Origin of the sequence: Cryobacterium sp. PH29-G1 (assembly GCF_030063365.1) — a bacterium.
Lineage (GTDB): Bacteria > Actinomycetota > Actinomycetes > Actinomycetales > Microbacteriaceae > Cryobacterium.
Genome location: NZ_JASISY010000001.1, coordinates 1 through 57,671, shown reverse-complemented (window position 1 = coordinate 57,671; position 57,671 = coordinate 1). Strand labels below are relative to the sequence as shown.

The window sequence follows — 57,671 nt, the reverse complement described above, 5'->3', positions numbered from 1 at the left end:
TGGGTAAAACCCCGGCATAGTCCCCACTTTACGGGGCGAGCACGCGCGAAGTGTTGCAAACGCGTGACGATTACTCGCTCTCTATAGGCCGCGGGAGCGCAGCACGTGCTGCACGAGCGGGTCGGACGACTGCGCCAGCCAGGTGAGCAGGTCGGGATACGTGCTCGGGTTGCCCGCGAGCTCGGGCCAGACCTCGGGGTTATGCTGCGCCAGGTCGTACAACGCGGCGGCCGAGGTGGCCGGATCACTGGCTGCCAGGCTGGCGGCGCTCGGCGCTGCGAGTGGGACGTCGACAGGTGCCGGGGGTGCCGGAGGCGTTGCCGGAGCGGCAGGCGCCGGCGGGGCCGGAGGCACTGGCGGCACTGCCGCAGGCGCTGCCGCAGTCGCTGCCGCAGTCGCTGCCGCAGTCGCTGCCGCAGGCGCTGCTGCGACACCGGCATAGGACACCGGGGCCGGGGCTCGAACCGGGCCGTACTGGGTGTAATAGCCCCGAACCGCTGTCGGCACGGTTAACGCGTAGAACACCGCAGCGGGCAGTCCAAACGCCAGGGCGAGGCTCAACGCCGCCGCGGTGCTGAAGACGATCAGCGCAAAGGAGCCCGTCGTGCCGTCGAAGATCCAGGAATAGTAGTCGCCGAGGTTGTCGTCGGCGAGGGTCTGCCCGCGCAGCACGACGAAGACGATGCCGAGCACGGCGATAGCGCCGGTGAGCCCGAGCACGAGCCCCTGGCTGCCGGCCGGGTTCGACCGCAGGGTCGTGCGTGCGATAACGGCGATCACGATAATGATCGACAACACGATCGCAGCGCCGATGTTCAGTGCGGTGGTGGCGGAGGTATTCCCGCTTCCGATCAGGTTCGCGATGACGAACAGCAGGCTCAGCCCGGCCGTGCCGACAATGAGCATGAGCGTGAGCGAGGCCACACCGAACCACTTGCTGATCGGTTCGATCGGCACCACCGCCAGTCGCAGTGCCGGGGAGCAGGCCAAGCCGAGCAGCCCGGCGAGCAGAATCAGCGGGTAGCCGCCGTAGTTGAGCGATTCAATGCCGGCCACCGACAGACGAAAGTCTGTGAAGGCATCGATCGTGATGACGCCGACGGCGATACCGCCGAGCGTCCGCCCGATCGTGAGCCAGATCGCGGTGCCACGCAGAATCCCATAGATCGGCAGCAACACGGCGGCCGCGCCACCCAGAACGGCCAGAACGGCGGCGAGCAGCGCCACCGGGTTGACCTGAGCGGATGTCGACGCCACGACGCCGAGAATGACCGCGCCCAGCACGGTGAGGGCGGCGACCGCGCCGTAACCGAGCACGATGCGGTGCCAGAGGCGGGCGATCGGGTGATAGCCCACGATTCCGACCAGCTCTGCGGAGCGCGGCTGGGCGGCCAGGAAGGCGCCGGCCAGGCCGAAGGCAGCCGCATAGCCCAGTCCGGACGTCTCGTGCGTCGAGAAGGCATCGACCAGCATAAAGCCGAGCACGAGCAGCGCATAGGGAACGTTGACGAGCAAGCGGATCAACCAGATCTGGGCCAGCCCGATGTTCGCGCCGAAGACGCCGGCGCGCAGCAGGTAGGTGAGGCTGAGCGAGAACAACGACAGCAGCGTGATCAGGACGACCTCGATGCGGCCGGTCGCGCCGATCACCTCGCTCCTGCTGTAGCTATCGGTGCTGAACACCCACGGCAGCGCGAGCGAAATCAGCAGCAACAGCAGGGCGCCGCCGTCACGGGCCCAGTCGGAGGCCGGAATACCGGCGAACGGGTTGGGCTTGGCCGGCGATGCCGGGTAGGCGGGCGGGGCGGCAGGCGCAGCATATTGCGGCGCGGTGGCTGGCACAGCGGGCGGAACAGCCGGCGACACCGCCGGCGACTCAGGCGCAGCCGACGGCTGAACGGCCGACTGCTCGGGGGTGGTTGGTTCGACGGTCATCTGAATCCTCAGTCTTTTGTCTGTCTTTGGTCTGTCCGCGTTTGTACGTGCGGCACCGATACCTGCCGCACGGGTTACTTGTAGAGCCGGTCGAGCTCGCCGTCCTTGCTGAGTCGAACCAGGTTCTCGACGGCGATTCCGGTCACGTCGGCCACGGTGCGCATGGGGCTGACGAACCATCCGCTCTTCTCCTGCACGGCCAGAACCCGCCAGCTGCCAGCGCCGAGCTCCTTCATCCAGGAGACGTCGTCGAGGCACCCGTCGAACGAGGAGTAGTTCGAATCCGTGGTGACGCACACCCCGGAGAGTTCGGTGTTATACGGCCAGTTGTAGCCGTCGCCCTCGATCACGATGCGCTCGATATCGAGGCGTGCCGTTTTGCCCTCGACCTGCGGCGTCACGGCGAAGTCGGTGACCTTGAGGTTGTCGTAGTCATTGCCGCCATCAGCAGGCATCAGCGCGTCGCCGTAGAGGCTGAGAAAGCGACGTTCCGATTCCGGCAGAACAGCGGCGAGGTCGCCGTAGTCACCATTCTCACCGAACGCGATCATGGCCTCGGTGAATCCTTCGGCGGCAGCGTCGGCGGTGTCGAACTTCGCCACGTCATCGGCGGCAACCAGCTGTCCACGAGCGGAATCAGATGATCCGCTCTGCAGGGCGTTCTCGCCGGCCGTGAGCAGGGGGCTGACATACCAAGAACCACCCTCCTGAACGGTGACCACGGCGGCATCGTGCCCGAGGGCGTCGGTGAGGTCTTCTGCGGTCTGCGTGAATGGCAGCGCGTCGTTCAGGCCGTCGATCGACGACTCGCGCATGTCGGCGAGCATCGAGTCAATATCGCGATCGTCGTAGCCCCACGCTTCCTGCTGCAGGCGCAACTGTGGTTCCACGACCTCGAGGTAAGCGTCGGTGATCGTTTCGGCATCGCCGTTCATCGTCATTTCACCCGCGGTGATGGTGACGACCGAAATATTATCTTCAATCTCTTCGGCCTCGAGCTCGAGCCCGGTCAGGGTGATGTTCAGGCTGTCCACGACGGTATTGATGAGCGCCGGCATGTCGACCGCGTCACCGTTCTCGTCGTCCATGGCGATGGTGCCGAGCTGATCGATCGGAGCCTTGAATGATTCGATTTCGGCGGGCGACAGCGAACCGTATAGGCTGATCAGGTCCATATCAGCGGTTCCTTCGAGCATCTTCTCCACCGCTGCCGTTGGCGAGGATGCCCCGCCCAGCTTTGAGAAAATGGCTCCGTAGGCCCAGACGCTCCCCACGGCGACCAGTAGCACGACGACGCCGATCGAGCCCCCGATCAGCACCTTTTTGCGCGCCTTCTTCGGCGCCGCAGCAACGCCGGCGGCAGCATCAGCGGTCGGTGCCGGCTGGCCGAACGGGTTCGGCTGAACGGATGCCGCTGGCTCGACCGGCAGACCGAATGTCGAGGAGGGCGCCGCAGCCTGATCGATGGCGGCCTGATCGGTGGCGGTCTGATCCGCGGCAGCCTGATCGCTAGCCGGGACAGCGTTGGCGGCCGGCACCTCGGGCGCGGACACAACCGCAGGCGTAACCGGCGCTATGGTGCCCAGTTGCAGCATCCACTCAATCAGTGCCGGATAGCACGATGGGTTCGTGGCGATCACCGGGTGCAACTCGTGGTGTGCGGCGGCGATCTCGGCGAGTCGCGCCTGCGGTGTGGCCGGGTTGGCGGCTTCCAGATAAAGGGGGGACGTGGAATCTGTCACGAGAATGTGGCTCCTGGCTATTTGGTGCTGGTGGAAAGTTGAAATAGGTGGGGATACTGCGGCCGGCCGCCGGCAGTCACCAGTTGAAAACGATGAAGACGACGAACGCTGCGGCGGCGAGCAACACCACTACGGTGCTCGAGATGATCGCGACCAGGGTGAGTCGGCGCCGGCGACGGGCCGTTGCCGCCGCCCGCCGGCGAATCTCGGCGGCCGCATCGGCCAAACGGATGCGGGCCAGATCCGGCACCGAATCGGTCACGCTCGCCGGCACCTTCGGCTCAACGATCGCCGGTGTGGGCCGGGCGGCATAGCGCACACTCCCCCCGCTCGGCATCGATGGCGGCTCATACCGGCGTTGCAGCGCATCGACCACGGGAGTGGGCGCTGACGCGGCCGCCCGTGCCGTGCTGAGTCGCGTATCGTCGGCGGAGCTTCCCCTCGAGGACCGCACTGTGGCCTCATCCGCGGTCTCATCGCAGGAGTCGGAGCCTGCCGACGCGGTGTCACGTTCTGGTTTCGAGGCCGTTCCGGTGAGGGTTTGCCGCCTCGGCCGTGCCGCACGTTGAGTGTTGTCATCAGTGCTGCGCACCACGACGCGGGTGTGTTCTTCACTCTCGCGCCGTACGATGCGCGTGTCATCGTCGTCAGGTTCGTCGGGCTCGTCGGGCTCGTCGGGCTCGTCGGGCTCGTCGGGCTCGTCGGGCTCGTCTGGCTCGTCTGGCTCGTCTGGCTCGTCTGGCTCGTCTGGCTCGTCTGGCTTGTCTGGCACCCGGGCCGGATCACTCGGCGGCATTGCGGCCCCCGCGTTTCACCGGTCGAGTATCGTCGTTGCGGGTATCGATGGTGTCCGACTGGTCGTCACCGTCGAACGAAATGCCGTGCCACGAACCGACCCCGCCGGCGATGACATCGATCACGATCAGCGAAATATTGTCGCGGCCGCCGTGTTCGAGGGCGCCGGCGAGCAGCAGGTCGGCCGTTTGTTGCGTGGTGCCGCCGAGCGTCAGACCGGCCTTGATGGCCTCATCGGAGAGTTCGCCACTGAGCCCGTCGGAGCACACGAGCAGGCGTTCGCCGGTAATGACCGGACGCAGCCAATAGTCCGCGGTGCTGTTCTGTGCACCCATGGCCCGGGTGATGACGTTTTTGCGGGCGAAGGTGGCGATATCCGCTTTCAGCAGCGACCCCGCGTCGATGAGTTCCTGGGCGAGGGAATGATCCACGGTGAGCTGGTGGAATTCTCCACCGTGCAGACGGTAGACGCGGGAGTCGCCCACGTTCATGATGAGCCACTGCGGCGAATCTTCGTGATCGATGAGCACCACGCCGGTCAGCGTGCTCCCAGCGCCACGAACGGTCGAATCCGAGACGGCACCAACCCCGGTATGGGCGCGTTCGACCGCCGCCACGACGTCTCCGGCCGGCACGCCGCTGCGGGCAACGCAGCTCTGAAACTCGGCGATGACCGCAGCGCTGGCGCGGTGTCCGGCTTCGAGTCCGCCCATTCCATCAGCGACGATGAACACCGGCGCCTCCGCCAGCAGGGAGTCTTCGTTCTCGTTCCGCTTGTGACCAACGTCGGTGCGAAAACCGCAGCGCAGCGACACCCCGGAACTCGTAGATCGCCGCTCGGCCGCCTCACTCATAGTCAGGCCTCCAGATAGATGCGCGCCGCGAGCTCGCCGAGCAGGAATCGGTCGGTCAAGGCCGCGCTGGCACCCGCATCGAGTTCGTTCTCGATGCCACCGCCGTCGATGAGGACAACACCGTTGGTCGACTGCAGATCACGAATTCCCCAGGCGCCCTCGACAAAGTCGAGGCGAGCGTGCGTTTTCGAGACCGTCTTGCCGGGGTCGGGCAGCAAAACCAACTGCGCTTCCGGATGCGCGTCGCCCCGCGCGGGGTTGCGTCCCAGCAGCACGACCGGTTTGGTGAGCGAAATCTTCAGGCCATGTTCGGTTTCCAGAGTCCACGGCCTCATGCGACGCACCACGATCATGGTCTCATCGAAGTCGTCCTCGGAAGCTGGGCTGTCGGCGTCTGGTGTCGGGGGTGCCGCAGTCGGTGGCGCAGTCGGTGCCGCAGTCGGTGCCGCGAACGGTGCCGCGAACGGTGCCGCGAACGCAGCCTGCGTTTCCGCGGGGGGTACCGGTGGTGCGGGCGGTGTCGGTGGTGCGGGCGGGGCCGACGAAACAGGCGGTGCCTGCGGGGCCGAATCGACCGGCGTGGGAAAGGCAGGTAGGGCAGGCGGTGCTGAAACCACAGGCGGTGCCGGCGGCGCTGAAACGACCGGGGCTGGGAGTGCTGGCGGTGCCGGGGGTGCGGGCGGAGCCGGCGGCACTGAAACGACCGGGGCTGGGGGTGCTGGGGGTGCCGGGGGTGCCGGGGGTGCGGATGGAGCCGGGGGCACTGAAACGACCGGCGGGGCTGGCGGCGTAGGCGGAGCAGGCGCTACCGCAGCAATCGGCGGGGCGCTCACGTAGAACGGCGGCGGTCCGACGGGCCGATCGCGCACTGCCGGCGCCGCAACCGGAACCGGAACCGCGGCGGCCGGTGCTGGGGGCAGCGGTGCGGCAGCGCGCGTGGCGGGGGGAACCGGCGGCATGGGCGCAAACGCGGCGATCGGCTGTTCTGCTGACTGCTGCGTTGTCGAATGCGGTGCTGCAGGCTGTGCGGCTACATACTGCGGCGCTGCCGGCTGCGGTGCCCACGGCTGCGGGGCGACCGGTGCAAACGGAACATACCCGGTGGCAGCCGTTGCGGGCAGCCAGCCGGTATCCACAGAATTTCCGAACCCGAGAATGCCGACCCAGATCGGATAGACGAGCAGATAGAGCACCGTGAATCCACCGCCATAACCCAATCGTCGGTTGACGTTATTGACCGCCATGATGAAGACGACCAGGGCAACGAGGTTCGCGACAGGAATGAGGAGACCAATGACCCACAGCGCCGAATAGCGACCGAGTTCCAACACGGTGATCGTGTTTACGACCGGCACCCAGCCCTTCCACGCTTGTTCCCCGAGCTTGACAAACGTCTTGCCGAGCGCGATCGACGAGAACACGTACCCGCCGATGCCGAGCAGCACTGCCACCACGATGACCGAGATCAACACTCCAGATGATTCATACATTTATGATTCGCGTCCGCTGGTAGGCGGCCGCTCCCCCAATCTGCTGGTGTCGCGCCGGTTCGGGCGCGCGATGGTGACGTCGCGTCTAGTTGCGCTGGGTCGAAAAGTGAAGAGTCGGCGGGCATCAACCAGCCGAGAAAAGGAACGCAGCGAGACAGCGGCGCGCAGGCGTTGCCACCGGGTACCGCTCGCGGCGAGGCCGGCACGTTCGGCAGTGACGAGTGCCCAGAAGGCATCGCTCTCCGAGACGTGCGGAGGGATCGGACCGAAGATGGCTTGGTCAGCGAGTCTGGCGAGTTGAGCGCCGCCGACCGATTGGTAGTGCGACGCGATCTCGATCCGCGTCATGGTGCCTTGATCGGCGAGGCCACGGTCAACAGCGGCGTCGATGTATTCGTCCCAGCCGCCGGCAACCCGGGCCGCCGGGTCAACGGAGCGCCCTCTGGCGCGTCGACGCGCCAGTTTTGCTCCCAGAATGACCAGAAAGGGCGTGCTGATCGCCATCAGCACGGCCAGGCTGATGCCCCCGATCTTGAGGATCGTAAACAGCCAGGCCAGGTCGGGGCCGCTGTCCGCTTCCTGCTCCTGCTGGTCTTCTCCGCTGGCCGGGTTAGCCTCCGGCGCGCGCTGCTCGGCGGCGCCCTCGACGATGACCTCGGTGTTGTACTGCGGGTCGCGGGTGAGGTCGTCGATGGGCGACAACGCGTTCTGAAACTGCGGGGTCGCGTCGACGGTGACCCAGCGATCATCGCCGCTGGACACTTCCACCCAGGCCTCGATATTTCGACCGGAGCAGACGCCCTGCTGGCAGGCACCGGGCGCAGCCGAACCGGTGGTTTCATCCGCACCGAGAGCAAACCCCACCACCACCCGGGAGGTGAACCCGAGCTGGCGGGCGAGCAGTGCCGCGGCGACAGCGAATTGTTCGTCATCACCGATCGCCGCCACCAACTGGGAGTTCTCAGTGGCGGTCGTGCTGTTTTGTTTGTCGAGCAGCGCGGTGAATAGGTCGTCGATTCGTGCCACCGAGTGCCCGGACAGGCTCGGCGAGAACTGATAGCCGGCCAGGTCGGTGGTCCAGGAGTTTGCGGCCGGCACGGTCAGGGCGTGGCTGAGATAGCCGCGCTCGCGCAGCCGCGTCACGAGTTCGGCCAGCCCGGCCCCGTCCCGGGTCACCGCCTGGGCGTCGACCCAGTCGACCAGACTCTGCGGAATCACAGAGTCGCCGATCGAATCACCAGCCGAATCGCCGATCGAATCATCCATCGAATCACCGGTCGGGCTGGCGAGACCGGCCAGGTCCGTCGCATCCGCTTGCTGCGGCGCGAGAATCGTATAGCGATCGCCGCTTGTGAGGGGGTTGAGCGCAATGCCGGATGCCGTGCCCGCGTTGTAGAAAAATCCGTCGCTGAGTACTGAGCCGCGATCACCGGCAAAGCGGATGCTCGACAGCGCCACGGTCCCCGGCAGCCACACGCCGGAATACCCGGCGATCTCAAATGTGGTCGTGGTGCGGTCGGCGCCGGCACCGCGCGCGTGCGGTACCCGGGCAAAAGCGGTGGATTGGTCGCTCTGCCCCGCAGCGGGGTTCACGACCCGAAAGACCTCGCCGTCGTAGTAGCTGAGTACGGCGAGGCGCACGCGCGACGCCCTGTCGTCCGCCCCAGCGTCGGTGGTTACCGTGAACAGTTCGGTGTTGTACCGATCGGCGCTGAAATAACTGCGGTACTGGCTGAGCGGGCTGACATACTCGCGCAGCTCGACGGTCGGGTCGATGCTGGTGCGCAGCACCTCGCGGGTCGGGCTGGCGGTAACCATCGACAGGCCACCGAGGGTGACTCCGATAGCGAGCACGAGCACTCCCCCGGCGAGCGCTGCCCGGCGCACTCGACCGCCCAGGCCACCTCGAGTGCGTCGCACTCCGCTGTTGCGTGCCGCCAAATTGAGCGCCGCGGTGCGCGCGAGGTGGGTGCGCCAGGCCAGAAACCCGAAGCCGAGCAGCAGAGCGGCCAGACCGATCAGGCTTTCGCGCGGTGCCGCCACGCTGACGCCGAGCACGGTCACCGGAACGCTCACGGCGCTGGAGCCGAACACCAGGCCGAACAGCTGCACGGCAAAGAGGAGGGGAACCGCGAGCGCATAGAGTCGGCCGCCGCGCCAGGCCAGCGACAGGGCGAGCGTGGTGCCGCCAAGAAACAAGAAAAAGGCCGGCACGAGCAGGGTCTGGTACGACCCGACCGGTAGTTGGATCGTGACGAGTTCTTTCCAGCTGAACACCGTGGCGGTCACCAGATCGAGCAATCCGCCGAACGCAGTCGGCACGCTCGTGAGCGCGGTCGGCGCCGCGAGCGGCACGCCCAACAGCAAGTAGGCGCCGAGGGTCACCAGCAGCACGGTGAACCACGACCAACCTCGCCGCGCACCGAGCCAGGCCAGTGCTAGTCCGGCCGTGATCGCTCCACCCGCCATGATCAGGTAGCTCACGTCCTGGTAGATCGGCCAGGCGGCCCAGACGGCCACGAGCATCATCGCCACCAGGAACAGAGCGTTGATCACGAGGGCACGGCGACGGCCGCCGGGCGCCCGGCGCGGCCGGGTCAGGCGGATCGATCCGGTCGCGGGGCGACTCGTCCCCCGCGACACGGGCGTTTCGGGCGCGCTCATGACGCTCGCCGGCTCAGTAGGGAACGAAAATCATCGAGCACGCCGATGGTGAGCACGCTCGTGCCGGCGAGATCACGAAAGCTCGGCTGCTCATCGGGGTTGCACAGAACGGCCACGACCTGCACATTGTCGGCAAATTTCAGTGCGAGTGCCTGCAGGCGCCTGGCGGTCATCGTCGAGCCGCACACGACAAAGGCGATCGACAGGTCGGGCACCACCTGCGCCGCAAGCACACAAACGTCTTCGACGTTCATAGCGTGCGGGCTGACCTCGATCGCGGTCAGTTCGTCGAGCAGGGTGCGCGTCGACACCACGCTGAGGCTGCGCACCGAACGGATGCTGCCGCGCACGATATCGGGAATCTCGGCACTGGCCACAACGGCCAGGTCACGGCCATCGCGAATGGCACGCACACCGAGCGAGCCCGCTGCGCTGACCGCCATCTCGAATTCGTCAGCGGAGGCGTACTCCGCCGCGTTCCGGCTCAAGACGATCGCCAGACGCGAGCGACGGCTCTCTTCGAACTGCCGCACCATGAGCTTGCCGGTCTTCGCGGTGGACTTCCAATGGATGTGTCGCTGTCCGTCGCCCGGGGCATACTCGCGAATAGCGTGAAACGAGATGTCAGAATCAACGATGTCGCTCGTCGGGTTTCCTTCGAGGTCGCGCACAAAACCCGCGCTGGTGCTGGGGATCGACACTGTCACCGGGTGCACGAACAGGCGGTTGACATCGGCCCAGGCCACTTCACGCCCGAGCACGCCGAGCGGGTCGCTGCGCACGGTCGTGACCGGGCCCACATCGATGATTCCGCGGCGGTAGGCGGGCACGCGCACCTGCTCTTCGTGAACCTGGCCGGAACGCAGTAGCGGCACGTAAACATCCGCTAGTCCCTCGCCGATGGGAACGTCAACGCGACCGGGCAGCTCGAGCCGCTTGGAAACGTTGGTGACGGTGAGGGTGCCGAGCACCTCGGACCCGGCAACGATCCGGTCGAACGGCAGCACGAAGTTGACGCTATAGGCGCGCCCGCCGGCCAGAAATGGCAGCGAGATCAGAATAAGGGCGACCGCCACCCAGCCAGTCACGATCAGTTCGGTCCAGCCGAGCACCAGGCCGAGCGGCAGCAGCACGATCGCGGCGGCGACCACAACCCAGCCGGCCGGGGTGACCGTTTCTCCGACCCATGCGACGGATGCCTGCACACCGTTTCGCACCGTGCGCGACACGCGCATCCAGAGCACGACCGCGCCCACGAGAATCGACGTCTTCGAGGCGCGGGTGCGCCCGGAGAAGTTCGTGTGGGTCGTCGAATACCGGGTATGCGTGGCAGACCGGGTCTGGGTTGAGGTGCGCGACTGAGTCGATGTCAGTGCGCGCCGCGATTCGGTGTGAAAGCTCACGCCAAGTCGCTCCGACTGGGCGGTACGACGTCGAGCAGAATCTGGCCGATCACGGCGCTCGCGGTGACGCCGTCGAACTCCGCCTCCGGGTCGAGCACCATGCGGTGCGTGAGCACCTGTTCGGCCAGGGCCTTGACGTCATCGGGGGTGACGAAGGTGCGGCCGTGGGCCACCGCCCAGGTTTTGGCCGCCTTGGTGAGAGCGCGGGCGCCCCGCACGCTAACGCCCATGCGCACCTGACGGGCCAGCCGCGTGGCCTCGACCAGGCGGCCGATGTAGTCATAGACGAGGGGGTTGACGAACACGCCACGGGCAACGTCGCTCATGCTCACGAGCGCCTGCGGTGTGATGACCGGGTCGAGGTCGTGGCGCACATCGGCGGTGCCCTCGAGAATGCGGATGGTCGCAGCGAGGTCGGGGTAGCCGAGCGAAGCCTTCATCATGAACCGGTCGAGCTGGGCTTCCGGCAGCCGGTAGGTTCCGGCCTGCTCGATCGGGTTCTGGGTGGCGATGACCAGAAAGGGCACGCCGGTGGATCGGGTTACGCCGTCGACGGTGACGTTGCCCTCTTCCATCGCTTCGAGCAGTGCCGACTGGGTCTTCGGGCTGGCGCGGTTGATCTCGTCGGCGAGCACGACGTTGGCGAAGATCGGTCCGCTGTGAAATTCGAACTCGCCGGTTTTCTGGTCGTAGACGGTGATTCCGGTCACGTCACCGGGCAACAGGTCGGGGGTGAACTGGATGCGGGTGGAGACGCCCTGCACGGTCTGCGACATGGCGCGAGCAAGCGAGGTCTTTCCGGTGCCCGGATAGTCCTCGAGCAACAGATGTCCTTCGCTGACCATCGCGGTGAAAGCGAGCTCGATCACGTGGCGCTTACCCAGAACGACGCGTTCAACGTTGTCGACCATCATCGTGAAGGTCGCGGAAAACCAGTCTGACTGCTCCGTGGTGATTGTCATGTGCGTGGCTCTTTCGGTCTGGCGAAGGTGTGATCGGTGGGGCGAAAAATTAGGGCGTCGGTGCGGTGGCGGCGCTGCAGACGACGGCCGTGGAGGTTGTGGTGCCCGACGCCGGGTCCAAACCGCTGGTCTGCGGGGCGGTCCAGGTGAGGGTCCATTGCACGTTTTTGGTCTGGGTCGCGCCGGCGGGAACGGTGTTTCCATTGCGGTGCGCCCAGGTGCGACCGCCCTGCGAGTCGGGCACGTAGTAGTCGGCGCCGGTCACAACGGCCTCGGCGAGTCCGGCTGATGTCGCATCGACGGCGACCGCGAGGGTGCCGCCGATCACGCAGCCGGCGTTGCTGAGGCCCGCGACCGCGTATCGCACCTGCCAGGCGCGGTCGGCATTGGCCGCCGCCACGGTTGACCAGTCACTGCACAGGCTGGAGTCGGTTGTCGTGCAGTACCGCACGCGAATACCGGGGTCGGCGCCGAAAACACTCGAGCCGGTGGTCTCAGTGAAGTTGTCGAAGTCAGCCGTAAAGTCGCTGGGCACGCGCGTCGACGACGTGGGCTTGGTGAGGAGGTATTTTCCACCGGCTGGTGCCGCCATGTCATACCTGTAGGTACCGTTGCCCGGAGCGGCTGGTTGTTCCCACGTGGTGATCGAACCGGCATTGGCTGTGGTGACCCCGTAGCCGTTGGAATAACAGATCGACACGAAGTATTTGGTGTGCTTGGTGAGGCCACCGATCGCTGGGTCTGTCGACGATGATGCCCCCTCCGGCGTGAAGCCCGCCGGGGTGAGCGTGCAGGTTGCGCCCTCGGTCAGCGAAGCAACGTAGAGCACCTGCACCGGCAGTTTGCTGGAATTCGAGTTGAACCCGGTGCCAGCCACGGTGATCGACCGGTTCTGCGAGCTCAGCGAACCGCCGCTCGTGATCGCGGGCGAACCCGCGACCTGCACACCGATAGATTCGGTCTGGTCGGTCGGTCCTGATCCGGCCGGCCGCTCGAACTGGCTCAACGGGGTCACGGTGACGGTCTGCTTTCCCACACCGAGGGCGAGGGTGACTTCGGTCCTGCCGCTCCCCGGCATCGTGACGGATTTCTCTGTGCCGTTTACGCTGTAGCCCCTGGTCGAGCGGTCGGTGTTCTCGATGGTCACGGTGACCGCGCCGGTCGAGGCACTCGTGGTGCCCTCCTGGAAAATCGGTTCGGCGGCCAAGCGTCCCATTCCCGGGGTGGCATATGACCAGGCCGTGACGTTCACTGCGGTGCGCGATTCGCCGACGGAATTCACCGCCTTCGCTTCGTACTGCTCTTTCTGACCGTTCTCGGTCGTTCGAATCACGCCGCAGTTGCCCGAGGTGTCGCAGCTTGCCACCTTGGCACCGCCGCGGTACAACGCGAACCCGGTCAAGGCCGGGTAGGCGGCGTTGGCGCCGCCGGGCTTCACCGACAGGGTCACGGTGTGGTCGCCGTAGGCGATCTGCCCTACCGCGTTGGGCGCTTTCGGGTAGCCCTGCAGGTCAACGGTGATCGATCCGTTGCGGTTGCCGGCGCTGAGCTTGCCCTGTGCGTCGCGCACGACAAAGCTCGCTTCGCAGACTCCGCCGGCGGTATCGCCCGACCAGGTGGCGCGTACGTTGCGCGAATTCTCGACCGTGAACGATACGCCGACACAGGTGCTGGGGGCGGTGACGGAGACCAGTGTGAGTGGGGTGTTGCGGTAGAGGTTGACCTCGCCGGGGGCGCCGACGACCGCAATGGAGCAGCTCGACCCCGACGACTGTGTGCAGGTCGAAGCGACGGTGCCCCCCTTGGGCAGTTCGCTCGGTGCCGGACCGACCTTGAGCGCCAGCACCGCCGGCACGGCCTCGCGGTGGCTCGACAGGCTCACCGTGACGGCCGCCTCGCGACCGGCCACGGCGTTATCGGCGACACCGATCGACAGAATCGGGCCGTTTTGGGTCACGGTGAACTGGTCCGAAGCGAACTCGATCGCGAAGGTCAGCGCCGGCACGGCCCCCTTACCCTGCCAGTCGACCATATGGCTGAGGTCGTATCGAACGGGATCGGATCCCGGGCTCTGGGTCAGGGCCGCCGGGCGCAGTTCCGGCTGCGGGTCGAGCGGCTCGACCACGACCGGCACCACGAGCTGGGTGTAGTCCTCCTGTCCCTCGATGCGCGCCGGCACCGTGCAGGAGTCGGTCCACGGTGCGTCAGACCCGGCAGTGTAGGTAACCGAAGTACCCGAACCCAAGGTGCAGGTGGCGTTGGGGCGCTCTCCCGAAGAGCGGATGCCCGTGCGCTGCAGTTCCAGGGTCGTTCCGGCCGGAATCGACACGAGGCTTTTCAGGTCGAAGGTGACCGAGGCATCCTCACGCACTTTCTGGTCGACGTTGCCCTTCTTGAGCGCGACGATGATCGCATCCTTGGACGGAATGCGCAGAAACCCGTAAGTGGTCACGACGACGCCCTGAAAGTTCGGTCCGGTCAGGGCGAACGGAGCGAGGAGACCGCCGTCGGGGACATCGCCGCTGATCTTCCAGCCCGACACCTCAAGGCCGGGATGACTGCCCCACAGGGTGAGGCTGAGGCCACCGACGTCGCCGGAGTTCCACGAGACCTTGTCGGTGACCACATCGATGCCTGTGGGGAACGCGTCGCGTTCGTCGAGGGCCAGGGTCGTGTCGATCACGACCGGGTAGTCGGGAACGGAAGCGCGCACCACCTTGACCACGATGAGGCCCTGACCGACATCCTCGTTGGCGTTGGTCACCGAGTATACGAAGGTGAGCAGGCCCGGCTCTGTGCCGGCGGTGAACACGACGCGATCGTCGGTGACGGAGCTGATGCGCTGCGCCAGGGCATCGAACTCGGCAGTGCCGGCCGGCGCGTCGGGGGTGACCAGGCTCAGGCTGAGGTTGCCGCCGCCGGGTTCGATGTCGTTGGCGGCGGGAAAAACCACGACCTGGTTGTCAGCGCCGGCCTGCACCTCCACGTAGTCGCTGAACGTGATCGGGCTCGGGTTGGAGCGCTGGTCGAGAACGCCGATGCGCACGAGCGCCAGACCGGTGGCGCCGACGGTGTCGCGCACCCGGTACTCAAATTCGATGGCGCCGTGAAAGTCGAGGGGGCTGGAGTAGACGATGGCATCGCCGGTGGCATTGATCGATGCCGTTCCGCGCGCCGGCTGGGAGAGCACTCGGTCGAGCACCACGGTGTCACCGTCGGGATCGATACCGAAACTGTCAAAGGGAATCTCGATCGCTTCGCCCGAGAGCACCCGGCCGTAGAGCGTGTGCGGCTGGGGCGCGGTGTTCTCACCGTCAGCCAGCACCTCGACCGAGACCACGGCCGAGTCGATGAGTTCGGGCGCGCCGGCGGTGTAGACGCTGTAGGCCAGCTCGTAGCTGCCCGGTTCGTCGGGGGCGAGATAGCGCAGTTGGCCGCCGGCCGCAAAGGCGAGGCCCAGGTCGCTGCGGTTCTGCACCGACTCGGCGTTGAGCATCACGATGTTGCCGTCGGGAGCGACGTCGTTGTCGAGCACCGGAATGTCGATTTGGGCGCCAACGCGCACGGAAACACTGTCATTCATGGCGATCGGTGCCTGCGGAACGGAAGCCTCGAGCAGATACACGGTGGCCTCGCCGCGCACGGTGTACAACGGGTTTTCGGTGCCGTCGGACACTGTGTATCGCACCGTGCCGAGCTTTCCCGGCCGTTCGTCAGCGGTGGAGCCGCGCACGCGCAGAATGTTCTGCCCCACAACGTCGACGCTGAGCGATGCGCCGACAGCGGTTTCGGGAATGGCTTCGCCGAGCAGCAGCACCCGGCCGGCCGGGTTGGAGACGGCGGTGAAGACGTCAACGCTGGTGTCGGCCTTGGGCCGCACGAAAACCGTCACCGGGGAGGTCGTGAGCGCTTGGGCATCCGCTGAAACCACCGAAATGCGCACGAGCGACACGACTTCGCTCACGTCGTCGGCGATCGTGAGGCTGATCGTGTAGTTTCCGACGACGGTTGCGGCGAAGTCGAACGCGGTGCCGTTCGCGGTGCTGCTCACCGTTGACCCCTCGGCACTCGACGGGGTCGTGACCGATGTGATGCGGTAGAGCCCGGCAGCGCCCGAGACGTACTCGGCCGGGTTCACCGTGAGGTGCTCGTTCACCGACGCGACCAGTGCGAACGGTTCGACCGTGAGCCGTGGGGTCGGCGTGACCGCGACGGTGAGCACCTTCTCGGTCGCGGCACCGTGAATGTCCGAGACGCGCACCAGAATCGGGGCCGACTGAGCGGCTTGTTCGGCGGCGTTGGGATGTTTGTAGACGAGCACTCCGGCGGGCGTCACACTGACCGAGCCGATATCGGTGGTGTTGACAGCGGATGCGACGAAGATCGGGTCGCCGTCGGGATCGACCCAGCCGGTCAGCACCGGAACGGAGACGCTGCCTCCCGGTTGCACCTCGGGGGCCGGCCAGTCCTGCAGGCAACCGTCGGTGCCGCACCAGACCGGTGCAGAATTGACGTCGTCGCTGTGCACGGTGAGCGTGACCGTGGCCGGCGACGAATCGAGGCCGTCGGTGCGCGAGCCGTCGGTGATGGCGTAGCTGAAGGTTGCCGTGCCACTGGCGCCGGGGGCTACCTGCACCGCGAGGGTCTGGTTGTGGTCGGTGACGGTGACGGTGCCCCATGACGGGTCGAGCCCGGTGACAGAGGCGGGTATCACGCTGAGCACGTCGTCGTTGGCGTCGTGATCGTTCAGCAGTACCGGCAGCCGCACCAACTGGTCGATGCGCACGCCGAAGGCATCGGCCACCGCCACGGGAGCCTTCGGTTCGACAACCTCGGAGGCCACGTCAACGTTGTCTTGGCGCTGGGGTTCCGAGACTTCGGCCAGGGTCCAGTCCTGGGAGCCGGTGACGAGGGCGCCGTCGGGAACGGTCCAGACCCATCCGCTCTGCGTGTCGTTGAGGATCAGGAGGGATTCGTTGGCGCGAAACGCCGGAGCGGCGTCACCGGTCGCAGCGACCGCGCCATAACTGAGCGTGGATTCGCCGGAATCCTCGCTGAACAGGGTGCCTCCGGCGCCGGACGCGGGCAGCCAGGCCGCGTAGCGATCACCGTGAAAGGGCGTTGGCGCGGCGGGCACCCCGAGCACCGTCTCGGAATCACCAACGAGCGCGGTGCGGGCGCCGTCGGAGAGGGCAAAGGCAACCAGGCCGGCCTGGTCGGCAATGAACACGTCGTCGGCGCTGCTGCTCGGGCGTTGCAGCACGGCCAGTTCGCTCATCTTCGTTTCGACCGGTCTGCTCTGGCCGGCCAGCCACAGTTCATCTCCGGCCACGGCCAGCAGCGCCCAGCTGTCGCCGACGACGCTCAGCTGACTTCCGGGCTCCGCCGGGCCGTCGGTGACGATGTCCTCGCCCTGAATCTTGTCTTTCGCGATGGAATACCGCAGCACGCTTCCGGCCGCGCTGGAATAGCTGTAGAGCAACCCCTCGGGCGTGATGGCGATGGCATCGGAGCGGTAGGCGCGGGGGGTTTCACCCCTGACGACCTCATCGTCGGCGTACGGGTTCACCGGGCGGGGCTCGGTGGTGGCATCGACGGCACCGGCGAACACCGTGCCCGTGCTGGTGAGATAGCCCACCCAGGAGCCCGATGACACGATGGTTCGGGTGCCGTCCGGCGTGCTGTCGTAATCGGTGGCGTCGTCGCCGAGGTCGATCGGCGCCGCGAGGCTCACGTCGACAACCTTTTCGTTGTTTTGTGCGTAGAGCAGCACGGTGGAATCGGTCTGCACCAGTTCGCTCGGCGCCGGCACGGTCTTCACGGTGTCGAGTTCGCCCAGGTCTGTGTTGATCCGGGCATACCGGTTGCCGGTGCCGCTCTGCAGCGCCCAAATTGAACTCGCGTTGACCGGCGTCTGCTTCACATCGAACCCATCGACGACGATGGCCACAGTGGCCAGCAGCGCACCGACGATCGCGACCGCCGCAATGCGAATCACGCCGCGTCGTGCTTTCACGAGCACGCGCAGGCGCCTTCGGGCGCGAATACCGGCCATCAGATCAGTCCAGCCAGCAGCAGGGCAGCTACCGTGGCGCCGCCACCGACCACGACAGCCCCCATCAGGAGCAGACCGAGCGCGAGCGGGGACAGTCGCGCTCGTCGGGCCTCGCTCGAATCGGGCAGCGCTTCGTCGCGGGCCTGCGCTGCCGGGCGCCGGGCGCTAGCACGCCCGCCGGGGCGCAGGGTGGGCAGGATGACATCGGAGATGACGGGGCCGCGCGCCTCCTGATTGTCAAAATCGACGGGCGCTCCAGCGGATGCCCAGGCTTCGTCGGCCACCTCCAGCGCGGTGACGGGCAGGCCCAGGTCGCGCTCCACGCGCTGCAGATCGTAGGCGCATTCGAGCAGGCTCACCTGGCGTGCGGCCGGGTCGCGACTCATCATGCGAGCGAGCACATTTTCGAGCGAGGACGGCACATCCGCTCGCCCGATGCTGGTGTATTTCGCGCGACCGATGCGTTGTTGCAGCTGCGCGCGGGAACCGGAGGAACCCGCCGGAAGTTCGAACGGGGCCCGATCGGACAGCAGGGAGTACAGGGTGGCACCGAACGACCAGACCTCGGTCGCGACCGTGCCGGTGGTGCGCTCGTCGACGACTTCGGGCGCGCTCCACGGCAACGACATAGCGAAGAGTTCGTTGCGAGCACCGCCGGCGAGGGACGCGGCGATACCGAAGTCGCCCAGCACGGGGCCGCCGAAGGTGGTGGTGAGGATGTTGGAGGGTTTGATATCGCGATGCAGCACCTTGGACCGGTGCGCAGTCTCAAGGGCGCAGGCGATCCTCACGGCAACGTTGAGTCCGGTCGCCAGGGAAATCGGCTCCGCGCGCTCGCGCGAGGAGTACGACCCCGGGCAGTACTCCATGACGAGGTACGGGCGACCGTCGGCCGAGATGCTCGCGTTGTACACGGTGAGAATCGACGGATGCGAGCTGAGCCGCGCCATGACATCCGCTTCGGCATTGAATGAGCGAAGCACGTCATCGTCGACGATGTCCTGCAGCAGCACCTTGACGGCGACAGAACGGCGGGGCATGTTCTGTTCGAACAGAAAGACGTCGGCGAAACCGCCCGTGCCGAGGGGGCGCACATAGGTGTAGCCCGACAAAATGGGCGGCGCTGACGGGAGACGTCTGCCCATTGCTCCCCCGACCTGCGTTCGTGACCTGATGTGTCTTTGTTGTGACTCGCAAAGACTCAGCTGGTCTCAGCCTCAAGCTTAACGAGAGCGTTCGCGGCCGCCACCCACCCGCGGACGTGGGATACCCCCATTATGGGGGCGACGGGTCACGGCATCTCGAATTTCAGCGGTTAATAGGGTTCCCGGTTGGAAAACGAGTCGTCAAAATCGATCTCGGAGCGGGCTCGAGCGCGCTCGCCCTCCGCTTCGGGCAGGCCTCGGCGCAGCAGCTGCTCGAGCGACGTGGCGTCCTGGGCCTTAGCCTGGGCCGCTTCCCGGGTGATCACGCCCGTGATTACGAGGTCGGCCAGACTCTGGTCCATCGTGTTCATGCCGAGCGCCCGCCCGGCCTGCATCGCCGAGGCAATCTGGTACGTCTTACCCTCACGAATAAGGTTAGCGATGGCCGGGGTCGCCACGAGCACTTCCAGCGCCACGGCACGACCCCCGCCGACCTTCTTGACCAGGGCCTGACACACCACGCCCTGCAGGGTGGCGGCCAACTGGGAGCGCACCTGCTCTTGCTGGTGCGGCGGAAACACGTCAATAATGCGGTCGATGGTCTGGGCGGCATTCTGGGTGTGCAGGGTCGCAAAGACGAGGTGGCCGGTCTCGGCCGCGGTGAGTGCGACCGAGATGGTCTCAAGGTCGCGCAGCTCGCCGATCAGAATCACGTCGGGGTCCTGCCGCAGCACGTGCTTGAGAGCGGATGCGAAACTGTGCGTATCGTGGCCCACCTCGCGCTGGTTGACGAGCGATTTTTGATGCTTGTGCAGAAACTCGATCGGATCTTCCACGGTGACGATGTGATCGGCCCGGGTGCGGTTGACCAGGTCAATGAGGGCCGCGAGCGTGGTGGACTTGCCCGACCCGGTCGGCCCCGTCACAAGCACAAGCCCGCGAGGCAAGGTCGCGAAATTTCCGACGGTCTCGGGAACGCCGAGCTCGGCGAGTTGCTTGATCTCGCGCGGAATCAGCCGGAAGGCGCCCCCAACGGAGTTGCGCTGCACGAAATAGTTCACCCGAAAGCGCGCCCCGCCGGCCGTGTAAGCAAAGTCGAGTTCGAGCTCGCGTTCAAACTCTTCGAGCTGCGCCGGGGTGAGCAGGCTCCGCAGGGCGAAGGTGACCTTGTCCCGCATCCACGTGCTGGCGTTGGCGAGGGGGCGCAGATTGCCGTCGACGCGAATGCAGGGCGGAGCGCCGACGGTGACGTGCAGGTCGGATCCGTCGTGGTGGAGCACCTCGAGCAGGGCCGCGATGAGGTCGGGATCGGGGCCGTCGGCGAGTGCCACACGCTGATGGTGCCTCGCCGGCTCGGCCTGATCCGGGTGCTCGAGGGCACCGGCATCGTGCACCGCCGCGTCGGACGACGGAGTATCGAATGGCGCAGCATCGAATGGCGCAGCGGCGTGCGCCGGGCCCTCGAACGGCGACGTGTCGTGCGGCAGAGAGTTGTGCGGCAGAGAGTTGTGCGGCGGAGTATCGAGGGCAGGAGTCGACAGCGGCCAGGCGCTGCCTCCTCCGTGCGTGGCGCGGGTCTCAGAACTGGGGTGGGTCATCAGACGGGTCCTTTCAACCTGGGCAGCCACGCGCGGGACGCCGTCATGGGGTGTGTTCGAATCGGGCCGAAGTGTCACTCAGGGGCGCCACACGGTCTCCCCCGTACTAGTCACAAACAACAGTAGAAGGCGAGTCTACGTCCCCTCCCCCCATTTGCCCGACTCCCCCAGCCCCTACCCGCCATTTCTTCCCGGGCCCGGGCCCGGAAACCGGGCCCATGGTAGATCATGGGCCCGGTTGCAGAAGGTGGACCCGGGCGGGTCACGGGCCGGGCGCACAGCATCCACTGCCCGTTAAACAACGGATGGCCCCTGCCGAAGCAGGGGCCATCCGTTGAGAGCTACAGGCTAGTTATACGTGCCCGGAGCCAGATCGTCCGACGAGAAGCTGTCGAAGTCGACGAAGCTCAGGTCACCCTCGGTGAACGTGGCATCTTCGGTGAAGATGCGGTTCGGGTAACGCTCAGCCTTGGCTTCTTCCGTTGCCTCGACGGTGACGTCGCGGTAGCGGGGAAGGCCGGTGCCGGCGGGGATCAACTTACCGATGATGACGTTCTCCTTGAGGCCCATCAGCGGGTCGCTCTTGCCTTCCATGGCCGCCTGGGTCAGAACCCGGGTGGTCTCCTGGAAGGAAGCGGCGCTCAGCCAGGACTCGGTCGCCAGCGATGCCTTGGTGATACCCATGACCTCCTGGCGAGCGGATGCCGTCTTCTTGCCCTCGGTGAGCGCGGTGCGGTTGAGGTCGTTGTACTTCAACCGGTCAACGAGCTCGCCCGGGAGCAGTCCGGTGTCGCCGTGTTCGACAACAGTCACCTTGCGAAGCATCTGGCGAACGATGACCTCGATGTGCTTGTCGTGAATCGGTACACCCTGCGAACGGTAGACCTCCTGCACACCGGAGACGAGGTGCTTCTGCACCGCGCGAACACCCTTGACGCGAAGAACTTCCTTCGGGTCGACGGCGCCGATGATGATCTGCTGTCCGAGCTCAACGTGCTGGCCGTCCTCAACGAGGAGGGTCGAACGCTTGAGCACCGGGTAGGCGATCGCTTCGTCGCCACTGTCGGGGGTCAGGATGACCTTGCGGCCCTTGTCCGAATCCTCGATCGTGATGCGTCCGGCGGAGTCGACGATGGGAGACGCACCCTTGGGGGTACGCGCCTCGAACAGCTCCTGAACACGCGGCAGACCCTGGGTGATGTCGTCAGCGGATGCCGACCCACCCGTGTGGAAGGTACGCATGGTCAGCTGGGTGCCGGGCTCACCGATGGACTGTGCGGCGATGATACCGACTGCCTCACCGATGTCGACGAGCTGGCCCGTGGCGAGCGAACGGCCGTAGCAGACCGCACACACACCGACGGCCGACTCACAGGTGAGCACGGAACGCACCTTGATGGTTTCGACACCACCGGCGATGAGCTTCGCGATGAGCACGTCTCCGACGTCGTCTCCGGCGTCGGCGATGACCTCACCGGCAGTGTTGACCGCGGGTGCGGCCAGGCTGCGAGCGTAAACCGCGTTCTCGACGTTGAAGTCGACCAGAAGGCCGCCATCTTCGTCGCGCAGGAGCGCACCGGTCGTGGCGTCGGTTCCGGCAATGGGCAGTTCCAGACCCTTGCGCGTTCCACAGTCGTCTTCACGAATGATGACGTCCTGCGAGACATCCACGAGACGACGGGTGAGGTACCCCGAGTCGGCGGTACGCAGTGCGGTGTCGGCCAGTCCCTTACGAGCACCGTGAGTAGCAATGAAGTACTCAGCGACGGACAGGCCTTCGCGGTAGCTCGAGATGATCGGGCGAGGGATGATCTCACCCTTCGGGTTGTTCACGAGGCCTCGCATGCCGGCGATGTTTCGCACCTGCAGCCAGTTACCACGAGCACCCGAGGTCACCATGCGGTTGATGGTGTTGTCGGCCGGGAAGTTTGCCTGCATCGCTGCGGCAACGTCTTCCGTGGCACGCGTCCAGATCTGGATGAGCTCCTGGCGACGCTCGAGGTCGGTCGTGAGACCCTTCTCGAACTGTGCCTGAACCTTGGCGGCCTGCTTCTCGTAACCGGCGACGATCTCCTTCTTGTTCGGAGGCGTCAGAATGTCGCTGAGCGCAACTGTCACGCCAGAACGGGTTGCCCAGTAGAAACCGGCATCCTTGATCCGGTCGAGCGTTGCCGCGACCTCCACCTTGACGTACCGCTCCGCGAGGTCGTTGACAATGGTCGACATGGTGACCTTGTTGGCAACGTCTTCGAAGTACGGGTAGTCGGCCGGAAGCGCCTCGTTGAAGATGGCGCGACCGAGGCTCGTGGTGACGAGAACGGTACCGACGGCCTGGCCGTTGACCAGCTCGACGCCCTCGGGCTGTGTGCCCTCGGCGAAGTACTTATCAGTCAAGCGGATGCGCACCTTGGCATTCAGGTCGAGCGACTTCTGGTCGAACGCGAGAATGGCCTCGGACACGGTGGTGAAGGCACGGCCTTCTCCGACCACACCTTCCTTCATCGTGGTGAGGTGGTGCAGACCGATGATCATGTCCTGGGTGGGCAGGGTCACCGGACGACCGTCAGACGGCTTGAGGATGTTGTTCGAGGCAAGCATCAGGATGCGAGCCTCGGCCTGGGCCTCAACCGAGAGCGGAAGGTGCACGGCCATCTGGTCACCGTCGAAGTCGGCGTTGAACGCCGCACACACGAGCGGGTGCAGCTGAATTGCCTTGCCCTCCACGAGCTGAGGCTCGAAAGCCTGGATGCCGAGGCGGTGCAGGGTGGGTGCACGGTTGAGCATGACCGGACGCTCGCGGATGATCTCCTCGAGCACGTCCCAGACCTGCGGACGGCTGCGCTCGACCATGCGCTTGGCGGCCTTGATGTTCTGAGCGTGGCTCAGGTCGATCAGGCGCTTGATCACGAACGGCTTGAACAGCTCGAGTGCCATCTGCTTGGGCAGACCGCACTGGTGCAGCTTGAGCTGCGGGCCAACCACGATGACCGAACGGCCAGAGTAGTCCACGCGCTTGCCGAGCAGGTTCTGACGGAAACGACCCTGCTTTCCCTTGAGCATGTCGCTCAGGGACTTGAGGGCACGGTTACCGGTACCGGTGACCGGGCGACCACGGCGACCGTTGTCGAACAGTGCGTCGACGGCCTCCTGCAGCATCCGCTTTTCGTTGTTCACGATGATCTCGGGGGCACCGAGATCAAGCAGACGACGCAGGCGGTTGTTGCGGTTGATCACTCGACGGTAGAGGTCGTTGAGGTCAGAGGTGGCGAAACGTCCACCGTCGAGCTGCACCATCGGGCGCAGTTCGGGCGGGAGCACGGGTACGACGTCGAGCACCATTCCGGCCGGCGAGTTGCCGGTCATGATGAACGCGTTGACCACGCGCAGACGCTTGATGGCGCGGATCTTCTTCTGACCCTTGCCCTCGGCGATCTGCAGGTGCAGGTTTTCGCTCTCGGTGACCAGGTCGAAGGCCTCAAGGCGCTTCTTGATGGCTTCGGCGCCCATGTAGGCCTCGAAGTACATGCCGAAACGGTCCTGAAGCTCGTGGAAGACGGAGTCTTCCGGCTTCAGGTCGCCGACCTTGAGGGTGCGGAAGTCTTCCCACACACGCTCAAGGTGCACGATCTGCTCGTCCAGGGACTTGCGAACCTGGCCCATTTCCTTCTCGGCGGCGTCCTTGGTGCGCTTCTTCTGGTCGCTCTTGGCGCCTTCGGCCTCCAGTGCTGCGAGGTCGGTTTCCAGGCGCTGCAGGCGATCGGCGATGCGCTGGTCGCGGCTGGACTCGATGGTCTTGAGTTCGAGACGCAGCTCGTTCTCCAGGCCAGGCATGTCCTGGTGGCGACCGTCTTCGTCAACCGTGATGACCATGTATGCGGCGAAGTAGATGACCTTTTCGAGGTCCTTCGGAGCCATGTCCAGCAGGTAACCCAGACGCGAGGGCACACCCTTGAAGTACCAGATGTGCGTGACCGGAGCAGCGAGCTCGATGTGGCCCATGCGCTCACGGCGCACCGACGACTTCGTGACCTCTACACCGCAACGCTCGCAGACGATTCCTTTGAAGCGAACACGCTTGTACTTGCCGCACGAGCATTCCCAGTCCCGCGAGGGACCGAAGATCTGTTCACCGAACAGGCCGTCTTTTTCCGGCTTGAGCGTGCGGTAGTTGATAGTTTCGGGCTTCTTGACCTCACCGTGCGACCAACGACGGATGTCGTCTGCGGTAGCCAGGCCAATACGAAGCTCGTCAAATGTTGTTACGTCGAGCAATTTCTCTCCTTGGAAAGTTTTCGAAGTTTCTTTGGACCGGGCTTAGATGTCGTCGATGGACGACGACTCAAACCGGGTGGAAATGTTGATGCCGAGCTCTTCCGCAGCACGGAACACCTCGTCATCCGTGTCGCGCAGGCTCACTGCGGTGCCATCGGCCGAGAGCACCTCGACGTTCAAGCAGAGCGACTGCATTTCCTTGATAAGAACCTTGAAGCTCTCGGGAATGCCGGGTTCCTGGATGTTCTCACCCTTGACGATGGCTTCGTACACCTTGACGCGGCCGAGGATATCGTCGCTCTTGATGGTCAGGAGTTCCTGCAGGGCGTAGGCGGCTCCATATGCTTCGAGCGCCCACACCTCCATCTCACCGAAACGCTGTCCACCGAACTGCGCCTTACCACCCAGCGGCTGCTGGGTGATCATGGAGTACGGACCGGTCGAACGAGCGTGGATCTTGTCGTCGACGAGGTGGTGGAGCTTCAGGATGTACATGTATCCAACGGACACCGGCATCGGGAACGGCTCGCCGGAGCGGCCGTCGAAGAGCTGGGTCTTGCCGGTGGAACCGATGAGGCGATCGCCGTCGCGGGTCAGGGTCGTGGAGTCCAGAAGACCCTCGATCTCGATCTCGAGCGCACCGTCGAATACCGGAGTGGCGACCTTCGTGCCGGGGGCGGCACTGAAGGCGTGCTCCGGAAGCCGAGCAGCCCATTTCGGCTTGCCCTCGACGTTCCAGCCCTGCTTCGCAATCCAGCCGAGGTGCGTTTCGAGCACCTGACCGAAGTTCATGCGACCGGGGATACCGAGCGGGTTGAGGATGATGTCAACCGGGGTTCCGTCGGCGAGGAACGGCATGTCCTCGATCGGCAAAATGCGGGAGATGACACCCTTGTTGCCGTGACGCCCGGCGAGCTTGTCACCCTCGGTGATCTTGCGCTTCTGGGCGATGAACACGACCACGCGCTGGTTGACGCCCGAGCCGAGCTCGTCGTCGCCGTCCTGCGAGTCGAACACCTTGACACCGATGATGGTGCCGCGCTCACCGTGGGGAACCTTGAGCGAGGTGTCGCGAACTTCGCGGCTCTTCTCGTTGAAGATGGCGCGCAGCAGGCGCTCTTCGGCGGAGAGCTCGGTCTCGCCCTTGGGCGTGACCTTACCGACGAGGATATCGCCGGGGCGAACCTCGGCTCCGATGCGAATGATGCCACGCTCGTCGAGGTCGGCGAGGAAGTCCGGCGACACGTTGGGCAGGTCGCGAGTGATCTCTTCCTTACCCAGCTTGGTATCACGGGCATCCACTTCGTACTCTTCGATGTGAATCGAGGAGAGGGTGTCGTCCTTGACCAGGTTCTGGCTCAGGATGATCGCGTCCTCGAAGTTGTAGCCTTCCCACGGCATGAATGCCACGAGCAGGTTCTTTCCGAGGGCGAGTTCGCCCTGGTCGGTGGCGGGTCCGTCGGCGATAACCTCGCCGGCTTCGATGCGTTCACCGGCGTTGACGATCACGCGGTGGTTGAAGCTCGTGCCCTGGTTGGAGCGGCTGAACTTGCGCAGGTAGTAGTCCTGCGTTCCGCCCTCATCGAGCTGAATGGTAACGACGTCAGCCGAGACCTCGGAAACCACGCCGGGCTTCGCTGCGGTGAGCACGTCACCGGCGTCGATGGCCGTGTAGACCTCCATGCCGGTTCCGACGAGCGGGCTGTCGCTGAGGAGCAGCGGCACCGCCTGACGCTGCATGTTGGCGCCCATGAGCGCACGGTTAGCATCGTCGTGCTCGAGGAACGGGATGAGGCTGGTTGCTACCGACACCATCTGGCGCGGCGAGACATCCATGTAGCCGATCTCTTCAGCGGGAACGAGGTCGACCTCGCCACCCTTCTTACGAGCCAGCACGCGGGTTTCGGAGAAGTGCGAGTCCTTGGTCAACGGGGCGTTGGCCTGGGCGACGATGAAGTCGTCCTCTTCGCTCGCGGTGAGGTAATCGATCTGCTCGGTCACCTTGTTGTTGACCACACGACGGTACGGAGTCTCAATGAAACCGAACGCGTTGATCTGCGCGAAGGAGGCGAGCGACCCGATCAGACCGATGTTCGGGCCTTCCGGGGTTTCGATCGGGCACATGCGGCCGTAGTGCGAGGGGTGAACGTCTCGCACCTCGACGCCGGCGCGGTCACGGGACAAACCACCCGGGCCCAGCGCGGACAGGCGACGCTTGTGCGTCAGTCCGGCGAGCGGGTTGTTCTGGTCCATGAACTGCGACAGCTGGCTGGTTCCGAAGAACTCCTTGATCGCGGCAACGACGGGGCGCACGTTGATCAGGGTCTGCGGCGTGATCGCTTCGATGTCCTGCGTGGTCATGCGTTCGCGAACGACGCGCTCCATGCGGGACAGGCCGGTGCGCACCTGGTTCTGAATGAGCTCACCAACGGCGCGAATACGACGGTTACCGAAGTGGTCGATGTCGTCGATGTCGATGTTGATGTCGGTCATCTTGCCGTCGCGCAGACCCGGAAGGGTGGTCTGGTTGTCGTGCAGGGCGACGAGGTACTTGATGGTGGCCAGGATGTCCTGGAGCGTCAGTACGGAATCACTCAGCGGGGCTTCGAGGCCGAGCTTGCGGTTGATCTTGTAACGACCAACCTTGGCCAGGTCGTAGCGCTTGGAGTTGAAGAAGAAGTTGTCCAGGAGCGCACGCGCGGCCTCGGCAGCAACCTGCTCGCCGGGACGAAGCTTGCGGTAGATGTCCTTGAGGGCTTCTTCCTTGGTGAGGATGTTGTCCTTCTCGAGGGTGAGCTCGATGGACGCGTAGCCCTTGAACTCCTCGAGGATCTGCTCACTGGACAGGCCGAGGGCCTTGAGGAACACGGTCACGGACTGCTTGCGCTTGCGGTCGATACGTACGCCGACCTGGTCGCGCTTGTCGATCTCGAATTCAAGCCAAGCACCACGGCTCGGGATGACGCGGGCGGAGTAGATGTCCTTGTCAGACGTCTTCTCCTGCTCGCGGTTGAAGTACACGCCCGGGGAGCGCACCAGCTGCGAAACGACGACACGCTCGGTGCCGTTGATCACGAAGGTGCCCTTGGGGGTCATCAACGGGAAGTCACCCATGAACACGGTCTGAGTCTTGATCTCACCGGTGAGGTGGTTCATGAACTCAGCGTTCACATAGAGCGGGGCGGAATAGGTCTTACCCTTTTCCTTGCACTCGTCAATGGTGTACTTCTCCGGCTCGAGTTCCGGGTTGGTGAAGGACAGCTGCATCGTTTCGCCGAGGTCCTCGATGGGAGAGATCTCCTCGAAGATCTCATCGAGCCCGGTGCGATTCGGCAGGTCCTGGCGTCCGGCTTTCTGGGCCTCGGCGACGCGAGCTTTCCAGATGTCGTTGCCGACGAGCCAGTCGAAGCTCTCGGTCTGCAATGCAAGCAGATCCGGAACGTTCAAGTGGTCGCTGATCTTCGCGAACGACAGACGCTCGTGAGCGCGGCCGTTCTTGGGTGAGTTGGTGGTTGCGTTGCGCGCAGCAGCCAAGGAAATAACCTCCGTGGACCCCGTCAGGTCTAGTTACTGTTATTGGTGAAGACTCCGCAGACCCTAGGAAAGAAACTCGTAGGAAATGTGCCTCAAGGTGGCTTGAACACGCAAAGCCGACCGCAATATGAAGGCAAGGTTTGTCTGGGAGCGCAAGGATCAACTATATGCCCCATCTGGCGACATGTCCACTAAATTCTTGCCAATTCCCAAATTCTCAGGTATAACACCCCTCCGCCCTCCCGCGAGAGCGGGAAAATGGTTGCTTCAGCGGTGGTGAAGCAACCATTTTTCCGCTCTCGCGAAAGGGTCGAGGAGCTGGAGGGCGCAGACTGGGGGGATGAGCAGTGGGCGTAAGGGTGAATCAGGCAGCGACGCGGGGCATCCGTCGGTCGTATTGAAATTGAGTGGACACACGGCGGTGATTGAACCCGACCGATTCACCCCCGGCAGCTTTCAGCTCGTGGTCGACGGCACACCGCAGTCGCACGTGAACATCGATCACCCCGACGAGCTGTTCTTCGAGTACATCCAGCGCATCGGGCACGTGATCGACCTGCTCGGCGACCCGCACGAGCCGATCACCGCCGTTCACCTCGGCGCAGGTGCGCTCACCCTGCCGCGCTATGTTGAGGCGACCCGGCCCGGTTCCCGCCAGCAGGTCGTTGAGATTGAAAGCGACCTGATCGATCTAGTGCGCTCGGAGTTGCCGTGGGATAAACGTGCCCAGCTGCGCGTGCGCCACGGCGATGCCCGCGAAGTGCTCGGCAAGCTGCCCGCCGGGCTGCACGGCGCCGTCGACCTCGTTGTGGTCGATATCTTTTCGGGAGCGCGCACTCCCAAACACGTCACGAGTCGAGAGTTCTTCGCCCTCGCCGCCCCGCTGTTGTCTCCGCGCGGCGTCCTCGCCGTCAACGTAGCGGATGGCCCCGGCCTCGCGTTCGCGCGCGGCCAGGCCGCAACCCTTTCGGCCGTGTTCGACCACGTCATCGGATTCGCCGAGACGCAGGTGCTCAAGGGCCGCCGCTTCGGCAATATCGTGTTCGTGGCCGCCCACACCCCGATCGACCTCAATTGGATTCCGCGGCTGCTCGCCAACGGCCCGCACCCGGCCAAGGTCATCGAGGGCACCGAACTGAAGCAATTCATGGCCGGTTCACTCGTCGCCACCGACGAAACCTCGACGCAGTCGCCGCTCCCCGGCCGCACCGTCTTTCAAATCGGGCACTAGCCGCCACGCCCGGTACCGACGGCCTCGATCGGCGCCAGCGGGGGTACCCTAGATCGACCCCTTCACCGCGGCTTCGCCGCCCGTCTTACAGGAACACACCCTGAGTTTCATCATCGGTTACGATCCCATCACTCTGCGCGAGAAAGTCGACCTTCTGGCCGCTGGCGAGCGACTCGCCGAGCTCGGCAACCTGCGCAGCCTCGCCGCCCTCAATGAGAAGGTCGCCCTGCTGCGCCTGGTCGGTCGACTCGACGAAGCCTGGGAGATCGCGAATGAGGCGCTGCGTCAGTCGCGCTTCACCGGCAACCGGGAGCAGGCCGTGGCCAGTCGCATCCGTCGAGCCCAGGTTCTGCAATTTCAAGGCAAGCTTGATGAGGCCGCGAGCGAGCTGACCCACTGCATCCTCGACTCCGAGGTGCACGAGTGGACCAGGCTCGCCGCCTACGCCCGGCAGCACCGCGGCAAGGTGTACTTCGACCAGGGCAACCTCGAGGGTGCGCTCACCGATTTCACGGCGGCCGTGTTTCTGCGGGAGAAAGACGGCGCCGACGCCGACGAACTCGACAGCTCGCTGCTCGCCGTGGCGGTCGTCGAGTCGCACATCGCCGCTCGCGGCCCCCAGTCCTGACCGACACCGTCCTGCCCAGCACCGTCCTGCCCAGCACGGTCCTGCCCAGCACCCTCCTGCCCAGCACCGTCCTGACCACCCTCCTGCCCAGCACGGTCCTGCCCAGCACCCTCCTGCCCAGCACCGTCCTGACCACCCTCGCGCCACACAGGCTTGACCTCCCCTGCGGCGCTCAGTCCCGCACCTCGCGACCCCCGGTCCCAACTCCGCGACCCGCAGTCCCCCCTACCGCGCGCCCCCAGGCCTACCCTCCCGCGCGCATAACTCCTGCAAATTCAGGCCAGGGGTTCCAACACCTGTGGAATCTCGCGGTACCAGCTTTGCGCCGGCTGGAATTGCAGGAGTTATGCGACATTGCGACCGGATACTGGCCGTGGGCCGTGTGCTGCGGCATGCTGTACTCACCTCGAGTGCAATCTCCTCGAGTGCAATCACCACGACGGCAATCACCACGAAGGCGAGGTGAACGGTGGCCCATCGGGCTCTGCGGTTTCGTCGCGCGGTGATCACCGTGTCGCCACTGCCGCCAACGCCGGCCCAGCTGCGCACGGCACCCGGCGTGCGGGGGCTGACCAGGCTGCGCATGGTGACCGCACTGAGCACGGCTACCGCACTGATTATTCTGACGCTCGCGGCCTGCAGCGCCGAAGCGCCAAACGCTGCACCGGCGACCGAGCGACCGGCCCAGCCGACCCCGACCCAACTCGAGTCGGGCACCAACCCACTCACGCCGGTGCAGCCGGTCGGCGACCCCGTTGTCATCGCTTCCGGGTTGGCGGCACCATGGTCGATTCTGCGGCTGCCCAGCGGCGCCACGCTCATCAGCGAGCGCGATACCGCCCGGGTGCGCGAGTTGCTGCCCGACGGGAGCCTGCGTGAGGTCGGCACGGTCGAAGCAGCGCAGCCGAATGGTGAGGGCGGCCTGCTCGGCCTCGCCTTCCTCGCCGATACCGCAGCGCCCGGCGGAGACGGCTGGGTCTACGCCTACCTCAGCACGGCGACCGACAACCGCATTGAGCGGATGCCCCTGGCCGGGTCCAACGGCGGCCACACCCTCGGGGCACCGGATCTGGTTCTGGATTCGATTCCGCGGGCCGGCAATCACAATGGCGGCCGCATCGCATTCGGGCCCGACGGGCTGCTGTACGCCACGGTCGGCGATGCCGGAAACCCGGCCACCGCCCAGGATCTCGATGCACTCGGCGGCAAGATTCTGCGCATGACCCCCACCGGGGACGTCCCCATCGGTTCCGAGGCCAATCCCTTCGACACGCTCGTCTACTCCTACGGGCATCGCAACCCGCAGGGTATCGCCTGGGATTCCCACGGGCAGCTGTGGTCGAGCGAGTTCGGCCAGAACACCTGGGATGAGCTCAACCGTATTGTGCCGGGCGGCAATTACGGTTGGCCGACGGTCGAGGGCCAGGCCGGCGACGCAAGATTCATCGATCCCGAGCAGCAATGGTCCACAGCGGATGCGAGCCCGAGCGGCCTGGTTATCGTGTCTGACACGATCTTTCTGGCCAGCCTGCGCGGCAGCCGCTTGTGGAGTATCCCGATCACGAGTGGCTCCACTGGCGGGGACTCCTCCACAGGGGCACCCACCGCGTGGTTCGTGAACAGATATGGGAGGCTGCGGGACGTGGTGTCGGGCCCTGCTGGCACACTATGGTTTGTGAGTAATAACACAGACGGTCGGGGCTCCCCGGTAGCCGGTGACGACCGGCTTTATCAGGTGCATGTGCGCCCCGTTTCGGTACCCGCCGCGATGGTCGAGCCCTGATGGCCGATCTCGTTCAGGTGCGACGCTGGGCTGATGCCCTTATCGTGCTGCACCTCGACCCCAGCTGGACCTTCGGCTTCGACAACGCGAAGAAGCGGGCTGGCCTGTGCAATTTCAGCAAGAAACACATCACGGTCTCGCGCTACCTCGCCGCGCGCTATGCCGATGACGACGTGCACCAGATTCTGCTGCACGAGCTCGCGCACGCCTTGGCCGGGCCCCGGGCCGGGCACGGCCCGCGCTGGAAGAAAATGGCGTACGACCTCGGCTACGACGGCAAGCGCACCCACGACGGCGAAATCGCCGATGAGCTCGCGCCCTGGGTGGGAACCTGTCCGGCCGGGCACACGCACTATCGCTATCGGCAACCCACCCGCCCCCTGGCCTGCGGGCTCTGTGCCCGTCGGTTTGATCAGGCCCACGCGATCACGTGGCTGCGGCGCGAGATTACGACGGCTATCCGCCGCAAGGCCGCGGCCTCGGCCGGCCCGTAACGACTCGCACCGGCAGCTTCCCCGGGCACAGCAGCTCAGGGCACAGCGGCCCAGGGCACAACGGCACAGCGGCACAGGGGCACAGGGCACAGCCATCCCGCTCGGTAGAACCGCCGCATCGGCCGACAGACGCCGTTACCGCGGGAACGGCCCGGGTGCGGGTTCTTCTTGCCGCACCACCGCCGGCGACGTGAGGCCGTGCAGGATCGCGTCCACGCCGAACACAAACGCCTCATCCGAATAGGGCGACGACGTCCCGACCGGGACGAGCCCGGCGCGGGTGAGCTCGGCGTAATTCTGCTCTTCGGCCACGGCGCCGAGCAGATAGTGGGTGAGTGCGCGGGCGCCCCACTCTGCGCGACGTTCGTCGAGTTCCCGACCGAGCGCGTCCCGCAGCACCCGCGTGGCCGGAAGCGGCCGAACTTCGAGTGCCTGAGCGAGCGACACGATCTCCGCACCGTCACGCACCGACAGCAGGGCGAGGCGCAGATCCAGCACGATTTGGCGCGTTTGCGCCGACGGCACGCCGCCGGATTCCCGCGACCACCGCGTCACGACGGGGGCGAGCAGGCGGTCGGCCACCGCCGCGAGTAGGTCGTGTTTATTTTTGACGTGCCAGTACAGCGCGCCGGGCTGCACGCCGAGCGCTTTGGCGAGCTGGCGCATCGAGAGGGATGCCAGGCCGTATTCGTGCAGGATCGCGAGCGCCGCGTCCACGATCTGCCCCCGCGAGAGTGCCATTGCTTCCCCACCTTGTTCCGATCCGTTAACCCTATACTTGAACGATGTTCAATAACTTCGCGCGGCTCGCAGCCCGGCTCCTCACCGGCGATTCACTGATCCGCGAGGAGGCGCTGGCGATTCTTCGTTCGGGCGACGACGAGTTGCTGGATCTCGTCGCGGCGGGCGCACGTCTCCGGCGCGAACATTTCGGTAATGCCGTGAAGGTCAACTACCTGGTCAATCTGAAATCCGGGCTGTGCCCGGAAGACTGTCACTATTGCTCGCAGCGGCTCGGATCCGAGTCACAGATCCTCAAGTATTCGTGGATGGAGACCGCCGAGGCCGTCGAGCAGGCGGCGATCGGAATCCGGGCTGGCGCGTCGCGGGTGTGTCTCGTGGCCAGCGGCAAGGGACCGAGCAACCGCGATGTCGACCGGGTGGCCGGGATTCTCGACCAACTCAAGGACGAGCATCCGCAGGTTGAGGTCTGCGCCTGCCTCGGCATTCTGAAAGACGGCCAGGCCGAGAAGCTGAAGTCTGCGGGCGCCGACGCCTACAACCACAGCCTCAACACGAGCCAGTCGCGCTACGCCGAGATCTGCACCACCCACGACTACGACGACCGCGTGCGCACGGTCGAACACGCCAAAACCGCCGGCCTCTCCCCCTGCTCCGGCCTGATCGTGGGCATGGGGGAAAGCGACGACGAGCTGGTCGATGCGATCTTCGCGCTGCGCGACCTCGGCAGCGAATCGATCCCGGTGAACTTCCTCATGCCGTTCGAGGGCACGCCCCTGGCGGGAACGTGGCTGCTCACGCCGGCCCGGTGCGTGCGCATCCTCGCCCTGGTGCGTTTTGCCTGCCCGGCCACCGAACTGCGAATGGCGGCCGGCCGCGAAATGCACCTGCGCTCCCTGCAACCCCTGGGCCTTCAGTTGGCCAACTCGCTGTTCTTAGGCGACTATCTGACGAGCGAAGGCCAGGAAGCGAACGCCGACCTCGAGATGATCGCGGACGCCGGATTCCGCGTGCTGGGTACGGACGAGATCGCTCGTGTGGCGCCACCGGTTGTGCTTCGGCAGCGCGGCGCCGGCACCGCGGTCGCGCCCAACGCCTGAACCCGGCGATAATCACCGCGTCACCGGCCGAACCCGATCGGGGACCGGCGTGGCATCCGTTGCACCGCCGGCGAGTTAGCCGATCAGCGGGTGTCGTAGCGGGCCAGGGCGTCGGCATCGGTCGCGTGCGTCATTGCGCGGCGGGCAGTGTCGAGCGCGGTCACCGGGTCACTCTCCGCCACGGCGAGCGCCAATTGCCGCTCGGCCTCGGCCAGCCGGGTGCGAGCGCCGGCCTGCACCCGCCCGCGGTGCGCCGCCACAAAGTCACGGGTGATCGTGATCTGGCTGCGCGCGGTGAGCAGCGCGCCGGCCAGGGCCGTGCGCGCGTTGTCGAGGCGCAATTGCCGGTTGCGTGCCTCAGAGCGGATGCTGTCCAGCCCGTTCATAGCCGTCTCGAGCGCCACCAGGTCGGCGGCGGGGTCGCTCGAGCGCCCGGGCTCGCGCAGCGCGGCCTGCACGGACGCTGCAGCGGCAATGACCTGATTCAGAGACGCACTCGTGTCGGATTCTTCGTGACCGTCGCGCAGGGCACGAGCCTCGGCCAATTCCGAGCTGGCCGCATCCAGCGCCTTCTGCAGGTTGGCGAAACCACGGTGCAGCTGGTCTTCGCCGGTTTCGATCGCATCGAGCAGCGTGGTGGCCTGAAACAGGGCGTGCTCGGCGGCCTGCAATTCCGCCCCCACCGGCGGGGCGGATGCCTCGGCCAACCGCGCCGCTGCGGCATCGGCACTGGCTACCGCCGCCTCAAGCGAGGCACGGGCCCGGGCAACGTTGTTGCTGATCGGCGCGAGCGCCGACGCGGAATAGCTCAGGCTCAGCCGGGTGAGCGTGCTCGCCCCGCCCGCGACCCGATCGGTGACCCGCCCCAAACGGCGGCGGAGCTCCTCAAGCTGCTGCGGCGCATTCCGCTCCACGCCGCGCCTAGCCGTGAAATCGCGGGCCTGGTTGGTGAGCCGACCGGTCGCTTCATCGGCCAGCTGAATGATTTGCTGGCTCCACCGGGTGCGCTCCGCGGCGCTGTCCGGCAGCGCATCGTCAAGTTTCTGTTGCAGCGCGAACGCATCGCTGAGCTGACGCCGTGAGGTGGCGAGTGCGCTGGCAAACTCCCGCGTGGCGGATTCGCTGAACTGCGCGATCGCAAAGCCGAGCTCGTCGGTGGCGTCTTGCACCTCGTCGTCAGCGCGCACGAGGCTGATATTCGCGCTACGGGCCAGTTCGGCAGCCGCCGCGCTCACTTCCGCCAGCCGCGCGCTGGTGCGCCGCCGCGACGCGCTCACCAGCGCCCACACACCGGCCACAACGAGGCCAAGAACGATGACCGAGGGCACCCACCAGAAATCGCCATTCATGGGCTTGAGTCTAATTTAGGTTGCTGGGTGACGGCCCGCCATTGACCCCCGAGTCACGCCTAACGGTCGTCGGCGGAGGGCCGACGCATCTGCTGCCGGATCATCTCAAAATCATGGCGCGAGATCTCCAACATCCCACGGCGCAGCTGGAAGCCCCAGTCGGGGTTTCCGCGGGTGAGCTGCAGCACCGATACCAGCGGGCGGATGCTCGTCGGCCACGCATCGAGGTCATAATCGGCCCGGCGGCGCCACGGTCGAAAGTCGTTGCCGGGGTCGCCCACCTGATACGCGTAGGCATCCGCGATGCGCCCGATGGCGGTGAATTCCTTGAGCGGATCGCCCTCGATCGCCGTTTTCGGCGAGTAATAGACGATGCCGTCAGCTTCACCCATCTGCTTGATGAGATCACCGGCACCGCGGTTGGCGCGGGCGATGCCCAAATCGACACCCCGCAGCACGTGCTCGCGGTGCACAACGCCGAGCCAGAACCGAATTGCCACCATCTAAGTTGTACTGCATGCCGCTGTCAGAGCAAACTGGGCAGATGCGCGTACTGCTCAAAGAGATCCTCGACTGCACACCGGATGCCGCCTGGCACGCCATCCACAGCCCCGCTGTGTTTCGCGAGGTGAGTTCCCCGTTCATGGCGGTGGAATCGCTCGAAGCCGACGGCTTCCCCACCCGCTGGGAACCCGGCGAGCACCCCGCCATGTTCTCCATGCTGGGCCTGGTGCCGATGGGAACGCAGGTCATTCGACTCGCCAACTCGACCCACCGCCCCGACGGGGTGCGCATTCTGCGCGACACCGGGCGCGGGGTGTCTGGCGCGCTAAGCGCGGTCACGCTGTGGGATCACCGTATGGCCATCGCACCCGACCCGGCCGGTTCGGGAAAAACGCTCTATCGCGACCAGCTCATTTTTCGCGGCCGACCGGCCACGCTGGCGCTCTGGCCGACTTTTTGGGCATTCTGGCAGTGGCGCATGCTGCGCCTCAAACGCCTCGCGCCCACCTGGCAGCACGACGTCGGCATCGACGATCCCGCCTTCGTGCCGCTGTCGCAGCGCGCAGTGACCACCAATGCCGGCGACACCGCCGCCAGCGATGAGTAGCGGATGCTGCGGCGCCGCCGGCCCGGCCAGCCACCCCCGCCGGGCCGCGACCTGTGCGTTCGATGCCGGTCGACGGTAGCGTAGCCACCATGAGTTCTTCCCTCGGAGCCTTGCAGATCACCGACTGGCGTCGCCGTGTAACCGCACTGTATGCGGGGGTTCGCCAGCTGAGCACGAGCAATCCGCGGAGCGGACACGAGTTGTGGCGTTCCGGGCGGGATGAACTGTTCGCCGGGCATCCGTCGTCACCGTTGCTTCCGGACGACCGATCGGCGTTCACCGGGCTGCCGATCGCGGCCTACGACCCGGACTGGCGGTTCGAGGTTGAGGTGCACCGGGCCGAGCAGCCGTATCGAATGATGGTCGAGACCGGGACCGACGGCACCGTACCGTTCGACCTGGTCGGCACGGTGCGGCTGCCCTACCTCGGTTCACTCGATGTGTGGCGGCTCGCGAGTTACGGCGGCGGCCTGTTTCTCCCATTGAAAGATGCCCTGGCCGGCAAAAACGATGGAACCTACGGCGGCGGTCGCTATTTACTCGACACCATCAAAGGCGCTGATCTCGGCCCCGGGGTGGGCGACGACAGCCTCATTCTCGACTTCAACTTTGCCTACAATCCCTCCTGCGCCTACGACCCGATGTGGGCCTGCCCACTGCCACAGAGCGGCAACATCATCGCCGTCGAAGTGCCCGTCGGCGAGCTGTACCACGGCGACCACTCGTAGCTTCGAGGCGCTGCACTCAGTCGATTTGACAGCATCCGCTAGAGTAGGAGTACTTGCGAGTGCGTAGTTGCGCTCGCTGCGTCGTAGAACGCCCTCTTCTTATTGAGGCCGCCCACCGGGTCGTCTTGATTTTGCGAATGAACATTCTTACGGCGAACGGATGTGCCCTTCGGCACCTTCGCCATGTGAATCCTCCTGGTTTGATTGCCGCTCGACGGCAACCCGAACGGGCGAGGAGACTGATGCCCGAAAGGCACCACTTTGTCTACAACTTTCAGCACGCTCGGCGTGCCGGCTCCCCTGGTTAAAGTTCTTTCCACCCAGGGAATCGACACCGCCTTCCCCATTCAGGTCGACACCCTTCCTGACACCCTGAACGGCCGCGACGTACTCGGCCGCGGCAAGACCGGCTCGGGCAAGACCCTCGCCTTCTCGCTTCCGATGGTGTCCCGCCTCGGCGGTAACCTCGCCGGTGGCAAGCGTCGCCCGGGCCGTCCGCTCGGCCTGATCCTGGCGCCGACCCGCGAGCTCGCCACGCAGATCACCAACGCGATCACCCCGCTCGCCGAGGCCTATGGCCTCAATACCACCACGATTTTCGGCGGTGTCTCGCAGGGCCGTCAGGTCGCCGCCCTCAAGGCCGGCGTCGACATCGTCGTGGCCTGCCCCGGTCGGCTCGAAGACCTCATGAAGCAGGGCTTCGTGAACCTCGACACCATCGAGATCACCGTGCTCGACGAGGCCGACCACATGGCCGACCTCGGTTTCCTGCCCGTCGTGACCCGCATTCTCGACAAGACGCCCGGCAACGGCCAGCGCATGCTGTTCTCCGCCACGCTCGACAACGGCGTGGACAAGATCGTCAAGCGTTTTCTGCACGACCCGGTGATGCACTCGGTCGACGAGGCCAACAGCCACGTCTCGGCCATGACCCACCACGTGTTCGAGGTTTCCGGCGTCGACGCGAAGAAGGAACTCGTGCAGAAGCTCGCGAGCGGCTCCGGCCGTCGCATCCTCTTCATGCGCACCAAGCACCAGGCCAAGAAGCTCGCCAAGAGCCTCACCGACGCCGGCATCCCCTCCGTCGACCTGCACGGCAACCTCTCCCAGGTGGCTCGTGACCGCAACCTCGCCGCGTTCAGCGCCGGCACGGTTAAGGTTCTCGTCGCCACCGACGTCGCAGCTCGCGGCGTGCACGTCGACGACATCGAACTCGTGATCCACGTTGACCCGCCGGCCGAGCACAAGGCATACCTGCACCGCTCGGGCCGTACCGCCCGTGCCGGCAGCGCCGGTGACGTCGTCACCGTCGTGCTGCCCGAGCAGAAGCGCGACACCGATGCACTCCTGCGCAAGGCCGCCATCAAGGTGACCCCGCAGCGGGTGGATGCTTCCTCCGCCGCCGTCGACGCACTCGTCGGCGACGTCGCCGCCTACGTCAAGCCGCTTCCCCGTGTCGAGGCACCGCAGCAGCAGCGTCAGTCGCAGGGCGGACGCTCGCAGGGTGGTCGCTCACAGGGCGGCCGTTCACAGGGCGGCCGCAGCCAGGGCGCCGACTCCAGCCGTGGCGGCCGCGACGGTGGCCGCGATGGTGGCCGCGACGGTGGCGCCAGCCGCTCCGGCGGACGCTCTGATGGGGCCCGCACCGACCGTCACGACGGCGGCCGCGGCCGTAGCAGCGACACCGCTTCGGCCGGTGGCGCACGTCGCGAGCGTTCCGGCCGTCCGGCCGGCGCCGCGAGCAGCGCCCCCCGTTCCGGTTCAGCCGCCGGTCGTTCCGGCGGAGCACGCGTCGGCAGCCTTCAGGTCGGCGGACTCGTTCGCGGACCGAGCTCAGGCGGAGCCGGCCGTTCAGCTCCGCGCCGCTCACAGGGCTAACCAGCCCGCAGCATCCGCTAGCCCGCAGCATCCGCTAGATCAAAAACGGGCCGGTCTCTTCGTGAGACCGGCCCGTTTTTTGTGTGCACCACCGCGGTCGCGTACGGCAGCACCCGCAAAAACGGTTAGTGTCGGATGATGAACACCACAGTTGTCGTTCGACCCGTCACCGAAGCCGATGCCGAAAGTCTGGGCCGCGTCCACGCCGCCTGCTGGCATGAAACCTACGATCACCTGCTCAGCCAGGCTGCTCTGTCACAGCTACGCCCCCAGCGTCTCGCGGCAATGTGGCGCCGCTTCACCACCCAGGGGCAGGAATACCGCCAGAGCGTCGTTCTCGTCGATGGCGAGATCGTGGGCTTCGCCGGCAGCGGACCGAGCCGCGACGACGACCAGCCCACCGCCCACGAGCTGTTTTTCATGTACCTGCTCGACGCGCAGCATGGACTGGGAATCGGCCAGAAGCTGTTCGACTCCGTCGTAGATCCCGGCCCGTCGTCGCTCTGGGTCGCCGCCGACAACCCGCGCGCGCACGCGTTCTATGCCCGCAACGGTTATCGCGCCGACGGCAACGAACGCACCGAAGAGGTTCTCGGGGAAAAGCTGCACGAAGTGCGTTTGGTGCGGTAGAGCCCTGCTCACAAGTGCAATTTTGGCTGTTCAGCGCTAGTTTTAGCACCAAAATGCCCCGCTGGGGTTTTTGGGCACAGTCCACGCAATAGGGTGAACGGATGACAAATTCCACGGCACCCGCAGCGATCCCCGTCATCCTCGATGTTGACACCGGAGTCGACGATGCCCTGGCTATTTTGTTCGCGCTCGCCCACCCCGGCATCAATGTGCTCGGCATCAGCTGCGTTGCCGGCAATGCCTCGCTGGAGCGAGTCGTCGAAAACACCCTGCGCATTCTCGACGTCGCCGATGCCCCGACCATTCCGGTCGCCGCCGGCGCCCGACGGCCGCTGCTCGAACCGGCCCGATCGGCCGCGCACGTGCACGGTGAAGGCGGCTTAGGCACCCTGCAGCTTCCGCCAACCAACCGACAGGCCGAACCGATCAGTTCGATCGAGCTCATGCACCGACTGATCCGGGCCAGCCCGCATCCGGTCACCCTGGTTGGGCTTGCCCCCCAGACCAACCTGGCGCTGTTGCTGCGTCAGTACCCCGACGTGGTCGAGAATATCGAGCGCATTGTTTTCATGGGCGGATCCACCACGGTCGGCAACGCCACCGCCGTTGCGGAATTCAATGTCTGGCACGACCCGGAAGCTGCGGCCATCGTGCTCGACTCCGGTGTGCCCACCTTCATGTACGGGCTCGACGTGTTCAACCAGGTCGCCATCCCCGAGCTGGCTGCCAACGCCCTGGTGGCCAGCACAACCAACCTCGCACACGTCGTCGGTCGACTGCTCAGCAATCGAATCGCGCTGGGGCCGGGCCGCGACGCCGAATACACCGGACTCATCGGCGATGCCGGCGCCCTTTGCGCGCTCGTCGATCCGGACGGTCTGACCACCAGCATGCTGCCCCTGCGCGTACAACTTTCCGGCTACGGTCGCGGCCAGACCCTGGTGGACAAGCGCATCCATCCCGGCGAAGACACCGTGCATGGCCTGTCCGGCGACTGGGAAGCCGCCGAAGTCGCGCTCGACGTTGACGTGGACCGCTACGTGCACCTGTTTCTCGACACCCTCGGGCTGAGTTCAGCGCTGCCGCAGACGGCGTAGCTGCCAAGAGAGCGGATGCCTGCCCCGGCCGGGGCACGCATCCGCTCGCGAAACCCGCGTCAGTACAGCTGACCCACGGAGGCGAGGGCTGCCCGCAGCAGGGTACCGCGGCCGCCTTCCATCTCGGCCGAGACGGCCGAGGACGCGGCCTCGGCCGGCGTCATCCAGGTGATTTCGAGGGCGTCCTGGCGGGGATCGCAGGTGCCGGTGACGGGAACGACGTAGGCGAGTGAGACAGCGTGCTGGCGGTCGTCCGTGTAGGCGGTGATCCCGGGCATCGGAAAGTACTCGGCGACCGTGAACGGTACCGGGCTGGTCGGCAGCTGCGGAAAAGCCATCGGCCCGAGATCTTTTTCCAGGTGACGGAACAGTGCGTCGCGCAGGGTTTCGCCGTAAAGCACCCGGCCGGAGACCAGGGTGCGGGTCATTTCACCGGTCGAGCGGGCGCGTAACAGCACGCCGACCTCCACGACCTGGCCGAGACCGTCGACCCGAACGGGCACGGCCTCAATGTAGAGGATCGGCAGACGCTGGCGGATCTCGGCCAGTTCGACGTCTTTCAGCCAGCCCGGATTCGTGTTCGGGGCTCCGGCGGGGGGCTTCGGCGTCCAGTCCGGGTCTGGGTCAGGGGTTCGCACGCTCATAGTGCCATTCTGTCCTACGCCGACCCCGTGCGCGCACGCTCGCCCCTCCTCGGCACACCAAACTGTGCGAAAGATCGGCCACGGCAATGAAAGTATGGAGTGCGGCGCTCACGCCTCGCACGCCCCGGAAGGAAACCATGACCACCAGCACCACCATCGATAACGCCGCCGTACTCTGGTCGGCGACGGGCGCCGATCAGGTTGACCGCCCGCTGCTCCTCGTTCTGCACGGCTATGGCTCGCACGAGGGCGACCTGTTCTCCCTCGCGCCGCACCTGCCACTGGAACCCGTCATCGCGGCCTTGCGTGCGCCGCTGCCGGTGGGCGATGGCTGGGCTTGGTTTCCCATCAGCGATCCGGGCAACCCAGACGCCGCCTCGGTTGACGCGGCCGTCGCCGCCGTGCTCAGCTGGCTCGACGCCCTGCCCCAGCAGCCCCGTGAGGTAGGCCTGCTCGGATTCTCGCAGGGCGGCGCGATGGCCGTGCAGCTGCTGCGCGCCGCGCCCGGCCGGTTCTGCTTCGCGGTGAACCTGTCCGGTTTCGTCGGCAGTGGCCGGCAGCCGGGCGACACCGCCCTGGCCGAGCACCCGCTGCCCGTGTTCTGGGGCCGCGGCACCGCCGACAACGTGATTCCCACCAGTGCGGTCGAACGCACGCAGGCGTGGCTGCCCGGCCACAGCACACTGACCGAGCGTATCTACGAGGGACTTCCGCACTCGATCTCGCAAGCCGAACTGGGCGACGTGGTCAATTTTCTCAGCGCGCAGTACCGGGAGCCGGCCGGAGAACCGACCGCCTAAGCGCGCTCAGGCCAGCGGATGCCGCGGGTCGGCATCCGCTGCACGCCCACGCCTGGTCGTGCGGCACGACACGTGCGGCACGCTTCGTACTTAGCGGTCGCGCTTGGCCTGCTCCTGAGCGGCCTGTCGTTCGATGTGCGCCTTCTTGGCCGCACGCTGGGCGTCACGGTCTTTCACCGCGATCTGGTCGGCGCGCACGCCGGCCTGGGTGGAACGCTCGAGTACGAGCCACGCCGGCGGCTGCTGCAGCAGGGCGGCGATCTCGGCGGTGGTCAACGGGTCGGTGATCTCACTGCGGGCCAGCCCGGAGATGGAGACGCCGAGCTTGGCGGCGACGACCTGGCGCGGGTGCGGTCCATTGGTACGCAGCAGGGTGAGCCATTCCGGCGGGTTGGCCATGAGCTCGGCGAGCTCGGTACGGCTGACAAACTCGGTCTGAAACTCGGCCGGTGCCGCGTCGAGCAGAATCCCGAGTTTCTGGGCCGCCGTGGCGGGCTTCATGGTCTGGGGCTTCTTCTCGGAACTCATTGTTCAAGCGTATAGCCTGAGAGGGCCCGTGTTTGGGCAAATTGCGCTCTTGGGCGCCCTCAACTACCCGAGAAAGGATGCCGGTGAGCTTTTCGATCGCCTTCGTCGCCGGTGTGACCCCCACCAAGTGGACTCGCATCTGGGGCGACCGCCGCCTCGACGTCCCCCTCACCGTTTTTCGCACCGAGACCGCGGAGCAGGTTGCGGTGCTGCATGACGGTCGCGCCGAAGTCAGCCTGGTGCGTCTGCCCATCGACGAAACCGACCTGAGCGTCATCAACTTGTACAACGAGATTCCCGTCGTCGTCGCGTCGAAAAACCACGCCATCGAGCAGTACGCAACGGTACCGATCGCGGACCTCGCAGCAGAACACCTGCTGCAGGATCCCGACGATGTGCCCGAATGGCGCGACCTCGCCGACGAGGTGCGTGACGGCACCCGCCGGGCCCTACCGCCGATGCGTGACCTCGACGAGACCATGGAGCAGGTCGCCGCTGGCGTCGGCATCATCATCGTGCCGCACTCGATCGCCCGGCTGTACGGCCGCAAGGACGTCATCTCGCGCCCGGTGTCAAACGTCGCCAACACGCAGATCGCCCTGGCCTGGATCACCCGCGAAACCACCGACAATATTGCAGAATTCATCGGCATCGTACGTGGGCGTTCAAAATCGAGTTCCCGCACCGACACCGGCGCGGCCGCAGCGGAGGCCGCGGCCGCCAGTGACACCGCAGCCGAAGCCGACGCGGCACCGGCACGCAGCGACGGCCGCCCCCCGAAACCGCCACGCAAACCCAAGAAGACCGACAAAGCGAAAGCCGCGGCCAAGGCGATCCGGGTGGCGGCGGCCAAGGCTAAACCCGCCGTGCGCAAGAAGACCGAAAGCGCTCCCGGGCGCACCCGGCCGACAAAAAACCCCAACAAGGGAAAAAGCCGCGGCCGCTGATCCCGTGGCGGTGGAGATGATCGAGCTGAACGAGATTTCCGCCGGTTCGACGCTACGGGTTCGTCAGCACCGACAGAATATTGCCCGCCGGATCAGTGAACCAGGCGATGTCGGGGCCGTGACCATCGCCGGCGGCGATGCCCTTGTCGTTCTGCTCGAATCCGTCGTAGCGCAGAAAATCCACGCCGCGTTCCGTGAGCTCGTCAACGGTGGCGTTGAGGTCGCTCACCGCAAAATTGAGAATCGTGTAGGTAGCCGGAACGAAGTCCGGCTTCGGGTAGACGATGACGGTCGCTCCGTCCGGTAGGGCGATGCGCAGCATCCCCATCTCTGTGACCGTAACCTCAAGGCCGAGGGTTTCGGCGTAGAAGGTGCGGGCGGCGTCGAGGTCGGAAACCGCGAATCCACTGAAGCCGGCGACGATGCCGACAGCGTGCTCAGTCTGGTGCTGGGCCATGATGTGACTCCTTTGTCGATGAATCGGAAACGCGATCAGCGGGAGCTAATCGAAGCGAACTTACGGATGCACAGCGGCACGAACACGAGCAGCATCACGGTGATACCGCCCAGTACGGTCAGAATCGGGTTCTGCATGGTCCAGATGTCGGGCACCGGCGCGGTGCCCAGGTTGCCGAACAACTGACGTACGGCCTGCACGAGTGAGGAAACCGGGTTCCACTCGGCAAAGACGCGCAGCACGGTCGGCAGGGTCTCGATCGGCACAAACGCGTTGGAGACGAAGGTCAACGGAAACAGGACAAGGAAGGACGCATTGTTGATGACCTCGGGGCTCTTCACGCTCATACCCAGCAACGCCATGACCCAGCTGAAGGCATAGCCGAAGAGCAGGAGCAGTCCCACTCCGGCCAAAAACTCAAGGGGTGACGAGGTAACCCGCCAGCCCACTGCGAGTCCGGTGGCCATCATGATCACCATCGAAATGGTGTTCAGCACGAGGTCGCCGTTGGTGCGTCCGATCAGAACAGCGGATGCGTTCATCGGCAGGCTCCGAAACCGGTCGATGATGCCCTCTTTCAGGTCGAGCGCCATCGCGGCTCCGGAAAACGTCGCCCCGAACACGACGGTCTGAGCAAAAATGCCGGCCATCAGAAACTGGGTGTAATCGCTGCCCGCGACCGCAATGGCGCCGCCGTAGACCTGACTGAACAGCAGCACGAACATGATGGGCTGGATCACAGCGAACACGAGCATGTCGGGCGAACGCTTGATCTTGATCAAATTGCGTTTGGTCACGGTCCACCCGTCGGAATACCACAGCGACAGTGGATTCCAGGTGGGTAGCGGCGGCAGGGTGCCGATTCGGGACTCTCCCCGCTCGGAGCCCGACGTGATCGTGGTCGGCGCGCTCGTGCTCGGCGCGCTGGTGGTCGGCTCGCTGGTGGTCGGCGCGCTCGTGCTCGGCTCGCTCGGTGCAGCGGCATGCCGGGGCGTCATTTCACTGTCTCCAGATCTGCAGTATCGGTATTCGCCGCGCGCGCCTGCGCTCTCTTGGCCTGCGCGCGTTTAGAGAGCTTGGGCCCGCCGTCCTCGGAGTCATCCGCGGAGTCGTCGGGGACGCCGGCATCGGCTTTGTGGCCGGTGAGCTTGAGGAAGACATCGTCGAGGGTGGGGCGTCGCATGCCCGCATCGTGCAGGTTGATTTGTGCGGCGCGCAGATCGGCGAGCACATTCTGCAGCGCGGAGGGGCCGTCGGTGACGGCAACATCAACTCCGCGACCGTCGGTGGAGACTGAGGGGCTTCCCGAACCGTACCGGGCCAGGATGTCTTGAGCAGCCGGGCTGTCAGCGGCATCGACCAGCGCCACGACCAACCGGTGTCCGCCGATCTGCGCTTTGAGGTGATCGGAGGTACCTTCGGCGATCACCCGGCCATCATCGATGACCACGATGTCATCAGCGAGTTGGTCGGCCTCTTCGAGGTATTGCGTGGTCAAGAGCACGGTCGTGCCGTCGGCGACGAGGCGCTTGATGACGTCCCACAGGGCGATGCGGCTGCGCGGATCCAGCCCCGTGGTCGGCTCATCGAGAAAGAGCACCTTGGGGTTGATGACGAGCGCACCGGCGAGGTCGATGCGGCGCCGCATGCCGCCGGAGAATCCCTTGACCGGCCTATTGCCGGCGGCGGTGAGCTCGAACAGGTCAATGAGTTCTTGCGCCCGTTTGCGGGCCGCCGCACCGCCGAGGTGGTAAAGCCGCCCCACCATCTCGAGGTTTTCGAAACCGGTCAGATTCTCGTCCACAGCGGCGTATTGGCCGGACACCCCGATGATGCGCCGCACCAATTTCGGGTCGCGCACGACGTCGATTCCGTCGATCACGGCGGTACCGGCATCCGGTCGAATCAGCGTTGTGAGCATTTTCACCACCGTGGTCTTGCCGGCGCCGTTGGGGCCGAGGAGGGCTTTGACCGTGCCACGCGGAACCTGCAGGTCGAGACCGGCGAGCGCGTGCACCGGCCCACTCTTGGACTGGTAGGTCTTGGTTAGGCCCTGGGCCTCAATGATCACGGGATTTCCTTGCCGGGTATCGGGGTGGAGCGGTGCGAGTTATGTCGTACTGAGTGCTGGATCGTGGTGCATGCTGTGCCGTGGTGAATGTTGGATCGTGCTGCCTGCTGGGCCGTCGTGCCTGCGTTGCCGTGCCGGCCGGAGCGTGCACAGTCCCGGCAATACAGTGCCAGCAATGCAGTCCCGGCAATACAGTGCCAGCAATGCAGTCCCGGCAATACAGTGCCAGCAATGCAGTCCCGGCAATACAGTCCCAGCAATACAGTGCCAGCGTGGCAGGGCCAGTGTGACAGGCACCTCCGACAGGAGGGTCGGCACGTGGCGCGGCCTCCTGCGTGAGGCCGTCCCGCTGCCTGCCATGGTAGTAACGCTGCGGAACTTCGACAACCGTCAGCTGCGATTTGACCCGGGAATGAGCCAGGTCGCCCCCTCGGTTTATTGCCCGGGCCCGGGCCCGGAAACCGGGCCCACGATAGAACATGGGCCCGGTTGCCTAAGCTGGGCCCCGACGGAGGCAGACCTACTGAGGAAAGCGCGAAACCCTATAGCCGGGCGAGGCGCTCGATGTCCTCCAAGAACTCGGCGGCAACTTCCTCGGAGACGGTGCGGCGAGTCTCGGAGATCGCCGCCACATAGTCGTCGGTGCTCGGGCCGTTGATGGCCGGTCCGTCGCCTGCCCTGTAGAGCGCCTTCTCCAGCGCATGCTGGGATGCCCGATGAGCGGCGTACTCGACGTCGGCCGGGGAGAACCCGTCACTCTTTTCGACCAGAACGGCCAGGTCCACCTGGTCGGCCACGGCTTCCGGAATGTAGCGCTCCCAGATGGCCTGGCGGGCGGCGATATCCGGCAGCCCGATCGGCACCACGTAGTCGAAGCGGCCGTGACGGAGGAAGGCGGAGTCGAGCGCACGAATAAAGTTGGTCGCGCACACCAACAGGCGACCCGGCTGTTCACGAAAGGCCGGAATAATCTTGAGCAGCTCGTTGGTCACGCCCTGCATGGCCGACGGTGGTTCGCCCTGACGCTGGGCAGCAATCTCCTCAACCTCGTCGATGAACACGACCGCGTGTTCGAGCTCGGAAATCTTCAGAAAGGTTTCCCGCAGCGCGCCGGCGAGGCCCTGCGGGTCCGCCGCCAGTCGCGACGGAAAGACCTCGATGAACGACCATTCCAGTCGGGAGGCAATCGCCTTGGCGAAGGTGGTCTTTCCGGTGCCGGGAGGGCCAAAGAGCACAACCGCCTTGGGCGGTGAGACTCCGTACTGCTCAGCCAATTCGGGTTCGGCCAGCGGCATGACGAGCCGGCGTTCGAGCAGCTCCTTTTCGCGCGCCATGCCCCCGACCTTCTGCCACAGATCGCGCGGCAGCACTCGCCCGCCGAGTTCGCCGAGCAGCTTGAGCTCCTCGCGCTGAACGGGAATGTGGCGTTCGAAGTAGCGCAGGTTCTTCTTCACCTCGAACCCTCGGTTGATGAATGCATCGACCTTGGTCTCGGATTCCGGCATGAGCGCCGACAGCTTGGTCATGCCGTGCGGGGCCATCCGTGCTTCGAGCGCGGCGAGCATGGCCGTACCGATCCCCTGGCTCTGCCACTTTTCCGCGGTAGCGAGAAAAACAATCCAGCCCTGCGCGTGAGCGGCTCGGCCGACGGCAGCGCCGACAACCTCGTCGCCATGCACCGCGACTACGGCGTGATCCTTCTGACAGGAGGCCAACACCTCGGAGAGGCCGTAGACCGGCTCGGTGTCTGAGGCCTTGATCTCCTCCCACAAACGCAAAATGCCGTCCAGATCGTCGGAGTGAAAGTCGCGCAGTCGCCAGCCAGTCATTGTGTACCTCACATCATTGTTGTTCTGCCAATCTATTGCACCGGTCAGGCACGAAAAGCGGCGGCGAGGATGCGCGGCAGCCTGCGTGCCGACGGATGGGCGGCGAATTCGGTGAGCAGGCGAGCCGTTGCCGTGCCGCTTCGCGCCGATATGAACCACGGTGGTTTCGGGAGCAGCGCCCAGGTGCCGTGAGCGATCGACCGTGGGAACGGGCGAAAAGGTCCGCGCACCACGGTGCGTTCCACCTCGTCGAGCAGCAGGGCGTTGTGCACCACACCGATACCGCTCTGCACGTTGTCGAGGGTGTGCCCCGGGAAGGCACCCCACGGCGCCGCCGCCGACAGAAAGCCGACGCCGGTCCACGCGTTGATCGCAATGGTTCCGTACTGCAGGCGCGCCACCGCCTGCTCGAATCCCCGCCCGAGCTGCCGAATCGTGCGCGGGAGGGCCAGGATATTCGCTCCGAGCGTGCCGAGAAAATCCCGGTTGACGGTCTCCACTGCGGCATCGAGAAAGGCCTGCCCGGTGCCCGGTATCTCCACCACACCCAGCACGGGTGCGAAGTATTCCGTTGAGAGCATATCTTCCGCCACCGCCGGTGCCGCCACAGTGGATGCCGCAGCAGTGGATGCCGCAGCCAGGGCGAGCAGACTTCCGCCGGCAATCGACCGCGCGGCGGGGTAGGCGGTACGGGCACGGCGCATCCGCTCGTCACTGCCGGGATACCAGGCCGGACGCGCCGGGGCTGCCGCCAGGGCTGCCGCGACCGCCGACACAAACGCGTCCTTCTGCGGCCAGTCGGCGCTGAGCACGAGAACCTGGCCGGCGATGCAGTTGTAACCACCATTGTGCAGCCGCATCGTGGCGACGTGTTCGGCTTGGTACCGCAGGTCTCGCTCGCTCCAACGGCCGGGCAGCACAATGATCGGCGACACACCCCCGAGCTCACTCGTGATCGGCTTGCTCAGGCGCGGTGCATCTGGTGTCGAGCCGCCGAACACGATGGCGTCGTGGGTGGCCGCACTGCCGGTGATGTGGACGTGACCGACGCCGGGATGATGCACGAGATAGTCGCCCACGTCGGCCCCACCGGTGACGATGCGCAGCAGCCCCGCGTCGATGAGCGGCGCGAGCGCCGCCCGATAGACCGGCAGCAGCCCCGTGAAGGTCGGGTTGAGTTTCAAAATGGAGACGCGGTTGTGCGCGACGAGCTCGTAGAGCACATCGAGGGGCGCGATGGAGGAAATATTGCCGGCCCCGAGCACGACGCCGACACCACCGGACCTTGCGGGCGTGAGCTGCCCTAGTCCGGCTCGGGCGCGGGCCCGCGAAGCGGTGACTCCCGGCCGCAGCCACGCCCTGGCGCTGAAGCCGTGCAGCACGAGTGCGTCATAGGCGTTGTGCGGCAGCACGGCCACCGTGACCCGGCCCCCCGGCGCACGCCCGAACCGCCGACCCGCGAGCGGGCTCTGCCCCGCAGCGAGCGTTCGAACGGTTTGGCCCAGAGCGGTCAACGTGGTGAGCACACCGTAGGGTCCGGTCAGCCACTCTTCGCCGATCAGCGGTGAAGAGGGTTCGAGGCCCTTCGCGCGTGCCGCCGCGGCCACCCACCCCTCGGCTTCGGCCGCAACGGATGTCTGGGTGCGCGCCAGCAGGTCGGCGCGCGCCGCGCGAGGGGTCGCCGCCCAGTGCTCGCTTCCGGCGCCGAGTTCAGCGATCGCGCTGTCCAGCGCCACGCGGTCGATTCCGGCCGGGTCAAGGTCAGCAGGGTTCACTGTTGTGCGCATCGATCTCCCGTGATTGCCGCCCAGCCTAGTGCGCCCGTGGCTGCCCGCGGTCGAGACCGGCGGCATCCACGGAACGAGTTAGTGCGCGGCGACCGGGCAGTGCAGCTGGGTGCGCTCCCCGGTGCGGTCGATGTCGTGCTGGTCCATCGGCTGGGCGCAGACCGGGCAGGCGCGCACGGGAGCCGGCGCGGGGGGCAGCAGGTCCGACCCGCTCGGGCCAACGGGTGGCGGCCCGAGGATGGGAAGCAGCCGACCATTGAGCCAGGCCGTCAGGGCGCCGGGCCTTCTGTTGCGCGGGTGGGATTCCTTGCCGTGTGTCATAACTGTTAGTGTACTAAGTAATAGCACCAAGGACAACCGGCCGGAACGGAACACCCCATGACATCGTCAACGCTCGAGAACCCCCTCGCTCTCGATAATCAGGTCTGCTTTGCCCTGGCGATCGCATCGCGCAATGTCATTGGCCTGTATCGGCCCATTCTGGAGCCGCTCGGTCTGACCCACCCGCAGTACCTGGTGATGCTCGCCCTCTGGGACGAGAGTCCGCGCACGCTCAAGGGCCTGAGCCAGACCCTGTGCCTTGAGCCGGCCACCCTCTCCCCCCTGCTCAAACGGCTGGAGGCGACGGGATATGTGCGCCGTCAACGCCGCCCGGCCGACGAACGCACCCTCGATGTCACGCTGACCGAGCGCGGCCTGGCCCTGCGCGCGGTGGCCGAGACCATTCCGCCACGGGTCGTCGCCGCTCTGAATATTCCCCTCGATGACCTGGCCACCCTGCGCAACGCGCTCCACCGGGTCATCGCCGCCACTAGCACGCCATAGTCAAGGCCACTCGGTGTACGGTCTCAGACACAGACCAAACAATCGAAATCGCACGTCGGCAGCTGCGCGTCGCACCTTCCGGCGAGACTTGGAGATCATCATGGCAACGTATGACGTGGCACATCGCTCAGCAATCGTGACCGGAGCCGGGTCTGGCATCGGGCGGGCCGTCGCCCTGGAGCTGGCCGCGAACGGGGCATCCGTTGTCGTCGCCGACATCAATGCCGGGCCAGCGGATGCCGTCGTGGCCGAGATCATCGCCGCCGGCGGGATCGCCATCTCGTTCGTCGGAGACTCCAGCGATCCGGCCATCGCCGAGGGCGCCATCGCGGTTGCCAACGCGCTCGCTCCGCTCAAGATCGCCGTGAACAATGCCGGCATCGGCGGAGAAGCCGCACTCATTGGCGATTACTCGCTCGAAAGCTGGCGTCAGGTGATTGAAATCAACCTCAACGCTGTGTTCTACGGCCTCAAATTTCAGCTACCGGCCATCGCGGCCAACGGTGGCGGCGCGATCGTCAACATGGCATCGATCCTCGGCTCCGTCGGATTTCCCCAGTCATCGGCCTATGTCGCGGCCAAGCACGGGCTGCTCGGACTCACCAAGAACGCAGCCCTCGAGTATGGCGCCCAGAACGTGCGCACCAACGCTGTCGGCCCCGGCTTCATCCACACCCCCCTGGTCGATTCCAATGTGGATGACGACACCCAGGCCTTCCTCGCCACCAAACACGCGCTCGGTCGCCTCGGCGAGCCCGACGAGGTCGCCGCACTCGTGGCTTTCCTCGTCTCCGACGCCGCCTCCTTCATTAGCGGCAGCTACCATCTCGTCGATGGCGGTTACACCGCTCAGTAGCACGCGGGCGAACGCCAAGACGCCCCGCTCTTCCGGAATCGCCGCGTGAACGGCAGCTCCGGAAGAACGGGGCGTTCTCAGTGATGGAGTGAGTGTCAGGCGATCGCGTCCGCGACGGTGAGCAATTCGGCGTGGAACGCCCAGGCGACGTGCGGGTTGGTGATGCGACCGTCGTGGGTGTTGAGGCCCTTGGCGAGAGCGGCGTCTTCGGCGATGGCCTTCTTCCACCCCTTTTGAGCCAGCGCGACGACGTAGGGCAACGTCGCGTTGGTCAGTGCGCGGGTCGACGTGGCCGGCACGGCGCCCGGCATGTTGGCGACGCAGTAGTAGACGCTGTCGTGCACGGCAAAGGTGGGGTTGTCGTGTGTTGTCGCGTGCGAGCCCTCGAAGCAGCCGCCCTGGTCGATGGCGATGTCCACGAGCACGGAGCCCGGCTTCATCGAGGCGACCATGGCGTCGGTGACGAGCTTGGGTGCCTGCGCTCCCGGGATGAGCACGGAGCCGATCACGAGATCGGCTTCCCGTACCTGCTCGGCGATCTCATACTGGGTCGACGCGCGCGTCTGGATCTCGCCGTTGAAGCGAGCTTCGAGCTGGCGCAGGCGAGCCAGCGATAGGTCGATGATGGTCACGTCGGCGCCCATACCGAGCGCGTTGGCCGCGGCGTGCTCGCCGGCGACGCCACCGCCGATCACGACGACCTTGGCCTTGGGCGTTCCCGGCACTCCCCCGAGCAGAATTCCACTGCCACCGTTGGCGCTCAACAGGTGGTACGCGCCGACCTGAACCGAGAGTCGACCGGCGACCTCGCTCATCGGCGAGAGCAGCGGCAGGCTGCGGTCATCCAGTTGCACGGTTTCATAGGCGATGGCGGTCGTGCCCGACGCCAGCAGCGCGTCGGTGCACTCAGCGGATGCCGCCAAGTGCAGGTAGGTGAACAGCACCTGGCCCTGGCGCATCAGCGGGTACTCGCTGGCGATGGGCTCCTTCACCTTAAGGAGTAGTTCGGCCGCGGCCCACACTTCGGCAGCGGTGGCGACAATGGATGCCCCGGCCAGGCGAAAAGCATCATCCGTGATGCTCGAACCGAGTCCAGCCCCCTTTTCGATGATGACCTCGTGACCTCGGCGCGTGAGCTCATTCACGCCGGCCGGGGTGATCGCGACGCGGTTCTCGTTGTTCTTGATCTCTGTGGGAATGCCAACCAACATAAGTGCTCCGTCTCGGTTGTTGCTGCCGAACGACTCGGCTTTTGATAGACGTAAGACTGCTATTGATTCGTTTCCGCTAGGTAAAATCCGTAGAATCTGCCAGACTTGGGGAAAATTCCACAAAATATGCGGCCGGCTGGAGATGCGCAATGGCAGAAGCGAAGAGGATTCGGGTTGTTGAGACTCTCGACGAGGTCGACCGCATTTTGGTCGCTGCCCTGCAGGCAGATTCCCGCACCACGAACAGCAGACTGGCCAGCGCGGCTGGAATCGCCGAGTCCACCTGCGTTGCCCGCGTGCGCTCGCTGGTCAATCGGAAAATCATCACGGGGTTCACGGCCATGGTCGACCCGAAATCGATCGGGCTCGGCTTGCAGGCACTGATCAGCGTGAGCATTCGCGCGGGAGCCCGCACCCACATTCCGGCTTTTCGTGATTCGATCCGGGTGATGCCGCGGGTGGTACAACTGTTCTTTCTGGGCGGATCTGAGGACTTCATCATTCAGCTCTCGGCCCGCGACACCGACGACGTGCGCGATTTCGTACTCGAAAACCTCTCGGCCAATCCCGCCGTCGCCTCTACCCGAACGAGCATGGTGTTCGAGCACTTCTACAACGGAGTCGCCCCCGAGTAGATCCGGAGCAGATCCGGTGCACCGCTACTCGCGCCAGTACCCGGCCTTGCCCAGCAGCTGAACCTCTCGATTTGCGTCGGCTGGCACGGGCACCTCGGGTGGAAACACACCGAAACCCCGCCACATCTCGATGTCGGGCGCGATCTGCTCCCAGAGGTTCTCCACCAGCTCGTCGGGCAGCGAGTAGTCGAGGCCGATGTGGTGCGCAATACTCCAGGCTTGGAAGGCACGGTACAGGGCGGTGTGCTGCAGAGCTTCGCCCAGCGAGTAGTCCCCATAGCTGAGGTGCACGACCTTATTCGGGTCGAGGTCGCCGGTGACGACCTTCGTCGTCGCCTCGTTGATGCGGTCGTAATTGCCGATCGGATCCTCGCCGAGCAGATCTCCCTTGTAGGCGTCCCCCACCTCGTCAATGGTGCGCCCCGCGAGCACCGCGGGGAGCCAGGCTTCGTCCTCGGCGTGGTCGGCGAGGATGTCGCGCAGGGTCGGGTTCGCCTTCTGCGACCACTCGGCGGGGGCCCGCTGGTCCAGCTGCTCCGGAGTGATCTGGTCAATGACGGAGCGCAACGCAGCATCCGCTTGTAGGAACATCTCTCTCTGCTTCATCTGGGGAAAATTAGCACGCCTTTCGGCGATCGGATACACCCTGAGCCGAGGCCGGCCGCGCGGTGCGCACGCCGGGCTCCAGAACGCAGTATATTTTCACCGCCGGGGATCGCCGTTGCCCTACCGATTCGCGACCCCCGGCTTCATTCGAGCCGAGCAGGAGACTCCCATGACGAACAAAGGCCAGAGCCAGAAACGTACCGACGCCCCGGAACCGGATGCCGACCGCAAGCCCGATACCCCCGCCGATGTGACCAAGACCTCGTGGAAGTACGTCTTCAAACGCACTCTGGGAGAATTCGGCACCGACCAGTGCACCGACATTGCGGCCTCGCTCACGTACTATGCCGTCTTGTCGCTCTTTCCGGCGCTCATCGCTCTGGTGTCACTGCTCGGGGTGTTCGGGCAGGGTAAGCAGTCCGCCGACACGTTGCTGAACATCCTCGCCGCGGTTGCCCCGGGCGACGCCCTCGATGTCATTCGCGGGCCGATCGAACAGTTCAGCACATCGCCGTCGGCGGGATTCGCGCTGGTGGCCGGTATCGCCGTGGCGATCTGGTCGGCATCGGGGTATGTCGGTGCGTTCAGCCGGGCCATGAACCGCATCTACGAAATCGACGAAGGCCGGTCGTTTCTCAAGCTCAAACCCACGCAGCTGTTGGTGACCGTTATCGGCATCGTGCTGCTCCTCCTCGTCGTGCTCATCCTGGCGATTTCCGGACCGATAGCGGATGCCGTCGGCGCCGCCCTCGGCCTCGGCCAGACCGTGCAGGTGGTCTGGTCCATAGCCAAGTGGCCGGTCCTCGCGGCAGCGGTCGTGCTGTTGATTGCGGTGCTGTACTACTTCACACCCAATGTGCGGCAGCCGAAGTTTCGCTGGTTGAGCCTCGGGGCGCTGCTCGCCCTCGTGGTCATGGTCGTGGCGTCCCTCGGGTTCGGCTTTTACGTCACGACCTTTTCCAACTATGCCAAAACCTACGGCTCGCTGGCCGGCATTGTGATCTTTCTGCTCTGGCTCTGGCTGACAAACCTCGCGTTGCTGTTCGGTGCCGAATTCGACGCTGAGCTCGAACGCGGCCGCCAGCTGCAGGCCGGCATCGCCGCCGAGAAAAACATCCAGCTGCCACCACGGGGCACCAAGAAGAGCCAGAAGGCCGCGCTGAAGGAGATGCAGACCGTCGCCGACGGCCGGCGCATCCGCAAGGCGAACATGCGCAAGTAGAGAGGTAATGCTGACGGCTGACGGTTAGCTTCCAGCGACGATTTAGTTTCGATAATCGTCGCGCGGGCGCTCCGGAGTCGGAACGCCCCCGTCTCGTTGACCTGGCTCGCCTGCGAGGTTGTTTCCCTTCCGTTGGTCGAGCCTGTCGAGACCATCGTGCAGTCGCCCGCCGGTAGCTGTCGTGCCAGTCGCGGGAGGGTGCGGACTCTCAATGAGTGGGGGCGTCGGGACGGGCGTCAGGTTCTGGGTCAGGAGGGGGTTCTTGCCGGGCAGTTCGATCGGTGTTTGTTGGGGATCGATGTCGGCCGGGGGTTGCAGCCAGTATTGGTCGTTGTGGAGGAGTGTTTTCCAGCCGCGGTTGTGGAGCAGTAGGTGGTGTGGGGTGCAGAGCAGGATGGCTTGGTCGATGTTGGTGAGGCCGTTGGCGGCGAGCCAGTTTTCGATGTGGTGGGCTTCGCTCCAGGATGGTGGTTGTTCGCAGCCGGGCCAGCGGCATCCGCCGTCGCGCACGGCGAGGGCTTGGCGTTGCTCTGGGGTGAAGAGGCGTTGGTCGCGTCCGACGTTGAGGGGCTGTCCGGTTTGGTCGAACAGGATGCCGAGGTAGCCGGAGTCACAGAGGTGTCGATCGATCGTCTCGGCCGATACCGGTGCCGGATTGCCCTCGAGGTAGCCGAACGCCCTCGACCCGGTGGCGGCTGTGGCGGCTGGCGGGCTCCCGGTGGGAGCAGCCGCGCGAGGAGCCGCGCCAGGAGCAGGCCCGCTGGGGGTAGCCGCGGTCGGAGTAGCCGCGGTCGGAGCAGCTGCGGTCGGGGCGGGGATTGTGGTGGGGCGGTTGTGTTCGGTGACGATGACGCGCACGACCGGGCGGCGGCCACCGAAGAGGGTGTTGGGGTCGGCGTCGGCGCCGAGTTTGAGTAGTTGGGTGAAGGAGTCCGCGGCGATCTGGGCGAGGGTGCGGGGGTCGTCTTTCACGCTCTGCGCCCACGCGGCTCGTTCCGGGTCGACGAACCGCACCCCGCCGCGCCGCGGACTGGTCAGCGCGTCATAGGTCGCGATCCATAGTTCGCCCTGCTCCGGCGGCAGCAGCGCGTGCAGGGTGACCATGCCGTCCGCGCGCCGCCAGAGCGACCAGGTGGTGTCGTCGCGGGCCTGCTTCTCCCGCGCCAGAATACCCGCCGCGTCCAGTTCGTCACGCAGGCGGCGGGCCCGTTTGAACGCTTGCTCGGTGTTCAGGCCCGGCGCCTCGACCAGCAACAGCCGCAGGGCGGCGGCGAGTTTCTCGGCCGTGATCGCCTGGTCGAGGGTGCCGAGGCCGCGCAGCAGGGCATCGCCGACACCGGGCGAAAAAATGCCCGCGGTGATCGCGTGCATAATCGGCGCCTGCCACGGCACCACCACCACCGGCACCAGCGGCAGCGGTGGCAGCGGAGGCACCAGCGGTGGTACCAGTGGCACCAGCACGACCGGTGCGATCGGAACCGTTGCGATGACCGGCCCAGGCCGGGGCGGGGCGTCAGGGAGCGGCAGATCGGGGTGCAGTTCGGCCCACGCGGCGGCTCGATCGGCCTCCCGCGCCTCCCACTGGGCCGCTTCCCACTCCGCCGCACGCTGCGCATCGACCGCAGCCTCGACCGCAGCTTCGACCGCCGCAGCAGCCGCATCCGCCGCCGCAGCTTCGGCGGCGGCCTGCGCCACCCGCGCGGCTTCCCGTGCGGCAGCGGCTTCCCGCGCGGCGGCAGCCTCCCGCTCCGCCGTCTCCGTGTCGCTCATCAGCACCCCGACAGCAACCAGCCGGCCGGCCTCGACCCGACTCAAACCGGTGGCCTGCTGCACCATCAACGTCGGGTTGCTGAACCCGTTCCGGGCCGCCAACCCGGCCTGACCCAGCTCCGGCCGGGACCGCTGCGCAATCGTGCCCGCCAACAACGCCGCCACCGTATTGCTCAACCGCAACAGATCAGCAATCGGACCGCGCGCCGTAAGCACCTGCGCATCAGACAGCCCGGCGAACTCGGCACTGGACCCACCGAGCGC

At 65.8% G+C, this 57,671-nt stretch carries 44 protein-coding genes; 16 read left to right on the top strand and 28 right to left on the bottom strand.

Annotation, left to right across the window (positions count from 1 at the left end; all coding sequences use genetic code 11):
* Positions 1-81 precede the first annotated feature (81 nt).
* From QMK22_RS00220 to rpoB, 13 genes are all read right to left on the bottom strand, one after another.
* A complete protein-coding gene (locus QMK22_RS00220; protein ID WP_283495630.1) occupies positions 82-1,935 on the bottom strand; it encodes a DUF7937 domain-containing protein in 1,854 nt (617 codons plus the stop codon).
* Between the two features lie 74 nt (positions 1,936-2,009).
* Positions 2,010-3,677, bottom strand: a complete 1,668-nt coding sequence (locus tag QMK22_RS00215; protein WP_283495629.1) for a variant leucine-rich repeat-containing protein — start codon at positions 3,675-3,677, stop codon at positions 2,010-2,012.
* Positions 3,678-3,753: 76 nt separating this feature from the next.
* Positions 3,754-4,473, bottom strand: coding sequence for a hypothetical protein (locus QMK22_RS00210; RefSeq protein WP_283495628.1), 720 nt, complete (start codon positions 4,471-4,473; stop codon positions 3,754-3,756).
* On the bottom strand, positions 4,460-5,326 hold the full coding sequence (locus tag QMK22_RS00205) for a PP2C family protein-serine/threonine phosphatase (protein ID WP_283495627.1): 867 nt from the start codon (positions 5,324-5,326) through the stop codon (positions 4,460-4,462). Before QMK22_RS00205 ends, QMK22_RS00210 begins: the two co-directional genes overlap by 14 nt.
* Positions 5,327-5,328: 2 nt before the next feature.
* Positions 5,329-6,816, bottom strand: coding sequence for a DUF5684 domain-containing protein (locus QMK22_RS00200; protein WP_283495626.1), 1,488 nt, complete (start codon positions 6,814-6,816; stop codon positions 5,329-5,331).
* A complete protein-coding gene (locus QMK22_RS00195; RefSeq protein WP_283495625.1) occupies positions 6,817-9,480 on the bottom strand; it encodes a transglutaminase TgpA family protein in 2,664 nt (887 codons plus the stop codon). It abuts the gene before it with no gap.
* Positions 9,477-10,883, bottom strand: coding sequence for a DUF58 domain-containing protein (locus QMK22_RS00190; RefSeq protein ID WP_283495624.1), 1,407 nt, complete (start codon positions 10,881-10,883; stop codon positions 9,477-9,479). The genes QMK22_RS00195 and QMK22_RS00190 overlap by 4 nt, the downstream gene beginning before the upstream one ends.
* Positions 10,880-11,845 (bottom strand): AAA family ATPase, encoded by a 966-nt coding sequence (locus tag QMK22_RS00185; RefSeq protein WP_283495623.1) that lies wholly within the window; start codon positions 11,843-11,845, stop codon positions 10,880-10,882. The genes QMK22_RS00190 and QMK22_RS00185 overlap by 4 nt, the downstream gene beginning before the upstream one ends.
* Before the next feature lie 49 nt (positions 11,846-11,894).
* On the bottom strand, positions 11,895-17,900 hold the full coding sequence (locus QMK22_RS00180; RefSeq protein WP_283495622.1) for an Ig-like domain-containing protein: 6,006 nt from the start codon (positions 17,898-17,900) through the stop codon (positions 11,895-11,897).
* Positions 17,900-19,045: a serine/threonine-protein kinase gene (locus QMK22_RS00175; RefSeq protein WP_283495621.1), complete on the bottom strand. Its 1,146-nt coding sequence runs from the start codon at positions 19,043-19,045 to the stop codon at positions 17,900-17,902. The genes QMK22_RS00180 and QMK22_RS00175 overlap by 1 nt, the downstream gene beginning before the upstream one ends.
* Before the next feature lie 170 nt (positions 19,046-19,215).
* Positions 19,216-20,643: a type IV pilus twitching motility protein PilT gene (locus QMK22_RS00170; RefSeq protein ID WP_283495620.1), complete on the bottom strand. Its 1,428-nt coding sequence runs from the start codon at positions 20,641-20,643 to the stop codon at positions 19,216-19,218.
* 348 nt (positions 20,644-20,991) lie between these two features.
* A complete protein-coding gene (locus tag QMK22_RS00165; RefSeq protein ID WP_283495619.1) occupies positions 20,992-24,915 on the bottom strand; it encodes a DNA-directed RNA polymerase subunit beta' in 3,924 nt (1,307 codons plus the stop codon).
* A gap of 42 nt (positions 24,916-24,957) precedes the next feature.
* Positions 24,958-28,449 (bottom strand): DNA-directed RNA polymerase subunit beta, encoded by a 3,492-nt coding sequence (gene rpoB / locus QMK22_RS00160; RefSeq protein WP_283495618.1) that lies wholly within the window; start codon positions 28,447-28,449, stop codon positions 24,958-24,960.
* A gap of 340 nt (positions 28,450-28,789) precedes the next feature.
* Between rpoB and QMK22_RS00155 the strand changes: the two genes are divergently transcribed.
* Positions 28,790-29,680 carry a spermidine synthase gene (locus QMK22_RS00155; protein WP_283495617.1) on the top strand — a complete coding sequence of 297 codons (891 nt, stop codon included), beginning with the start codon at positions 28,790-28,792 and terminating at the stop codon, positions 29,678-29,680.
* Between the two features lie 85 nt (positions 29,681-29,765).
* On the opposite strand, the gene QMK22_RS00150 is transcribed toward QMK22_RS00155, so the two are convergent.
* A complete protein-coding gene (locus tag QMK22_RS00150) occupies positions 29,766-30,041 on the bottom strand; it encodes a hypothetical protein (RefSeq protein WP_283495616.1) in 276 nt (91 codons plus the stop codon).
* Between QMK22_RS00150 and QMK22_RS00145 the strand changes: the two genes are divergently transcribed.
* From QMK22_RS00145 to QMK22_RS00135, 3 genes are all read left to right on the top strand, one after another.
* Positions 30,000-30,308 (top strand): hypothetical protein, encoded by a 309-nt coding sequence (locus QMK22_RS00145; protein WP_283495615.1) that lies wholly within the window; start codon positions 30,000-30,002, stop codon positions 30,306-30,308. The genes QMK22_RS00150 and QMK22_RS00145 overlap by 42 nt on opposite strands.
* A gap of 469 nt (positions 30,309-30,777) precedes the next feature.
* Positions 30,778-32,091, top strand: coding sequence for a PQQ-dependent sugar dehydrogenase (locus QMK22_RS00140; RefSeq protein WP_283495614.1), 1,314 nt, complete (start codon positions 30,778-30,780; stop codon positions 32,089-32,091).
* Positions 32,091-32,585, top strand: coding sequence for a SprT-like domain-containing protein (locus QMK22_RS00135; RefSeq protein WP_283495613.1), 495 nt, complete (start codon positions 32,091-32,093; stop codon positions 32,583-32,585). The genes QMK22_RS00140 and QMK22_RS00135 overlap by 1 nt, the downstream gene beginning before the upstream one ends.
* A 135-nt stretch (positions 32,586-32,720) precedes the next feature.
* Here the strand turns inward: QMK22_RS00135 and QMK22_RS00130 are convergent, their stop codons facing one another.
* Entirely contained in the window at positions 32,721-33,326 is a 606-nt protein-coding gene (locus QMK22_RS00130) for a TetR family transcriptional regulator (RefSeq protein ID WP_283495612.1), read from the bottom strand.
* 44 nt (positions 33,327-33,370) lie between these two features.
* Here QMK22_RS00130 and bioB point away from each other — a divergent pair, with 44 nt between their 5' ends.
* Positions 33,371-34,426 (top strand): biotin synthase BioB, encoded by a 1,056-nt coding sequence (bioB, locus tag QMK22_RS00125; RefSeq protein WP_283495611.1) that lies wholly within the window; start codon positions 33,371-33,373, stop codon positions 34,424-34,426.
* Between the two features lie 83 nt (positions 34,427-34,509).
* On the opposite strand, the gene QMK22_RS00120 is transcribed toward bioB, so the two are convergent.
* Together QMK22_RS00120 and QMK22_RS00115 are read right to left on the bottom strand one after the other, a co-directional pair.
* Positions 34,510-35,775, bottom strand: a complete 1,266-nt coding sequence (locus QMK22_RS00120; protein ID WP_283495610.1) for a hypothetical protein — start codon at positions 35,773-35,775, stop codon at positions 34,510-34,512.
* A 59-nt stretch (positions 35,776-35,834) separates the two neighbouring features.
* The gene (locus QMK22_RS00115; protein WP_283495609.1) at positions 35,835-36,278 is read right to left on the bottom strand and encodes an EVE domain-containing protein; all 444 of its coding nucleotides are present in this window, start codon (positions 36,276-36,278) and stop codon (positions 35,835-35,837) included.
* A gap of 41 nt (positions 36,279-36,319) precedes the next feature.
* On the opposite strand from QMK22_RS00115, the gene QMK22_RS00110 reads away from it, so the two are divergent.
* The 5 genes from QMK22_RS00110 to QMK22_RS00090 all read left to right on the top strand — a co-directional run bounded on the left by QMK22_RS00110 (position 36,320) and on the right by QMK22_RS00090 (position 41,219).
* Positions 36,320-36,886 carry a hypothetical protein gene (locus QMK22_RS00110; protein WP_283495608.1) on the top strand — a complete coding sequence of 189 codons (567 nt, stop codon included), beginning with the start codon at positions 36,320-36,322 and terminating at the stop codon, positions 36,884-36,886.
* Positions 36,887-36,975: 89 nt separating this feature from the next.
* Positions 36,976-37,614, top strand: a complete 639-nt coding sequence (locus tag QMK22_RS00105; RefSeq protein ID WP_283495607.1) for a DUF1684 domain-containing protein — start codon at positions 36,976-36,978, stop codon at positions 37,612-37,614.
* Positions 37,615-37,875: 261 nt separating this feature from the next.
* A complete protein-coding gene (locus QMK22_RS00100) occupies positions 37,876-39,492 on the top strand; it encodes a DEAD/DEAH box helicase (RefSeq protein ID WP_283495606.1) in 1,617 nt (538 codons plus the stop codon).
* Positions 39,493-39,630: 138 nt separating this feature from the next.
* Positions 39,631-40,122, top strand: coding sequence for a GNAT family N-acetyltransferase (locus QMK22_RS00095; protein WP_349360328.1), 492 nt, complete (start codon positions 39,631-39,633; stop codon positions 40,120-40,122).
* Between the two features lie 101 nt (positions 40,123-40,223).
* Positions 40,224-41,219 (top strand): nucleoside hydrolase, encoded by a 996-nt coding sequence (locus QMK22_RS00090; protein WP_283495604.1) that lies wholly within the window; start codon positions 40,224-40,226, stop codon positions 41,217-41,219.
* Between the two features lie 59 nt (positions 41,220-41,278).
* Here the strand turns inward: QMK22_RS00090 and QMK22_RS00085 are convergent, their stop codons facing one another.
* A complete protein-coding gene (locus tag QMK22_RS00085) occupies positions 41,279-41,863 on the bottom strand; it encodes an NUDIX hydrolase family protein (RefSeq protein WP_283495603.1) in 585 nt (194 codons plus the stop codon).
* A gap of 137 nt (positions 41,864-42,000) precedes the next feature.
* On the opposite strand from QMK22_RS00085, the gene QMK22_RS00080 reads away from it, so the two are divergent.
* Positions 42,001-42,663: an alpha/beta hydrolase gene (locus tag QMK22_RS00080; RefSeq protein ID WP_283495602.1), complete on the top strand. Its 663-nt coding sequence runs from the start codon at positions 42,001-42,003 to the stop codon at positions 42,661-42,663.
* 90 nt (positions 42,664-42,753) lie between these two features.
* On the opposite strand, the gene QMK22_RS00075 is transcribed toward QMK22_RS00080, so the two are convergent.
* Complete coding sequence (locus QMK22_RS00075) at positions 42,754-43,191, bottom strand: DUF5997 family protein (protein WP_283495601.1); 438 nt, start codon at positions 43,189-43,191, stop codon at positions 42,754-42,756.
* A gap of 83 nt (positions 43,192-43,274) precedes the next feature.
* Between QMK22_RS00075 and QMK22_RS00070 the strand changes: the two genes are divergently transcribed.
* Positions 43,275-44,138: a LysR substrate-binding domain-containing protein gene (locus tag QMK22_RS00070; RefSeq protein ID WP_283495600.1), complete on the top strand. Its 864-nt coding sequence runs from the start codon at positions 43,275-43,277 to the stop codon at positions 44,136-44,138.
* A 52-nt stretch (positions 44,139-44,190) separates the two neighbouring features.
* Here the strand turns inward: QMK22_RS00070 and QMK22_RS00065 are convergent, their stop codons facing one another.
* The 6 genes from QMK22_RS00065 to QMK22_RS00040 all read right to left on the bottom strand — a co-directional run bounded on the left by QMK22_RS00065 (position 44,191) and on the right by QMK22_RS00040 (position 50,603).
* A complete protein-coding gene (locus QMK22_RS00065; RefSeq protein ID WP_283495599.1) occupies positions 44,191-44,595 on the bottom strand; it encodes a VOC family protein in 405 nt (134 codons plus the stop codon).
* Positions 44,596-44,630: 35 nt separating this feature from the next.
* Entirely contained in the window at positions 44,631-45,593 is a 963-nt protein-coding gene (locus QMK22_RS00060; protein ID WP_283495598.1) for an ABC transporter permease, read from the bottom strand.
* Positions 45,590-46,666, bottom strand: a complete 1,077-nt coding sequence (locus QMK22_RS00055) for an ATP-binding cassette domain-containing protein (RefSeq protein WP_283495597.1) — start codon at positions 46,664-46,666, stop codon at positions 45,590-45,592. The genes QMK22_RS00060 and QMK22_RS00055 overlap by 4 nt, the downstream gene beginning before the upstream one ends.
* A gap of 542 nt (positions 46,667-47,208) precedes the next feature.
* Entirely contained in the window at positions 47,209-48,495 is a 1,287-nt protein-coding gene (locus QMK22_RS00050) for an ATP-binding protein (RefSeq protein ID WP_283495596.1), read from the bottom strand.
* Positions 48,496-48,539: 44 nt separating this feature from the next.
* Positions 48,540-50,282, bottom strand: coding sequence for an aldehyde dehydrogenase family protein (locus tag QMK22_RS00045; protein WP_283495595.1), 1,743 nt, complete (start codon positions 50,280-50,282; stop codon positions 48,540-48,542).
* Positions 50,283-50,360: 78 nt separating this feature from the next.
* Complete coding sequence (locus QMK22_RS00040; RefSeq protein ID WP_283495594.1) at positions 50,361-50,603, bottom strand: hypothetical protein; 243 nt, start codon at positions 50,601-50,603, stop codon at positions 50,361-50,363.
* A 57-nt stretch (positions 50,604-50,660) separates the two neighbouring features.
* Here QMK22_RS00040 and QMK22_RS00035 point away from each other — a divergent pair, with 57 nt between their 5' ends.
* Complete coding sequence (locus tag QMK22_RS00035) at positions 50,661-51,107, top strand: MarR family winged helix-turn-helix transcriptional regulator (RefSeq protein ID WP_283495593.1); 447 nt, start codon at positions 50,661-50,663, stop codon at positions 51,105-51,107.
* Between the two features lie 100 nt (positions 51,108-51,207).
* Complete coding sequence (locus QMK22_RS00030) at positions 51,208-51,963, top strand: SDR family NAD(P)-dependent oxidoreductase (protein WP_283495592.1); 756 nt, start codon at positions 51,208-51,210, stop codon at positions 51,961-51,963.
* A gap of 95 nt (positions 51,964-52,058) precedes the next feature.
* Here the strand turns inward: QMK22_RS00030 and ald are convergent, their stop codons facing one another.
* Entirely contained in the window at positions 52,059-53,174 is a 1,116-nt protein-coding gene (ald, locus tag QMK22_RS00025; RefSeq protein WP_283495591.1) for an alanine dehydrogenase, read from the bottom strand.
* A gap of 149 nt (positions 53,175-53,323) precedes the next feature.
* Between ald and QMK22_RS00020 the strand changes: the two genes are divergently transcribed.
* Entirely contained in the window at positions 53,324-53,809 is a 486-nt protein-coding gene (locus QMK22_RS00020; protein ID WP_283495590.1) for an Lrp/AsnC family transcriptional regulator, read from the top strand.
* Positions 53,810-53,833: 24 nt separating this feature from the next.
* On the opposite strand, the gene QMK22_RS00015 is transcribed toward QMK22_RS00020, so the two are convergent.
* A complete protein-coding gene (locus QMK22_RS00015; protein WP_283495589.1) occupies positions 53,834-54,415 on the bottom strand; it encodes a DinB family protein in 582 nt (193 codons plus the stop codon).
* A gap of 169 nt (positions 54,416-54,584) precedes the next feature.
* Between QMK22_RS00015 and QMK22_RS00010 the strand changes: the two genes are divergently transcribed.
* A complete protein-coding gene (locus QMK22_RS00010) occupies positions 54,585-55,637 on the top strand; it encodes a YihY/virulence factor BrkB family protein (protein ID WP_283495588.1) in 1,053 nt (350 codons plus the stop codon).
* Positions 55,638-55,679: 42 nt separating this feature from the next.
* On the opposite strand, the gene QMK22_RS00005 is transcribed toward QMK22_RS00010, so the two are convergent.
* Positions 55,680-57,671: HNH endonuclease signature motif containing protein (locus tag QMK22_RS00005; protein WP_283495587.1), on the bottom strand; the 1,992-nt coding region annotated here is incomplete at its 5' end.

Excerpts from the sequence above, each read along its gene's own strand:
- QMK22_RS00220 (WP_283495630.1), bottom strand. The coding sequence starts at position 1,935 with ATGACCGTCGAACCAACCACCCCCGAGCAGTCGGCCGTTCAGCCGTCG.
- QMK22_RS00210 (WP_283495628.1), bottom strand. The coding sequence starts at position 4,473 with ATGCCGCCGAGTGATCCGGCCCGGGTGCCAGACAAGCCAGACGAGCCA.
- QMK22_RS00205 (WP_283495627.1), bottom strand. The coding sequence starts at position 5,326 with ATGAGTGAGGCGGCCGAGCGGCGATCTACGAGTTCCGGGGTGTCGCTG.
- QMK22_RS00200 (WP_283495626.1), bottom strand. The coding sequence starts at position 6,816 with ATGTATGAATCATCTGGAGTGTTGATCTCGGTCATCGTGGTGGCAGTG.
- QMK22_RS00195 (WP_283495625.1), bottom strand. The coding sequence starts at position 9,480 with ATGAGCGCGCCCGAAACGCCCGTGTCGCGGGGGACGAGTCGCCCCGCG.
- QMK22_RS00185 (WP_283495623.1), bottom strand. The coding sequence starts at position 11,845 with ATGACAATCACCACGGAGCAGTCAGACTGGTTTTCCGCGACCTTCACG.
- QMK22_RS00180 (WP_283495622.1), bottom strand. The coding sequence starts at position 17,900 with ATGGCCGGTATTCGCGCCCGAAGGCGCCTGCGCGTGCTCGTGAAAGCA.
- QMK22_RS00175 (WP_283495621.1), bottom strand. The coding sequence starts at position 19,045 with ATGGGCAGACGTCTCCCGTCAGCGCCGCCCATTTTGTCGGGCTACACC.
- QMK22_RS00170 (WP_283495620.1), bottom strand. The coding sequence starts at position 20,643 with ATGACCCACCCCAGTTCTGAGACCCGCGCCACGCACGGAGGAGGCAGC.
- QMK22_RS00155 (WP_283495617.1), top strand. The coding sequence starts at position 28,790 with ATGAGCAGTGGGCGTAAGGGTGAATCAGGCAGCGACGCGGGGCATCCG.
- QMK22_RS00135 (WP_283495613.1), top strand. The coding sequence starts at position 32,091 with ATGGCCGATCTCGTTCAGGTGCGACGCTGGGCTGATGCCCTTATCGTG.
- QMK22_RS00130 (WP_283495612.1), bottom strand. The coding sequence starts at position 33,326 with ATGGCACTCTCGCGGGGGCAGATCGTGGACGCGGCGCTCGCGATCCTG.
- bioB (WP_283495611.1), top strand. The coding sequence starts at position 33,371 with ATGTTCAATAACTTCGCGCGGCTCGCAGCCCGGCTCCTCACCGGCGAT.
- QMK22_RS00120 (WP_283495610.1), bottom strand. The coding sequence starts at position 35,775 with ATGAATGGCGATTTCTGGTGGGTGCCCTCGGTCATCGTTCTTGGCCTC.
- QMK22_RS00115 (WP_283495609.1), bottom strand. The coding sequence starts at position 36,278 with ATGGTGGCAATTCGGTTCTGGCTCGGCGTTGTGCACCGCGAGCACGTG.
- QMK22_RS00110 (WP_283495608.1), top strand. The coding sequence starts at position 36,320 with ATGCGCGTACTGCTCAAAGAGATCCTCGACTGCACACCGGATGCCGCC.
- QMK22_RS00105 (WP_283495607.1), top strand. The coding sequence starts at position 36,976 with ATGAGTTCTTCCCTCGGAGCCTTGCAGATCACCGACTGGCGTCGCCGT.
- QMK22_RS00095 (WP_349360328.1), top strand. The coding sequence starts at position 39,631 with ATGAACACCACAGTTGTCGTTCGACCCGTCACCGAAGCCGATGCCGAA.
- QMK22_RS00090 (WP_283495604.1), top strand. The coding sequence starts at position 40,224 with ATGACAAATTCCACGGCACCCGCAGCGATCCCCGTCATCCTCGATGTT.
- QMK22_RS00085 (WP_283495603.1), bottom strand. The coding sequence starts at position 41,863 with ATGAGCGTGCGAACCCCTGACCCAGACCCGGACTGGACGCCGAAGCCC.
- QMK22_RS00080 (WP_283495602.1), top strand. The coding sequence starts at position 42,001 with ATGACCACCAGCACCACCATCGATAACGCCGCCGTACTCTGGTCGGCG.
- QMK22_RS00075 (WP_283495601.1), bottom strand. The coding sequence starts at position 43,191 with ATGAGTTCCGAGAAGAAGCCCCAGACCATGAAGCCCGCCACGGCGGCC.
- QMK22_RS00065 (WP_283495599.1), bottom strand. The coding sequence starts at position 44,595 with ATGGCCCAGCACCAGACTGAGCACGCTGTCGGCATCGTCGCCGGCTTC.
- QMK22_RS00060 (WP_283495598.1), bottom strand. The coding sequence starts at position 45,593 with ATGACGCCCCGGCATGCCGCTGCACCGAGCGAGCCGAGCACGAGCGCG.
- QMK22_RS00050 (WP_283495596.1), bottom strand. The coding sequence starts at position 48,495 with ATGACTGGCTGGCGACTGCGCGACTTTCACTCCGACGATCTGGACGGC.
- QMK22_RS00045 (WP_283495595.1), bottom strand. The coding sequence starts at position 50,282 with ATGCGCACAACAGTGAACCCTGCTGACCTTGACCCGGCCGGAATCGAC.
- QMK22_RS00040 (WP_283495594.1), bottom strand. The coding sequence starts at position 50,603 with ATGACACACGGCAAGGAATCCCACCCGCGCAACAGAAGGCCCGGCGCC.
- QMK22_RS00035 (WP_283495593.1), top strand. The coding sequence starts at position 50,661 with ATGACATCGTCAACGCTCGAGAACCCCCTCGCTCTCGATAATCAGGTC.
- QMK22_RS00030 (WP_283495592.1), top strand. The coding sequence starts at position 51,208 with ATGGCAACGTATGACGTGGCACATCGCTCAGCAATCGTGACCGGAGCC.
- ald (WP_283495591.1), bottom strand. The coding sequence starts at position 53,174 with ATGTTGGTTGGCATTCCCACAGAGATCAAGAACAACGAGAACCGCGTC.
- QMK22_RS00020 (WP_283495590.1), top strand. The coding sequence starts at position 53,324 with ATGGCAGAAGCGAAGAGGATTCGGGTTGTTGAGACTCTCGACGAGGTC.
- QMK22_RS00015 (WP_283495589.1), bottom strand. The coding sequence starts at position 54,415 with ATGAAGCAGAGAGAGATGTTCCTACAAGCGGATGCTGCGTTGCGCTCC.
- QMK22_RS00010 (WP_283495588.1), top strand. The coding sequence starts at position 54,585 with ATGACGAACAAAGGCCAGAGCCAGAAACGTACCGACGCCCCGGAACCG.